General features: G+C 71.8%; 49 protein-coding genes (1 of these 49 only partly in view). 27 read left to right on the forward strand and 22 right to left on the reverse strand.

Annotation, left to right across the window (positions count from 1 at the left end; all coding sequences use genetic code 11):
* Window positions 1-123: 123 nt before the first annotated feature.
* From ACH4LD_RS32155 to ACH4LD_RS32165, 3 genes are all read right to left on the reverse strand, one after another.
* Window positions 124-1,791 (reverse strand): hypothetical protein, encoded by a 1,668-nt coding sequence (locus tag ACH4LD_RS32155; RefSeq protein WP_398057670.1) that lies wholly within the window; start codon window positions 1,789-1,791, stop codon window positions 124-126.
* A 356-nt stretch (window positions 1,792-2,147) separates the two neighbouring features.
* Window positions 2,148-2,639 carry a hypothetical protein gene (locus ACH4LD_RS32160; protein ID WP_398057669.1) on the reverse strand — a complete coding sequence of 164 codons (492 nt, stop codon included), beginning with the start codon at window positions 2,637-2,639 and terminating at the stop codon, window positions 2,148-2,150.
* A gap of 120 nt (window positions 2,640-2,759) precedes the next feature.
* The gene (locus ACH4LD_RS32165) at window positions 2,760-3,170 is read right to left on the reverse strand and encodes an ATP-binding protein (protein WP_398057668.1); all 411 of its coding nucleotides are present in this window, start codon (window positions 3,168-3,170) and stop codon (window positions 2,760-2,762) included.
* A gap of 205 nt (window positions 3,171-3,375) precedes the next feature.
* Between ACH4LD_RS32165 and ACH4LD_RS32170 the strand changes: the two genes are divergently transcribed.
* From ACH4LD_RS32170 to ACH4LD_RS32180, 3 genes are all read left to right on the forward strand, one after another.
* A complete protein-coding gene (locus tag ACH4LD_RS32170) occupies window positions 3,376-4,227 on the forward strand; it encodes a helix-turn-helix domain-containing protein (protein ID WP_398057667.1) in 852 nt (283 codons plus the stop codon).
* A gap of 6 nt (window positions 4,228-4,233) precedes the next feature.
* On the forward strand, window positions 4,234-4,431 hold the full coding sequence (locus ACH4LD_RS32175; RefSeq protein ID WP_189888598.1) for a DUF397 domain-containing protein: 198 nt from the start codon (window positions 4,234-4,236) through the stop codon (window positions 4,429-4,431).
* Between the two features lie 194 nt (window positions 4,432-4,625).
* Entirely contained in the window at window positions 4,626-5,969 is a 1,344-nt protein-coding gene (locus ACH4LD_RS32180) for a M14 family metallopeptidase (protein WP_398057666.1), read from the forward strand.
* A 1-nt stretch (window position 5,970) separates the two neighbouring features.
* Here the strand turns inward: ACH4LD_RS32180 and ACH4LD_RS32185 are convergent, their stop codons facing one another.
* The 5 genes from ACH4LD_RS32185 to ACH4LD_RS32205 all read right to left on the reverse strand — a co-directional run bounded on the left by ACH4LD_RS32185 (window position 5,971) and on the right by ACH4LD_RS32205 (window position 10,555).
* Window positions 5,971-6,540 (reverse strand): hypothetical protein, encoded by a 570-nt coding sequence (locus ACH4LD_RS32185; protein WP_014674658.1) that lies wholly within the window; start codon window positions 6,538-6,540, stop codon window positions 5,971-5,973.
* Window positions 6,541-6,673: 133 nt separating this feature from the next.
* On the reverse strand, window positions 6,674-8,152 hold the full coding sequence (locus ACH4LD_RS32190; RefSeq protein ID WP_059262887.1) for a GntP family permease: 1,479 nt from the start codon (window positions 8,150-8,152) through the stop codon (window positions 6,674-6,676).
* 125 nt (window positions 8,153-8,277) lie between these two features.
* Window positions 8,278-8,688 carry a RidA family protein gene (locus tag ACH4LD_RS32195; RefSeq protein WP_014674656.1) on the reverse strand — a complete coding sequence of 137 codons (411 nt, stop codon included), beginning with the start codon at window positions 8,686-8,688 and terminating at the stop codon, window positions 8,278-8,280.
* Entirely contained in the window at window positions 8,685-9,449 is a 765-nt protein-coding gene (locus ACH4LD_RS32200) for an IclR family transcriptional regulator (protein WP_398057665.1), read from the reverse strand. Before ACH4LD_RS32200 ends, ACH4LD_RS32195 begins: the two co-directional genes overlap by 4 nt.
* The gene (locus ACH4LD_RS32205) at window positions 9,446-10,555 is read right to left on the reverse strand and encodes a sugar kinase (RefSeq protein ID WP_398057664.1); all 1,110 of its coding nucleotides are present in this window, start codon (window positions 10,553-10,555) and stop codon (window positions 9,446-9,448) included. The genes ACH4LD_RS32200 and ACH4LD_RS32205 overlap by 4 nt, the downstream gene beginning before the upstream one ends.
* Before the next feature lie 171 nt (window positions 10,556-10,726).
* Between ACH4LD_RS32205 and ACH4LD_RS32210 the strand changes: the two genes are divergently transcribed.
* Both ACH4LD_RS32210 and ACH4LD_RS32215 read left to right on the forward strand, forming a co-directional pair.
* A complete protein-coding gene (locus tag ACH4LD_RS32210) occupies window positions 10,727-11,998 on the forward strand; it encodes an amino acid deaminase (protein ID WP_398057663.1) in 1,272 nt (423 codons plus the stop codon).
* 9 nt (window positions 11,999-12,007) lie between these two features.
* Entirely contained in the window at window positions 12,008-13,618 is a 1,611-nt protein-coding gene (locus tag ACH4LD_RS32215) for an amidohydrolase family protein (RefSeq protein WP_398057662.1), read from the forward strand.
* 7 nt (window positions 13,619-13,625) lie between these two features.
* Here the strand turns inward: ACH4LD_RS32215 and ACH4LD_RS32220 are convergent, their stop codons facing one another.
* Window positions 13,626-14,474, reverse strand: coding sequence for a trypsin-like serine peptidase (locus tag ACH4LD_RS32220; protein ID WP_398057661.1), 849 nt, complete (start codon window positions 14,472-14,474; stop codon window positions 13,626-13,628).
* Between the two features lie 180 nt (window positions 14,475-14,654).
* Window positions 14,655-15,476 carry a hypothetical protein gene (locus ACH4LD_RS32225; RefSeq protein ID WP_398057660.1) on the reverse strand — a complete coding sequence of 274 codons (822 nt, stop codon included), beginning with the start codon at window positions 15,474-15,476 and terminating at the stop codon, window positions 14,655-14,657.
* A gap of 126 nt (window positions 15,477-15,602) precedes the next feature.
* On the opposite strand from ACH4LD_RS32225, the gene ACH4LD_RS32230 reads away from it, so the two are divergent.
* The 6 genes from ACH4LD_RS32230 to ACH4LD_RS32255 all read left to right on the forward strand — a co-directional run bounded on the left by ACH4LD_RS32230 (window position 15,603) and on the right by ACH4LD_RS32255 (window position 22,677).
* Window positions 15,603-16,814: a pyridoxal phosphate-dependent aminotransferase gene (locus ACH4LD_RS32230; RefSeq protein WP_103815842.1), complete on the forward strand. Its 1,212-nt coding sequence runs from the start codon at window positions 15,603-15,605 to the stop codon at window positions 16,812-16,814.
* A gap of 89 nt (window positions 16,815-16,903) precedes the next feature.
* Window positions 16,904-17,323, forward strand: coding sequence for a hypothetical protein (locus ACH4LD_RS32235; RefSeq protein WP_398057659.1), 420 nt, complete (start codon window positions 16,904-16,906; stop codon window positions 17,321-17,323).
* 951 nt (window positions 17,324-18,274) lie between these two features.
* Window positions 18,275-19,351: a hypothetical protein gene (locus ACH4LD_RS32240; protein ID WP_398057658.1), complete on the forward strand. Its 1,077-nt coding sequence runs from the start codon at window positions 18,275-18,277 to the stop codon at window positions 19,349-19,351.
* A 14-nt stretch (window positions 19,352-19,365) separates the two neighbouring features.
* Window positions 19,366-20,529: a toxic anion resistance protein gene (locus tag ACH4LD_RS32245; protein ID WP_398057656.1), complete on the forward strand. Its 1,164-nt coding sequence runs from the start codon at window positions 19,366-19,368 to the stop codon at window positions 20,527-20,529.
* Window positions 20,526-22,064 carry a substrate-binding domain-containing protein gene (locus ACH4LD_RS32250; protein WP_398057655.1) on the forward strand — a complete coding sequence of 513 codons (1,539 nt, stop codon included), beginning with the start codon at window positions 20,526-20,528 and terminating at the stop codon, window positions 22,062-22,064. Before ACH4LD_RS32245 ends, ACH4LD_RS32250 begins: the two co-directional genes overlap by 4 nt.
* Window positions 22,051-22,677 carry a hypothetical protein gene (locus ACH4LD_RS32255; protein ID WP_398057654.1) on the forward strand — a complete coding sequence of 209 codons (627 nt, stop codon included), beginning with the start codon at window positions 22,051-22,053 and terminating at the stop codon, window positions 22,675-22,677. The genes ACH4LD_RS32250 and ACH4LD_RS32255 overlap by 14 nt, the downstream gene beginning before the upstream one ends.
* Before the next feature lie 189 nt (window positions 22,678-22,866).
* On the opposite strand, the gene ACH4LD_RS32260 is transcribed toward ACH4LD_RS32255, so the two are convergent.
* Window positions 22,867-24,690 carry a phosphoenolpyruvate carboxykinase (GTP) gene (locus ACH4LD_RS32260; RefSeq protein WP_398057653.1) on the reverse strand — a complete coding sequence of 608 codons (1,824 nt, stop codon included), beginning with the start codon at window positions 24,688-24,690 and terminating at the stop codon, window positions 22,867-22,869.
* Window positions 24,691-24,969: 279 nt separating this feature from the next.
* On the opposite strand from ACH4LD_RS32260, the gene ACH4LD_RS32265 reads away from it, so the two are divergent.
* The 4 genes from ACH4LD_RS32265 to ACH4LD_RS32280 all read left to right on the forward strand — a co-directional run bounded on the left by ACH4LD_RS32265 (window position 24,970) and on the right by ACH4LD_RS32280 (window position 28,779).
* Window positions 24,970-25,683 carry a hemolysin III family protein gene (locus ACH4LD_RS32265; RefSeq protein WP_398057652.1) on the forward strand — a complete coding sequence of 238 codons (714 nt, stop codon included), beginning with the start codon at window positions 24,970-24,972 and terminating at the stop codon, window positions 25,681-25,683.
* Between the two features lie 133 nt (window positions 25,684-25,816).
* Complete coding sequence (locus ACH4LD_RS32270; RefSeq protein WP_398057651.1) at window positions 25,817-27,385, forward strand: MFS transporter; 1,569 nt, start codon at window positions 25,817-25,819, stop codon at window positions 27,383-27,385.
* Complete coding sequence (locus tag ACH4LD_RS32275; protein WP_398057650.1) at window positions 27,382-28,023, forward strand: TetR/AcrR family transcriptional regulator; 642 nt, start codon at window positions 27,382-27,384, stop codon at window positions 28,021-28,023. Before ACH4LD_RS32270 ends, ACH4LD_RS32275 begins: the two co-directional genes overlap by 4 nt.
* A gap of 33 nt (window positions 28,024-28,056) precedes the next feature.
* Window positions 28,057-28,779 carry a Mut7-C RNAse domain-containing protein gene (locus ACH4LD_RS32280; RefSeq protein WP_398057649.1) on the forward strand — a complete coding sequence of 241 codons (723 nt, stop codon included), beginning with the start codon at window positions 28,057-28,059 and terminating at the stop codon, window positions 28,777-28,779.
* A gap of 181 nt (window positions 28,780-28,960) precedes the next feature.
* Here ACH4LD_RS32280 and ACH4LD_RS32285 read toward each other — a convergent pair whose 3' ends face one another.
* Window positions 28,961-30,994: a thioredoxin domain-containing protein gene (locus ACH4LD_RS32285; RefSeq protein ID WP_398057648.1), complete on the reverse strand. Its 2,034-nt coding sequence runs from the start codon at window positions 30,992-30,994 to the stop codon at window positions 28,961-28,963.
* A gap of 239 nt (window positions 30,995-31,233) precedes the next feature.
* On the opposite strand from ACH4LD_RS32285, the gene ACH4LD_RS32290 reads away from it, so the two are divergent.
* A complete protein-coding gene (locus tag ACH4LD_RS32290) occupies window positions 31,234-34,440 on the forward strand; it encodes a tetratricopeptide repeat protein (protein ID WP_398057647.1) in 3,207 nt (1,068 codons plus the stop codon).
* Window positions 34,441-34,450: 10 nt separating this feature from the next.
* On the opposite strand, the gene ACH4LD_RS32295 is transcribed toward ACH4LD_RS32290, so the two are convergent.
* Window positions 34,451-34,699 carry a hypothetical protein gene (locus ACH4LD_RS32295; RefSeq protein WP_398057646.1) on the reverse strand — a complete coding sequence of 83 codons (249 nt, stop codon included), beginning with the start codon at window positions 34,697-34,699 and terminating at the stop codon, window positions 34,451-34,453.
* Window positions 34,692-35,552 carry a mycothiol conjugate amidase Mca gene (gene mca / locus ACH4LD_RS32300; protein WP_398057747.1) on the reverse strand — a complete coding sequence of 287 codons (861 nt, stop codon included), beginning with the start codon at window positions 35,550-35,552 and terminating at the stop codon, window positions 34,692-34,694. Before mca ends, ACH4LD_RS32295 begins: the two co-directional genes overlap by 8 nt.
* 122 nt (window positions 35,553-35,674) lie before the next feature.
* Here mca and ACH4LD_RS32305 point away from each other — a divergent pair, with 122 nt between their 5' ends.
* On the forward strand, window positions 35,675-36,073 hold the full coding sequence (locus ACH4LD_RS32305) for a DUF4307 domain-containing protein (RefSeq protein ID WP_132792421.1): 399 nt from the start codon (window positions 35,675-35,677) through the stop codon (window positions 36,071-36,073).
* Between the two features lie 200 nt (window positions 36,074-36,273).
* Window positions 36,274-36,771, forward strand: a complete 498-nt coding sequence (gene greA, locus ACH4LD_RS32310; RefSeq protein ID WP_132792424.1) for a transcription elongation factor GreA — start codon at window positions 36,274-36,276, stop codon at window positions 36,769-36,771.
* A gap of 107 nt (window positions 36,772-36,878) precedes the next feature.
* On the opposite strand, the gene ACH4LD_RS32315 is transcribed toward greA, so the two are convergent.
* From ACH4LD_RS32315 to ilvA, 3 genes are all read right to left on the reverse strand, one after another.
* Window positions 36,879-37,730, reverse strand: coding sequence for an ABC transporter permease (locus ACH4LD_RS32315; protein WP_398057645.1), 852 nt, complete (start codon window positions 37,728-37,730; stop codon window positions 36,879-36,881).
* A complete protein-coding gene (locus ACH4LD_RS32320) occupies window positions 37,727-38,710 on the reverse strand; it encodes an ATP-binding cassette domain-containing protein (RefSeq protein WP_398057644.1) in 984 nt (327 codons plus the stop codon). Before ACH4LD_RS32320 ends, ACH4LD_RS32315 begins: the two co-directional genes overlap by 4 nt.
* 227 nt (window positions 38,711-38,937) lie before the next feature.
* Window positions 38,938-40,167, reverse strand: a complete 1,230-nt coding sequence (gene ilvA / locus ACH4LD_RS32325; RefSeq protein WP_398057643.1) for a threonine ammonia-lyase — start codon at window positions 40,165-40,167, stop codon at window positions 38,938-38,940.
* A gap of 162 nt (window positions 40,168-40,329) precedes the next feature.
* Here ilvA and ACH4LD_RS32330 point away from each other — a divergent pair, with 162 nt between their 5' ends.
* The 3 genes from ACH4LD_RS32330 (at window position 40,330) to ACH4LD_RS32340 (ending at window position 41,821) form a co-directional block, all read left to right on the forward strand.
* The gene (locus tag ACH4LD_RS32330; protein ID WP_181140640.1) at window positions 40,330-40,836 is read left to right on the forward strand and encodes a MarR family winged helix-turn-helix transcriptional regulator; all 507 of its coding nucleotides are present in this window, start codon (window positions 40,330-40,332) and stop codon (window positions 40,834-40,836) included.
* A 138-nt stretch (window positions 40,837-40,974) separates the two neighbouring features.
* Window positions 40,975-41,478 carry a sigma factor-like helix-turn-helix DNA-binding protein gene (locus ACH4LD_RS32335; RefSeq protein WP_398057642.1) on the forward strand — a complete coding sequence of 168 codons (504 nt, stop codon included), beginning with the start codon at window positions 40,975-40,977 and terminating at the stop codon, window positions 41,476-41,478.
* 94 nt (window positions 41,479-41,572) lie between these two features.
* Window positions 41,573-41,821, forward strand: coding sequence for a hypothetical protein (locus ACH4LD_RS32340; protein ID WP_398057641.1), 249 nt, complete (start codon window positions 41,573-41,575; stop codon window positions 41,819-41,821).
* Window positions 41,822-41,826: 5 nt separating this feature from the next.
* Here ACH4LD_RS32340 and ACH4LD_RS32345 read toward each other — a convergent pair whose 3' ends face one another.
* A complete protein-coding gene (locus tag ACH4LD_RS32345) occupies window positions 41,827-42,984 on the reverse strand; it encodes a cystathionine gamma-synthase (RefSeq protein WP_103815867.1) in 1,158 nt (385 codons plus the stop codon).
* A 343-nt stretch (window positions 42,985-43,327) separates the two neighbouring features.
* Here ACH4LD_RS32345 and ACH4LD_RS32350 point away from each other — a divergent pair, with 343 nt between their 5' ends.
* The 5 genes from ACH4LD_RS32350 (at window position 43,328) to ACH4LD_RS32370 (ending at window position 49,166) form a co-directional block, all read left to right on the forward strand.
* A complete protein-coding gene (locus ACH4LD_RS32350; RefSeq protein WP_398057640.1) occupies window positions 43,328-44,446 on the forward strand; it encodes a hypothetical protein in 1,119 nt (372 codons plus the stop codon).
* Between the two features lie 296 nt (window positions 44,447-44,742).
* A complete protein-coding gene (locus ACH4LD_RS32355) occupies window positions 44,743-46,374 on the forward strand; it encodes a M48 family metalloprotease (RefSeq protein WP_398057639.1) in 1,632 nt (543 codons plus the stop codon).
* Between the two features lie 95 nt (window positions 46,375-46,469).
* A complete protein-coding gene (locus ACH4LD_RS32360; RefSeq protein ID WP_398057638.1) occupies window positions 46,470-47,588 on the forward strand; it encodes a hypothetical protein in 1,119 nt (372 codons plus the stop codon).
* An 87-nt stretch (window positions 47,589-47,675) separates the two neighbouring features.
* Window positions 47,676-48,335 (forward strand): peptide-methionine (S)-S-oxide reductase MsrA, encoded by a 660-nt coding sequence (gene msrA, locus ACH4LD_RS32365; RefSeq protein WP_398057637.1) that lies wholly within the window; start codon window positions 47,676-47,678, stop codon window positions 48,333-48,335.
* Window positions 48,336-48,440: 105 nt separating this feature from the next.
* Complete coding sequence (locus tag ACH4LD_RS32370; RefSeq protein WP_398057636.1) at window positions 48,441-49,166, forward strand: hypothetical protein; 726 nt, start codon at window positions 48,441-48,443, stop codon at window positions 49,164-49,166.
* Window positions 49,167-49,313: 147 nt separating this feature from the next.
* Here ACH4LD_RS32370 and ACH4LD_RS32375 read toward each other — a convergent pair whose 3' ends face one another.
* Entirely contained in the window at window positions 49,314-50,354 is a 1,041-nt protein-coding gene (locus ACH4LD_RS32375) for an NAD(P)-dependent alcohol dehydrogenase (RefSeq protein WP_398057635.1), read from the reverse strand.
* A 171-nt stretch (window positions 50,355-50,525) separates the two neighbouring features.
* Here ACH4LD_RS32375 and ACH4LD_RS32380 point away from each other — a divergent pair, with 171 nt between their 5' ends.
* Window positions 50,526-51,434, forward strand: a complete 909-nt coding sequence (locus ACH4LD_RS32380; RefSeq protein WP_398057634.1) for a helix-turn-helix domain-containing protein — start codon at window positions 50,526-50,528, stop codon at window positions 51,432-51,434.
* Between the two features lie 69 nt (window positions 51,435-51,503).
* Here ACH4LD_RS32380 and ACH4LD_RS32385 read toward each other — a convergent pair whose 3' ends face one another.
* The 3 genes from ACH4LD_RS32385 to ACH4LD_RS32395 form a co-directional block, all read right to left on the reverse strand.
* A complete protein-coding gene (locus ACH4LD_RS32385; RefSeq protein ID WP_398057633.1) occupies window positions 51,504-54,749 on the reverse strand; it encodes a S8 family peptidase in 3,246 nt (1,081 codons plus the stop codon).
* A gap of 303 nt (window positions 54,750-55,052) precedes the next feature.
* Window positions 55,053-55,736 (reverse strand): ABC transporter ATP-binding protein, encoded by a 684-nt coding sequence (locus ACH4LD_RS32390; protein WP_398057632.1) that lies wholly within the window; start codon window positions 55,734-55,736, stop codon window positions 55,053-55,055.
* A 121-nt stretch (window positions 55,737-55,857) separates the two neighbouring features.
* Window positions 55,858-56,429, reverse strand: the end of a protein-coding gene (locus ACH4LD_RS32395; protein ID WP_398057631.1) for an ABC transporter permease. The gene runs 880 nt beyond the window's last position; the window shows 572 of its 1,452 coding nt (coding positions 881-1,452); its start codon lies off the right edge, out of view; its stop codon occupies window positions 55,858-55,860.

Here is a 56,429-nt window from a genome sequence, read left to right on the forward strand (position 1 = left end):
AGAAGACGCAGCGGGACGCAGGGTTTCCGGCCGGACCGCCGGATGGGGCAGGACCTTGCAGTCCTCGGCCTCGCCCCCCGGCCGGTCCGCCATGTGTTTGTGCGTCCGTGTTTGATCCTCGTCTCAGTTCTTGCGGCGCCGGCTGACGACGAACAGAGTGCCGCCCGTGATCAGTGCGACGGCGGCCGCCGTGGCCGCGTACCAGGGCAGCGCACCGGTGCCCGTGTCGGCCATGGAGCCCTGCTCGGTCTCGCCCGAGGCCGCGGTGCCGGAGCCGGTCGTGGTGGAGCCGGTCGTGGCGGAGCCGGAGGTGCCGCCGGAGGCCGCGGTGTCGCCGGAACCGGAGGTGCCTCCGGAGGGGGAGCCGGAGCCGTGACCGTTGGTGCCGTCGGCCGTCACCTTGATCGCCGCGGTGTTGTCCTTGCTGTTGCTGTCAGCAATCTGCATCGTCACCTTGATCGAACCAGGTGCGAGGTCGGCCGGCTTGTCGATGCGCAGGCCGAAGACGAACGGGGTCAGCTGACCGGCGTCGAAGTACCAGTCGTCGACGTCCTGGTAGCAGGTGTAATGCCTGTCGCCGGGCTCGCCCTTCTTCCAGTCACCATCCGAGCGGCAGTCGTTCGGGACCTTCACCGCCGTCGTGCCGGGCGGGATCGTCACGTGGGCCTCGGAGGACGGACCGTCCCCGGGACCTTCGCCGCGGTCCCACTGCTCGATGGCGGCCGGCCCGTTGTTCCGGACGCCCAGCTTCGCCTCCACGACCTGCCCGGCCTCGCCATGGACGGTGGCCCCCAGGGCTTCCAGGTCGAAGGGGTTGTTCGTGTCGACGAAGCCGACCCCGTAGCTCCGATCGAACGGCTTGGGGCCGTCGGCCCGGGTTTCGACCTTCAACGCGCGCCCGGTGCCGCGGTGCACGTGGGTCAGTTCCGGGTGCGTGTAGTAGTAGCCGTCGCTCGTGCCGTACACGGCCACGGACCACGATTCGCGCCTCGCGGTGCTGCCGACCTTCGCCAAGAAGCCGTTGACGTCATAGGAGCCGCCCGCCGTGACCGGGGTCTCGACGTAGCAGCGCGCCATGGTGCCGTCGTCTGCGTCACGGCCGTACTCGCAGTTGTTGAACTCTTCGCCGAACGACAGCCCCTGGCTGACGTGCATGGCGATGTAGACGCCGTTCAAGGGCCGGGTACTGAAGTTCGTGAAGCCGAACTGGGGCTGCACTGTCTCGCCGGTCTTCGCCCAGGTGCCAGACGGGGAGCTCCGGTCGAGCAGCGGGCCCATGTCCGGCACCTCGGCTTTGAACGTCGTCCCGCCCAGCGTCGTGTCGCCCGCCTCGGCGGAGACCCGGACATCGCCCGAGAAGCCGGGCTGCGCGGTCGCGAGCGTCCGGAATTGCAGGGTGAGACCGTGCATGGTGTCGCCCGGCTGAAGCGGCTTGCGGTCATTCAGCTTCTCGCCGTCACACACGTACAGGAGCTGCTGCCTCTCGACGCAGGCGGAAGGGGGCGTCAGGCTCATCTGACCTTGGACGGCCGTGGCGTCGACCGTCACCGTGAAGTCCGTCAGCTGCTGCGACCCGGTGTTGCGCGCATACAGGTAGGCCCTGGCGTAGTCGTCCTTGTACGGCTTCACCGGCAGCGGGTTGCCGCCCTCGGAGACGGTGAACTCCAGTGTCTGCGCGGTCTGCGCGCTCTGAGCGGCATGGCCGGGGAAGGGCGCGCACAGGATCAGCAGGCCCGACGCGAGGGCGGTGGCACTGGCCCGGGCAGCTTTGCGGGGCAGGGGTCTCGGCACGGTGCTCCTTCGACGGATATGTGGTGAGGCGGACCGGTCGCAAGTGATCCGATCGCCCACTTGGATCCCCGACAGCGGGCGAAGGTTGTACACACCGGAGCGCGGCTCCGCGTGACGTCGGCCGAAGACCTGAAGGAGCGGGCCGCACCGCAAGCCGGCCGGGAAGGAAGTCGTCTCACCGACGCCAGGGGCATTCCGCTCGCCGCGACCCTGAGCCCGGGATCCGTAACAAGGCCACGCTCCCGGTCCTCCGAGCTATCCAGCGCAAGCTCACCAGGGCCGTGAGCGCCTACTACGGACAGCGCCCGGACCCTCTCGGTCCGGGCGCTGTCCTGCGGGGCGCACCTGGCGTCATCTCAGTCCGGCAGACATTCCGGGAAGTCCGCGGTGGTCTGCACCGACTCGGCCGGTACCCAGCCGGCCGTGGGGTAGTTGTTGACGTTGGTGACGACGAGATAGAAGATGCCATCGCCGGCCGGGCTCTTGACGGTGCAGGCGGCGGAGACATCGCTACCGCCGGGCAGAAAAGCCACGACGTCGGCGTTGTCCTGCGGTGCCGAGAGAAGGTTGGTCGGTGTCACGCCGACCTGCGGCAGCGAGTCGGGTCGTCCCGGGACTCCCGATCCGATCGTGTGGTTGGCTCCGGTGACGTGGCCGGTTCCGGTGAGGATCTGTCCACACGACTGGTAGCTGTTCTCGTTGTGGTTTCCCTGGTTGGTGATGACACACGGCCTGTAACCATCTCCGTCGTCCATCTGTGCGGCGTGGGCGGCGGTTCCCATACCGAGGAAGCCGGCGAGGGCCAGAAGCGACGTGGTCATGGTCAGCCCGCGGCGGATGAAGGGCATATCGCACTCATTCCGTGAATTCTCCTGCGCTTTTGCTTCTTCATCGTGTCTTCCGGCGGGTCCTGAACCATGGAGGCGTGACTGGGGCTTCGCCCGGATGGCTTTCGAACCGGGCCACCATCACGCCACCCCCAGCTCACACCACACGTACTTCCCCCGGTCCCCGAACCGCGCCGACGGCTGCCAACCCCAGTCCTGGGCGCAGGCCGTCACCAGCCCCAGCCCCCGCCCCTCCTCCGACTCCAGTACCTGCCCCCATGGCACCGGCGGCTCCGGCGGTGCGGGGTCCGTGTCCCACGCCCCGATCCACACCAGGCCCTGCGGGGAGCGCCGTACCCGCAGCGCGGCCGGGCCCTTGGTGTGCCGCACCGCGTTCGACACCAGCTCGGTCGCGAGGAGTTCCGCCGTCTCCACCAACCCCGCCAGTCCGTGCAGGGTCAGGATCACGCGCAGGGTGCGGCGGCAGACGGTGACGGCTCTGGGGTCGTTGGGGATGTAGAGGGTGTAGTCCCAGGGTTCGTTTTCGGGCATGGCTCAGCAACTCCAGTCGGTGAGTGGGGTTTGCGCACGCGGTGGCATTGCCGCAGCCGTCATGGCAGGACGACGCGGTGCGCTTCCGCTGTGTGTGCGGTACGTCACCGACGGTAGGGCATAAATTTCATTCGCAGCAAGCCGGTCGCGTAACCTTGCCCTCGAACGAGTCGCCTCGCCGAAGCCGTTGAGGAGAGAGGTCGCCGTGCCGGCACGACGGAACCCGACAGCACGCCAAGTTCGACTGGGCGCCGAACTGCGAAGACTTCGCGAAGCCGCGGGGCTGAAGGCGACGGAGGCAGCGGCCCGGCTCGGAACGAACTCCGTTCAGATGAGTCAGATCGAGTCCGGCATCGCAGGGGTGAGCGAGGAGCGTGTGCGCCGACTCGCCGCCAACTACGCCTGTACTGACAGCGCTTTGATCGACGCGCTCGTGGCCATGACGACGGATCGGACCCGCGGCTGGTGGGAGGAGTACCGGGGCACCCTCCCCGCCGCCTACCAGGACCTGGCCGAGCTGGACCATCACGCACGGTTCCGCAAGGACGTGGCGGTCATCCACGTGCCGGGGCTCCTCCAGACGGAGGACTACGCCCGGGCCCTCTTCGCCTACATGAACCCGGAGTTCCCCGAAAGCGAGGTGGCCCTTCGGGTGGAGCACCGGATGAAGCGGAGAGTCGTCATCGAGGGGTCCGACCCCATCCCGTACGAGACGGTGATCCATGAGGCGGCGCTCCGCATCCGGGTGGCCGGGCGCGCCGCTTCCCGGGCACAGCTCAACCGCGTCCTTGAGGTTTCCGAAGCCGGGCACGTCACGGTTCAGGTCGTCCCGTTCGCCCTGGACGACTTCGCCGGAGCCGGAAGCGCCATGGCGCACCTGGGTGGAGCGGTGCCGCGGCTGGACACCGTCGTGCGCGACGCCCCGCACGGCACCGCGTTCATCGACTCGGAAGCACAGCTGGAGCACTTCCGCAGGCTGTTCCGTAGGGTGAGGGGGCAGGCGCTGTCCCCTGAGCGGTCGCGCGACCTCATCCACCAGTTGGCGAAGGAGCTGTGAGGAACGGTGACCACCCCCACCTCGTGGAAGAAGTCGTCCTTCTCAGGTGGAGGTGAGGGCAACGACTGCGTCGAAGTCGCCGACATGGACACCCACATATCCATCCGCGACTCCAAATCCCCCACGCGAGCCACCCTCACCTTCCCGGCCCGTGCCTTCACCCCCTTCATCGAAGCCCTGAAGGCGCGGCACCCCGCCGGCTGAGGGATCCGTCGGCCCGTCGCGCCGTTTCCGGTCGTTCCCTCCCCTCATGCTTGACCTGATCATGCCAACACCGCACCATGAGCGCCAACCCGCACAGCGAGTTCACAGGGAGCCCGACCGAAGGCCCCCGCCGGCTCGCATCCGCACGTCGCACGGGAACACCCCACCTCCCCTCCACCCCACAAGGAGAGTTCATGCGACTTCGCATCCGCGGCTCCGGCGCGCGTGGTGGCAGACGTACCGCCGTTCTCGGTGCGCTGCTGGCCCTCGCGCTCGCCGCACCGGTCTCGGCCGGCGTCGAGCATGCCACCGCCGACAGCGTGCGCAGGGCCGGACCGGCCGAGGACGGCGTCCGGCAGTACGAGATCCACCAGAGCACGACCCCCGTGACCCGTACGGCCATCCAGGCGGCCGGTGTCACCGTCGACGAGGCCGACGAGGAGAGCGTCGTCGTGTCCGGGCGGGCCGAGCAGATCCGCGGGCTCCGGCGGCTCGGGTACGACGTGCAGCCGTTGGAGGCGGTGCCGCAGCGGTCCGGGGCGCGGCTCTACGACTTCCCCGGCGCCGACGCGAAGTACCACAACTACGCCGAGACGAACGCCGAGATCGACCAGCGGCTCGCCGCCTACCCGGGCATCATGAGCAAGCGGGTGATCGGGAAGTCGTACCAGGGGCGGGACATCGTCGCCATCAAGGTCAGCGACAACGTCGGCACCGACGAGGACGAACCGGAAGTGCTGTTCACCGCTCATCAGCACGCACGGGAGCATCTGACCGTGGAGATGGCGCTGTACCTGCTGCGCGAACTCGGCGCGGGGTACGGGACCGACTCCCGGATCACGAACATCGTCAACAGCCGGGAGATCTGGATCGTGCCCGATCTCAACCCGGACGGGGGCGAGTACGACATCGCCAGCGGGTCGTACCGGTCGTGGCGGAAGAACCGGCAGCCCAACTCCGGTTCCTCGTACGTCGGTACGGACCTCAACCGGAACTGGAACTACAAGTGGGGCTGCTGCGGCGGGTCGTCGGGGTCGGCGTCCTCCGAGACCTACCGGGGGTCCGCCGCCGAGTCCGCGCCCGAGGTGAAGGTCGTCTCCGACTTCGTGCGCGGCCGGGTCGTCGGCGGCAAACAGCAGATCAAGGCCGGCATCGACTTCCACACCTACAGCGAGCTGGTGCTGTGGCCGTTCGGGTGGACGTACAACGACACCGCCGCCGGGATGACCGCGGACGACGCCGCCGCGTTCAAGGCCGTGGGGCAGAAGATGGCCGCCAGCAACGGGTACACGGCGGAGCAGTCCAGCGACCTGTACATCACCGACGGGTCCATCGACGACTACCTCTGGGGCGTGCACAAGATCTTCGACTACACCTTCGAGATGTATCCGACGTCCAGTCCCCAAGGCGGGTTCTACCCGCCCGACGAAGTCATCGAGCGGGAGACCTCCCGGAACAAGGACGCTGTGTTGCAGCTGCTGGAGAACGCCGACTGCATGTACCGGTCGATCGGCAAGGCCGCCCAGTACTGCGGTTAGGTCACGCCTCCTCGAAGTAGGCGTCGAGCACCGCGTCGATCTGCTCGTCCCACTCCTTGAAGCGCGCCCTGGCCGCCGCCTCGATCTCGATCGGGTACCAGCGGCGGTCAGGGGTGTGCACGGTGATCGTGTAGCGCTTGCCGAAGCGGGGCGACTCCGTCTCCACCGCCGCGATCTCGTCCCAGCGGAACTCGCAGGCCTCCTCGTCCAGGCTGAGGCGGACGCCCTTGCGGTCGGCCACGATCCGCGCCCGGCGGTCGGACGCCTCGAAGACCGGGCCGTCGGCCTTGTCCTCGGCATCCGCGTCGGCGACGTCCTCGGCATCCGCGTCGGCGACGTCCTCGGCATCCGCGTCGGCGACGGCTTCCGCGCCCGCCTCCTCGGCGTCCACCCGTTCAGGGGACGCCGGTTCGGCGGACGGCGGCTCCTGCGCCCCCTTCGGCTCCGGTGACTTCGCCACCCCGTCCGTCGGTGTCGGACCCGTGATCCCCGGGACGAAGGCCGGGTCGAAACCGGCGCCCATCACAGGCTCGACCTTCACAGGCTCGGCCTTCACGGATTCGGCCTTCACGGGTCCGGCCTTCGACGGCCCCGCCTGCGAAGGCTCCGCCGTCAACGGCTCCGCGGCCTCGGTCGGCTCGTTGCTCGATCCTATGCGCTGCTCCACGGCGGCAGTATGGACGACTTCCCTGTGCCGGAACCAGTCAGCTCACGAACACGCTGACCACCGCCGCCACCGCGAACCCCGCCAGTGACAGCACCGACTCCAGGACCGTCCAGGTCCGCAGCGTGTCGCGTTCGCTGATGCCGAAGTACTTGGCCACCATCCAGAATCCGCCGTCGTTGACGTGCGAGGCGAAGATGGAGCCCGCCGAGATGGCCATGATGACGAGGGCGACGAAGGCCTGCGAGTGGTGGCCCTCGGAGAGCAGGGGCGCCACGATGCCCGCCGTCGTGACGATCGCGACCGTCGCCGAGCCCTGGGCGACCCGCAGGACCACCGAGATCAGGTAGGACAGGACGATCACGGGCAGGCCCACGTCGTGGAAGGTGTCCGACAGCGCCTGCGCCACCCCGCTCGCCTTCAGTACGGCGCCGAAGACGCCGCCCGCGCCGACGACCAGCAGGATGTTGCCGATCGGCTTCAGGGACGCCGTCGACACCGTCTCCAGGGACTTACGGGACCAGCCGCGGCGGATGCCGAGCAGGTAGTAGGCGAGGAGCAGGGCGATCGTCAGGGCGACGAAGGGGTGGCCGAAGAACTCGACGACCGAGCGGCCCGTGGAGGGGTCGAAGGCGATCGAGGAGAAGGTGGCGGCGAGGATCAGGATCAGCGGCGTACCGATGATGGCGAGGACCGTGCCCAGCGGCACCGGCTCCTCGCGCGGCTCGACACCCGAGGCGCGCTGCTCCTGGAGGACGGCCTGCTTCGCCTCCGCCGCCGCCTCCACCATGTCCTGCGGTACGGCGACGAAGACGCGGCGGCCGATCCACGCGGAGTACGCCCAGGCGGCCAGCACGGCGGGGATGCCGCAGACGACGCCCATGAGAATGACCCAGCCGAGGTCGACGTGGAGCAGTCCGGCGGCGGCCACCGGGCCCGGGTGCGGGGGCAGGAAGGCGTGGGTCATCGACAGGCCGGCCAGCAGGGGCAGGCAGTACAGGAGGATGGAGCGGCCACTGCGCTTGGCGGCGGCGTAGACGATCGGCGCCAGGACGAAGATGCCGACGTCGAAGAAGACCGGGATGCCGAAGATCAGGCCGGTCAGGCCCATCGCGAGGGGGGCGCGGCGCTCGCCGAACAGGGCGAGCAGGCGCGAGGCCAGCACCTCCGCGCCGCCGCTGACCTCCAGGACGGCGCCGAGCATGGTGCCGAGGCCGATGATGATCGCGACGTGACCGAGGATGCCGCCCATGCCGGACTCGATGGTGGACACCGCGTCCGAGCGCTGGACCGTGCCGAAGAGTTCGGTGACCGACAGGCCGGCGAGCAGGCCGACGGCTATGGAGACGGCGAGCAGGGCGACGAACGGCTGGAGCCTGACCTTGATGATCAGGAAGAGGAGCAGGGCGATGCCCACGGCGGCGACCGTGAGCAGTCCGGCCGTGCCGTCGACGAGGAGGAGCAGGCCTCCGGTGTGAGGTGGCGCGGCGGGGGCGGGAGCGGCGAGCGGATAGGACATACGGGGGTCCTCTACGTAAATGCATACTGCTTTCGGGCAGGGGGGAGCGCGGCACGGCGCCTCGTGAGGTGCCGTGCCGTACCGGACGTGCGGGAGGTACAGGAGGTACGAGGGGTGAGCGGACGTCAGCCGAGGACGGCGAGGGCGTCGATCTCGATGAGGAGGCCGGCCGGCAGACCGACGTAGACCGTCGTGCGGGCGGCGGGCGGCTGGGTGAGGCCCTGCTCCTCGAAGTAGGCGTTGTAGATCTCGTTCATCTCGGCGAAGTGGCCGACGTCGGTGAGGTAGACGCGGATCATCATCACGTCGTCCCAGCCGGCGCCGCCCTCCTCCAGGATCGCCTTGACGTTGGCGAGGGTCTGGAGGGTCTGCTCGCGCAGGGAGGGGCCGGCGGGCGTGGGGGGCTTGCCCTCCTCGGCGGGCAGGAAGCCGACCTGGCCGGCGACCTGGAGGATGTTGCCCTTGCGCACGCCGTGCGAGAACTTCGCGGGCGGGGTGGTGTGGGTCTTCGGGGTGAGGGCGATCTTGTCGGTCATGCGGTGCGGTCCTTCACTGGGGTGCGTCCGGAGTACTCGCCGCTGATGGCGTCCGCCGTACGGCGCACCAGCGGGAGCAGGGTGAGGAGTTCCTCGGCGGTGACGACCACGTTCGGCGCGGACACCGACATGGCGGCGACCACCCGGCCGTCGGCGCCGCGGATGGGGGCGGCGACGCAGTTGATGGACTCCTCGTGGCCACCGAGGTCGGTGGCCCAGCCCTGTTCGCGCACCGTGGCCAGCTCCTTGAGGAAGGCCTCGGCGTGGGGGGTCGAACGGGCCGTGTACAGGGGGTAGTCGAGCTGTTGGGCGAGGGCGCGGCGCTCGGGTTCGGGCAGGTCGGCGAGGAGCAGCTTGGCCACGGCGGCGACGGTGATGGCGACGGGCTTGCCGATCCGCGAGTACATCCGGACCGGGTAGCGGCTGTCGACCTTGTCGATGTACAGCACCTCGTTCTCCTCGTAGACGGCGAGGTGGACGGTGTGCCCGCACTGTTCGTTCAGCCGTACGAGGTGGGGGTGGGCGATCTCGCGGATGTCGAGGTTCTCCATCGCCTCCTGCGCGAGGGCGAAGAGGCGCGCGCCGAGGCGGTAGCGCTGGTCGGACTGGCGGTAGACCAGGCCGTGTTCGTGCAGGGTGCGCAGGAGGCGGAGCGCCGTGGACTTGTGCACGCCGAGGCGGTCGGCGACCTGCCCGAGGTCGGCGGGTCCCTCGGCGAGCAGCGGCAGGATGCTCAGGGCGCGGTCGACGGTCTGACTCATGGGATGTTCGCCTCCTCCTCGGCCTGCTCGGCTTGCGTCCAGCCGGGGCCGAGTCGAAGTCTCCCCCATGCGTCGTCGTCCAGGGCGGCGAGGCGGTCGGCGTGGCAGCGGGCGGGGGGCGCGGCCAGGTCGCCGGGGGTGGCGAGGGCGGCGGCGGCGAAGAGGTGGCCGTGGCGGAGCCGGTCCCTGACGGTCAGCCCCCGCAGGGTCGCCGAGAGGAAACCGGCGGCGAAGGCGTCTCCCGCGCCGGTGGTCGCGACGACGGCTGTGCACAGGGCGGGTACGAAGACGGGAGGGGTGGCACCGGGCCGGGGGTCGGCCGCGCGGTCCGGCGCCGACGGGGCGCCGCCCTCCTCCGGGACGTCCGCCGCCCCAGCGGCACGACCAGCCGCGGGGAGCGGACGCGCGAAGGCCGTCGCGCCCCGCGCCCCCTCCTTCACCACCAGCACCGCCGGCTCCGGCAGCACCCTGCGGATCGCCTCGGGGCCGCCCGTGACGTCCCACGCCTGCTCCGCCTCGTCGGCGCCGACGAACACGATGTCCGCGCGCCGTGCCAGGTCCAGCAGGAGCCGGGCGCCCTCGCCGTCCCGCCACAGTCCCGGCCGGTGGTTCACGTCGAAGGACACCAGGGGGCGCCCGGGGACGGGGGCCGTCAGGGTGTGCAGCAGTTCCCGGCACTCCTGCGACAGCGCGGCCGTGATGCCGGTGAGGTGCAGGACGCGGGCCGACCGGGCCGCCGCGAGGTCCACGTTGGTCACGGACATCGCCGACGCCGCCGAGCCCGCCCGGTAGTACGCCACCTCGTGCGCGCCCGTTCCCCGGTCCCCGGCGGTGCGGAAGTAGACGCCCGTGGGCCGGTCGGGGTCCCGGTGCACGGCGGTGACGTCGACGCCGTACCCGGCGATCCGCTCCAGCAGGTGGTCGCCGAAGCCGTCCGCACCGACGCGGCTGACCCAGCGTGCCGTGTGTCCGAACGCGGCCAGGGCGCAGGCGACGTTGGACTCGGCGCCGCCGATGGCCCGGTCGAAGGAGGGGACGTCGGCGAGGCGGCCGGGGCGACTGGGCAGGAAGGTGACCATGGACTCACCGAGCGCCACCACGTCCATGACATTCCGCGGGTGCGCAACGGCCGGGGCGTAAGCAGCGTCGTTGATGATGACTCCTGTCGATCGCCAGGCCGGCGGATCCGTTGACCCGGTGTTCGGCGAGATGCTAGACACCTGTAAGCAATACACGCAATGGCCGTTGCAGAAAATGCAACGCCTGAGAGGGGCTCCATGGGCACCGAAGCGCTCACCCGCCTTGCCGAGGAACGTGTCGACCACCGCTTCAAGGGCCTCCCCCCGGACGCCGACGGCCTCACCGTCGCCGAGCTGGCCGCCCAGCGCCGCAACCTCTTCCGGGACGGCGACGGCTTCACCACCCCCGTCCTCGCGCTGTCCGCCGAGCGCCTGGAGCACAACCTCGCGCTGATGGAGACGTACACCGCCCGGCACGGTCTCGCCTTCGCCCCGCACGGCAAGACCTCCATGGCCCCGCAGCTCTTCCAGCGCCAGATCGAGCACGGCGCCTGGGGGATCACGCTCGCGGTGCCGCACCAGGTGCGGGTGGCCCGCGCGTTCGGCGTCCAGCGGGTCTTCCTCGCCAACGAGCTGGTGGACGCGGCCGCCCTGCGCTGGATCGCCGGAGAGCTGGCCGCCGACCCGGAGTTCCGGTTCGTCTGCTACGTCGACTCCGTGCGCGCGGTGGAACTGATGGACGCGGCCCTCGCGGGCACGGCCCGCCCGGTGGACGTCGTGATCGAGCTGGGCGCGGGCGAGGGGGCCCGGACGGGCGTGCGCACGGAGGCGGAGTGCGCGGCCGTCGCCGCGGCCGTGGCCGCCGTACCGACCCTGCGCCTGGTCGGCGTGGCGGGCTACGAGGGCGAGGTGCCGCGGGCCGATCCGGAGCGGGTGCGGGCGTATCTGGCGCGGCTGGTGGCGCTGGCCGCCGGGCTCGACAAGGACGGGCGGTTCGGCGAGGCCGAGGAGATCGTGGTGAGCGCGGGCGGCAGCGCCTGGTTCGACGCGGTCGCCGAGGTCTTCGCCGGGATTCCCGGACTGTCGAAGCCCGTACTGAAGTTGCTGCGCTCGGGCGCGTACGTCTCGCACGACGACGGGCACTACCGCAGGCTCACCCCGTTCGGCCGGGTGCCCGAGGAGGGCGCCCTGGAGCCCGCCTTCCGGCTGTGGGCGCAGGTCGTCTCCCGGCCGACCCCCGAGCAGGCCTTCGCCAACGCGGGCAAGCGCGACGCGGCCTACGACCTGGACCTGCCCGCCGCCCAGGTGGTACGCCGGGACGGTGAGGAGCGCCCGGCCACTGGCATCACCGTGACCGGGCTCTCCGACCAGCACGCCTGGCTGCGTACGGACCCGGAGGCGGACCTGGAGGTCGGTGACTGGATCGGCTTCGGTCTGTCCCACCCGTGCACGTCCTTCGACAAGTGGCAGCTGATCCCGGTGGCCGAGGCGGACGGCACTGTCGTCGACTACATCCGTACGTTCTTCTAGGAGGCCCGCGTGGAGGACCTGGTCATCCGGGACGCCGACGTCGTCGACGGCAGCGGGGCGGACGCGTACCGCGCCGATGTCGTGATCGACGCCGGCCGGATCGTCTCGATCGTCAAGGAGGCCGCCGCGGCGGGCTGCCAGCGCCCGCGCGCCATGCGGGAGATCGACGCGGAGGGCCTGGTCCTCTCCCCCGGCTTCATCGACATGCACGCCCACTCCGACCTGGCCCTGCTGCGCGACCCCGACCACAGCGCGAAGGCGGCGCAGGGGGTCACGCTGGAGGTGCTGGGCCAGGACGGGCTGTCGTACGCCCCGGTGGACGACCGCACGCTGGAGGGGGTGCGCCGGGCGATCACCGGCTGGAACGGGTACGGCGAGGACATCGACTTCGACTGGCGGAGCGTCGGCGAGTACCTGGACCGGCTCGACCGGGGCATCGCCGTGAACGCGGCCTATCTGATCCCGCAGGGCACGGTCCGGGCGCTGGTCGTCGGCTGGGAGGACCGCGCGGCGACCCCCGAAGAGCTGGACCGGATGCGGCGGTTGGTGGCCGAGGGGCTGGAACAGGGCGCGGTAGGGCTGTCCTCGGGGCTGACGTACACACCCGGGATGTACGCCGGGGACGCCGAACTGACCGAGCTGTGCCGCGTGGTGGCGTCCTACGGCGGCTACTACTGTCCGCACCACCGCTCCTACGGCGCCGGTGCCCTGGAGGCCTACGCCGAGATGGTCGGCCTGACCCGGGAGGCGGGCTGCCCGCTGCACCTCGCGCACGCGACGATGAACTTCGGCGTGAACAAGGGCCGGGCACCGGAACTGCTCGCGCTGCTCGACCGGGCCCTGGAGGCGGGCGCGGACATCACCCTGGACACCTATCCCTACACCCCCGGCTGCACCACGCTGGCCGCGCTGTTGCCGAGCTGGGCGAGCGAGGGCGGTCCCCAGGAGATCCTGGCCCGGCTCACCGATCCCGCCACGGCCGAGCGGATCCGGTACGACCTGGAGGTCACCGGCTCGGACGGCTGCCACGGCGTGCCGGTGGAGTGGGAGACGATCGAGATCTCCGGCGTGACCGATCCGGGCCTGGCCGACGTCGTGGGCCGTACGGTCCGGGAGGCGGCGGAGCTGCGCGGCGAGACCCCCTGGGAGACGGCGCACCGGCTGCTGGTCGGGGACCGGCTCGGGACGACCATCCTCCAGCACGTCGGCCACGAGGAGAACGTCCGCGCGATCATGCGGCACCGCGCGCACACCGGCGGCTCCGACGGCATCCTGCGGGGCAGCAAGCCGCACCCGCGCGCGTACGGCACCTTCCCGCGCTACCTCGGCCACTACGTGCGGGAGTTGGGGGTGCTGACGCTGGAGGAGTGCGTCGCCCACCTCACCTCCCGGCCCGCGGCGCGGCTGCGGCTGCCGGACCGCGGGCTGGTGCGCGAGGGCTACCGGGCCGACCTGGTCCTGTTCGACCCGGAGACGGTCGCGCCCGGCGCCACCTTCGCCGAGCCCCGCGGACTGCCGGCCGGTATCCCGTACGTGCTGGTCGACGGCCGGTTCGTCATCGAGGACGGCAGGCGGACGGACGTCCTCGCGGGGCGGTCCGTCCGCCGTACGCCGCTGTGAGACGTGCCTACGGCTTGGGCAGGGTGCAGCCGGCGGCGCTCAGGTTCAGCTTGTTGCCGGTGGTGAAGCAGGCCGGGATGTTGTAGGTCTCCTCGGCGTAGTTGATGCCCTGGCGGACGGTGACGGTGCCGTTCGCGTCGACCTCGCACGGGTTGTTCACCGTGCACCGCTGGCCGTCCTCGTTGCCGGTGTTGTTGACGGCGACGACCCTGCCGGTGGCGGTGTCGATGACCGGGGAGCCGGAGGTGCCGCCGATGGTGTCGCAGGCGGAGGTGTAGCGGACCGAGTCCTTCCAGGTCCAGTCGCCCTCCTTCAGCCGGTACACGAACCCGTCGATGTTGCAGCTGTAGATGCGCTTCCAGTAGCCGGAGACCACCTTGACGGCGGTGCCGGCGACCGGGTGCGTGTCCTGCACGGTGAGCGGGCTGATGCCGTACGAGTTCCTGATCGCCGCGTAGGTGGTGGTGGTGCGGTAGATCGTGACGTCCGTGTCCGTCATGGTCGAGTAGACGACCTGGTTGGCGCGGAGGGTGGCGACCTTGGTGCCGGCGGAGTTCAGCAGGCCGAAGGTACGGCTGGAGGACTGGCCGGTGATGACCTCGCCGGGGTCCGGGAAACCGGTCTCCAGGCAGTGGCCGTTCGTCAGCACGAGGGCCGGGTCGGTGTCGGCGGATCCGGGGAAGCGGATGACGGAGCCGGAGCAGTTGCTGAGCGAGACGGTGCCGGCGAAGTCGACGGTGGCCTTGACGGCCTTGGTGGTGTGCGGGGCGGTCGTGTGCGGGGCGGCTGCCGCCGGGGTCGCGCCCAGCCCTGCCAGGGCCAGGCAGGAGAGCGCGGCGACGAGAGGCTTCTTCATGTGGGGGTCCCCTCTTACGACTTGGGCGACCGGAGTGCTCCGGTCGCCCACTGATTGTCATGCGCATTCTCAACGTCGAAGAGGAGCGGGGACAAGACGCCGTGTCAGGTCATAGGGGTTTCCCTGTGCGACCGGGCCGTGACGGAACCGCCGTGGCGCGGCACGGACCCGACTCGGCGCTCAGCGCGGGCGCTTCGTGGTGCCGTGGCCGTGGCCGTGGCCCCTGCCGGGGGTGACGGACGGGGAGGACGTCGGCGCGCCGGACGACGCCGTCACCGTGGGGGTCGGTGTCGTCGTCCGCGTCGGCGCGCCGGACGGCGACACGCCCGGCGCCGAGGGGGTGGTGGTGGCCGCCGGGCCGTCGGTCGTCCCGCCGTTCGTGTCGCGCACGGTGCCGGCGTCCGAGGAGGTGGCCGAGCGCGACGGCACCGGGTCGCCGGCCCCGGCGGCACCCACGCTCGGCGAGCCGGTGTCGCCGCGCGGGCTCGCGGGAGCGGAGTCGACGTTCGCGCTCCCGCCGTCCTCGGGACGCGCACCGGACGGGGAGCCCGAGCCGCCCAGCGCGGCGAACCCGGCCACGGCACCGGCCACGCCGAGGACCCCGGCGACGACCGCCACCCGGCGCCGGCCGCCGGCGCGGCGCGCGGCCCGCCGCCGTCCGGCCCGGCCCCCGCCGGGCACACCGGTGGCCATGACGGGGCCGGCCGGAAGCGTCACCTCCGCGCGGTCCCCGGCTCCGGGCACCGCGACGGGCTGCGCAGTCTCGTGGCCCCCGTCAGTCCCCGAAGCCCCATGCGCCTCATCGGCCTCGCGCAGCGCGGGCAGTTCGCGGGTCGCGTCGTAGGCGTTCTGCCAGCCGTGCGCGGCGGCGGGGTCGGCGTACTGCTCGTACGCGGGGGCCGGAGCCGGCTGCGGGTGGTACACGTTCGGCCCGGTCCCGGGCGCGCCGCCCGCTCCGTTCATGCCGTCCGCCCCCGCCTCGTACTCCCGTTCCGTGGACATGCCAGCGAATTGTAGGGACGCAAGCGACTCCTGAGACAGCCGACGGTGATATCCGGGCAAACCTTCGTGTCTCACGTGGCGGAAAACACGAGCCATGAGGCGTTACCGGGCCGTAAGCTCACGCACATGCAGGTGATCCAGTCGACCAAGCTCGCCAACGTCTGTTACGAGATCCGGGGTCCGGTTCTCGAAGAGGCCATGCGGCTTGAGGCGGCGGGCCACCGCATCCTCAAGCTCAACACCGGCAACCCGGCCGCCTTCGGCTTCGAGTGCCCCCCGGAGATCCTGGAGGACATCCTCCGCAACGTCTCCACCGCGCACGGCTACGGCGACGCCAAGGGCCTGCTCGCCGCCCGCCGCGCGGTCGTGATGCACAACCAGACCCTCGGCATCGAGACCGACGTCGAGCACGTCTTCATCGGCAACGGCGTCTCCGAGCTGATCGTGATGGCGATGCAGGGACTGCTGGACGACGGCGACGAGGTGCTCGTACCGGCCCCGGACTATCCGCTGTGGACGGCGGCCGTGTCCCTCTCCGGCGGTACGGCGGTGCACTACCGCTGCGACGAGCAGTCCGACTGGATGCCGGACCTCGCCGACGTCGAGCGCAAGGTCACCGACCGCACCAAGGCGATCGTCATCATCAACCCGAACAACCCCACGGGCGCGGTCTACGACGAGACGGTGCTGCGGGGCCTGACGGACATCGCCCGCCGGCACAACCTGCTCGTCTGCTCCGACGAGATCTACGACAAGATCCTCTACGACGGCGCCACGCACACCCCGACCGCGAAGGTCGCACCGGACCTGCTCACCCTCACCTTCAACGGCATGTCGAAGGCGTACCGGGTGGCCGGCTACCGCGTCGGCTGGATGTCGATCTCCGGCCCGCGCGCCCACGCCGACTCCTACATCGAGGGCCTGACGATCCTGGCGAACATGCGGCTGTGCGCCAACATGCCGGGGCAGCACGGGGTGGTCGCCGCGCTCAGCGGACGCCAGACGATCAACGACCTGGTGCTGCCGGGAGGCCGGCTGAAGGAGCAGATGGACACCGCCTACGAGCTGCTGACGCGGATCCCGGGGGTGAGCTGCGTGCGACCCAAGGGCGCGCTGTACCTGTTCCCGCGCCTGGACCCCGACGTCTTCAAGATCAAGGACGACCGGCGGATGGTGCTGGACCTGCTCCGCAAGGAGAAGATCATGGTCGTCCAGGGCACGGGCTTCAACTGGCCCGAGCCGGATCACTTCCGGGTGGTCACGCTGCCGACGGTGGGGGACCTGCGGGACGCGGTGACCCGCATCGGGAACTTCCTGGACGGATACAGCCAGCCGTAGTCGACGGGTTCCGTTCCGTGAGCCGACTCAACTTTAGACGAAATCCAAGCTAGGATGGCTTCCTGTCAGAGCACAGGAGGCCATCCCCCATGTACGAGCCGATCCGCACCAAGTCGGTCCACAGCACGATGGCCGGCACCGCCTCGGACTTCCCCCACCGGTCGCGCGAGGAGGAGCTGGACATCCAGCTCGCCGGGCACCTCGCCGCGCTGCTCACCGTCACCGACGAGTTGCGCGCGCTGACCCCGTCCCCCGACCTGGACACGGCCGCGGAGCGCCTCGCGGCGCAGGTGGCCCGGCTGCGGGGAGGACGTACGCCCCTGCGGGCGGCGCCGGCCGCGGCCGGTGACCCCGTCGCCCTGCACCGGCGCGCGCACGCCCTCGCCGGGCGCGCGCTCGTGGTCGCCGCGTCGCGTGCCGACACGGCGGTGGCGATCCTCTCGGCCGAGCGGATGGACGCGCACACCGCCGCGCTGTCCGCCGACCCGAAGGAACTCAGCACCGCCTGACCCCTGCCGGGGTCCCCCGATCGGCCCCGGTCCGCGCGCACCCGCAGCGACGCGCGGACCGGGCGCCATACGCTGCGCTCGGCCTGGGCCGGGGTGTGGGGTGCCGTGCGTTGTCATCTGCCGTGTGGCCGGGCCCCGTGCAGACCGCCGGTCGGGCGGGTGGGGATCGAGCACCGCGCGGACCGCCGGTCGGGCAGGTGGGGATCAAGCACCGCGCGGACCGCCGCCGGTCAGGTAGGGCCGGGCGCCGTGCAGACCGCCGCCGGTCAGGCAGGTGGGGGCCGGGCGCCGCGCAGACCGCCGGTCGGGCGGGTGAGGACCGGGCGCCGCGCAGACCGCCGGTCAGGCAGGTGGGGATCGAGCACCGCGCAGACCGCCGGTCGGGCAGGTAGGGCCGGGCGCCGCGCAGACCGCCGCCGGTCAGGCAGGTGGGGGCCGGGCGCCGCGCAGACCGCCGGTCGGGCAGGTAGGGATCGAGCACCGCGCAGACCGCCGGTCAGGCAGGTGAGGGCCGGGCGCCGCGCAGACCGCCGGTCGGGCAGGTGGGGATCGAGCACCGCGCGGACCGCCGGTCGGGCAGGTAGGGCCGGGCGCCGCGCAGACCGCCGCCGGGCAGGCAGGTGGGGGCCGGGCGCCCTGCAGACCGCCGCCGGGCAGGCAGGTGGGGGCCGGGCGCCGCGCAGACCGCCGGTCGGGCAGGTAGGGCCGGGCGCCGTGCAGACCGCCGCCGGTCAGGCGGGTGGGGGCCGGGCGCCGTCGCGGCGGGGCGAGGGTGACCGGCGTCCTGCGCCATCGCCCCCCCACACACACGCTGCCGCCCCCATTCCGGACACACACGCCGCCGCCCTATTCCGGAGGGGTGACCTCCGGTTGCATACCGGGAACGGGACGTCACCCCCCGTTCATCTCGGCGCGCGCGGAACTTGGGGTTCCGGGAGCACGCTCCCCGGCGTGAGACGTATCGCGGGAATCGTCCTCGCGGTTCTGCTGATCGGTGGCGTGGTGGCCGCCGTCGTCGCGGGCCGGCAAGGAGAGGACAAGGGCACGGCAACGAAGACCGTGCGTGGCGTGATCGGATCGGAGAAGGCCGACTTCTTCGCCGATCCCGATGTGGTGAAGGCCCTCGCCGCCAAGGGCTACACCGTCAAGGCCGAGGCCTCCGGGTCCTGGGCCATGGAGGGGCTGGACCTCAAGGGGTACGACTTCGCCTTCCCGTCCAGCCAGGCACCCGCCGACCAGCTGGCGCGGAAGTACCACGTCCAGGAGCCGCTGCCCCGGCCGTTCTACTCGCCGCTCGTCGTCGTGGCGCACCGCGCCGCAGCCGACGTGCTCGCCGCGAACGGGCTGGCGGTGCTCGACGGGAAGAGCCGCGGCACGCTGAGGACGGGCGCCTATGTCGACGCCGCCCGGCACGACCGCACCTGGCAGCGGCTCAAGGGCGCCAAGGCCCACGGCGAGCTGACGGGCACCCTGTACATCGCCAGCACCGACCCCGAGTCCTCCAACTCCGGCGCCCTCTACCTCGCCGCCGCCTCCTACGTGGCCAACGGCGGCAAGGTGGTCGCCGGCAAGGCGGACCTCGACCGCACCGCTCCCCTGCTGCACAAGCTGGTCAGCGTCCAGGGCGCCCAGCAGTCCAGCACGGACGCGGTGTTCCGGGACTTCGTCAGCGGCGCGGGCAACCCGCTGGTGCTGGTGTACGAGTCGCAGGTCGCGGCGCTCCTCACGGAGCGGCACGGCGTGGACGACCTGGTGGTGCTGTACCCGGACACCACCGTCAACAGCGACCACACCGTCGTACCGCTCGACGCGGACGGCCGGGCGCTCGGGGAACTGCTCAGCACCGACCCGACCCTGCGCAAGCTCGCCGTCCGGCACGGATTCCGGCCGCAGGGCGACGCCGCCGAGTTCGTCGCGGCCACCGCCGACCGCGCCGACTACCTCAACCAGAAGCTCACCGGTGTCCGGCAGGCACCCGTGCCCACCTCCGCGGTGCTGCACGAGATGGCCCGCCGGGCCCGCGGATGACACGGGGGACCCACATGACCGACAGCGACTTCCGGCTCACCCCGCCCGATCCCGTGGCACCCGTGCCCAAGGAGAAGGCCGGCGGCCTGGTGCCCGTCGAGGACGGCGTGCGCACCGACATGGCCCGCAAGGCCGCCGCCTTCGTCGAGCAGCTCGCCGCGCTCGACGCCCGCTCGCCCGCGTTCGCGGGCAAGGTCGGCGAGATCACCGCGCTCGGCGCCGGTGAGATGCGCACCGCCGCCGTCCAGTCCAACCGCATGCTGGAGCGGGCCGTGCGCAGCCTGCCCGACAAGGGCGGGGACGCCCAGGGCAAAGTGGCCGGCTCGCTCGTGGAACTGCGCCGGGTGGTGGAGGACCTGGACCCGCGGGACCTGCCCGCGAACAAGGGCCGCAGGTTCCTGTCCCGGCTGCCCGGCGGCAACAGACTGCGCGACCACCTCGCCAAGTACGCCTCCGCGCAGGGCAACCTGAACCGGATCGTGGGCGCGCTGCGCGGCGGGCAGGACGAACTGCGCCGGGACAACGCCGCGTTGCAGACCGAGCGGGTCCGGCTGTGGGAGACGATGGGCAAGCTCCAGGAGTACGTCGTGCTCACCCAGGCCCTGGACACCGCCGTCGAGGAGCACATCGCCGGGGTCGGTGACCCGCAGGAGGCCGACGCCCTCCGCGCCGACGTGCTCTTCCCGGTCCGGCAGAAGCACCAGGACCTGCTCACCCAGCTCGCGGTGTGCGCGCAGGGCTACCTCGCCATGGACGTCGTACGCCGCAACAACGACGAGCTGATCAAGGGCGTCGACCGGGCCGCCACGACGACCGTCTCGGCGCTGCGCATCTCCGTGATGCTGGCCTCCGCCCTGGACAGCCAGAAGAAGGTCGTCGAGCAGGTCAACGCGTTGCGCGGAACCACCGAGGACCTCATCCGGGGCAACGCCGAGATGCTCGCCACGCAGAGCGGCGAGATCCAGCGCATCGCCGCCGACCCGGCGGTCGGCGCGGAGACCCTGCGCGCCGCCTTCCAGCAGATCTACCGCACCCTCGACGCCATCGACAGCTACAAGGTCCAGGCGACCGAGGTCATGGCGAGCACCGTCCAGTCCCTCACGGACGAACTGCACAGCGCCTCCGCCCACCTGGAGCGCAGCCGCGCCCAGGGCGCCCTGGAGGGGGGCCTCGGATGAGACGACGGTCCCTGCTCGCCGCGCTCGCCGTCACCGCCGGCCTGCTGAGCGCGTGCACCTCGCAGAAGGCGGAGGACGACTCGAACGCGCCGAGGCCCGGCACCCTCCGGGTCCTCGCCTCCAGCGAACTCAGCGACATGACCGCCGTCTTCGACCGCGTCCGCGAGGACACCGGCATCACCGTCCGGCCCACCTACATGGGCACCCTGGACGCCGTCGACCTGCTGGCCCGGGGCAAGGCGGACGGGGCGTACGACGCGCTGTGGCTCTCCTCGGACGACTACCTGCGACTGCGGCCCGACGCGGCGAAGAGGGTGGTGTCCGAGACGCCGGTCATGTCCAGCCCGGTCGCCATCGGCGTCAGGACGGCCACCGTGCGGGAGCTGGGCTGGAAGCCGGAGGAGGTGACCTGGTCCCAGGTGGAACAGGCCGTCCAGGACGGGAAGCTCACCTACGGCATGACCGACCCGGCCCGCTCCAACTCCGGCTTCGCCACGCTGGTCTCGGTCGCCTCCGCCCTCTCCGGCGCCCAGTCCGCGCTCACCGACGCCGACGTGGCGAAGGCGACGCCCCGGCTGAAGGAGTTCTTCCAGGGGCAGAAGCTGACCTCGGGCTCGTCGGGCTGGCTCGCCACCGCCTACCGGCGGCGCGGCACCGTCGACGCCCTGCTCAACTACGAGTCCGTCCTCAAGGGCATCCCGGGCCTCACCGTGATCCGCCCCCGCGACGGCGTCGTCACCGCCGACTACCCGTTCTCCTCGCTCGCCTCCACCGACGCCCGCACCCGCGAGGACGTCCGCAAGGTGACCGCGGACCTGCGCACCGACGCCGTGCAGAAGCTGATCACCGACACCACCCACCGCCGTCCGGTCGTCCCGTCGGTGCGGCCCGCCGCCGGTCTCGACACCGGCCGGCGCCGTGAACTGCCCTTCCCGGGCAGCCGCTCGGTGGCCGACGGGCTGCTGGACTCGTACGAGAACGAACTGCGCCGCCCCTCCCGCACCGTGTACGTCCTGGACACCTCCGGCTCCATGGAGGGTGACCGGCTCGCGGCGCTGAAGAAGGCGCTGGCCGGGCTCACCGGCGACTTCCGGGACCGGGAGGAGGTGACGCTGATGCCGTTCGGCTCGGAGGTGAAGAGCGTGCGCACCCACGTCGTCGACCCGAAGGACCCGAAGGCCGGCCTGGCCGCGATCCGCCGGGACACCGACGCGCTCCACGCCGACGGCGGGACCGCCGTCTACACCTCGCTGGAGCAGGCGTACGACCATCTCGGCACCGACCGTGACACGTTCACCTCGATCGTGCTGATGACCGACGGCGAGAACACCGCGGGCGACGAGGCGGGCGACTTCGACGGCTTCTACCGCGCCCTCGGCCGCGACCGGCAGGACATCCCGGTCTTCCCGATCCTGTTCGGAGACTCCTCCCGCTCCGAACTCCAGCACATCGCCGACCTGACCGGCGGCCGGCTCTTCGACGCCCGGCAGGGCTCGCTGGACGGCGCCTTCGAGGAGATCCGTGGCTACCAGTGAGGTCCTCGGCTACCTGGAGTCCCGCAAGAACCTCACCGGGAGCGCCTGCGGGCTGCTCGGCCTGGTGCTGACCTTCGCCGGGGTCGCGGGACCGTACTGGCCGGTCGTGGTGGCCGGGCTCTACGGCGCGGGCGCGCTCATCGCCCCTCCGGAGCGGCCCGCCCCGCCGGACTTCCCGAGCCCGTCGGCCCAACTGGAGGAGGTCCGCGCGGACTTCGGCCGGCTCGGCGGCTACCTCACGGACGTCGACCTGCCGCCCGAGGCCGCCACCCGGCTGGGCGGACTGACCGGGCTGCTGGGCGCGCTGCTGGAACCGGGCTGGGTCGCCGAGGCGCTCGCCCAGGACCCGGAGGGCGTGCACACCGTCTCCCGGGCGGTGCGGCAGGACATCCCGGAGGCCGTGGACGCCTTCGTCCGCACCCGCTGGTGGACGCGGCTGGCACCGGGCACCGAGCCGCCCGAACGCCATCTGGAACGCCAGCTCGACCTGCTGCGGCAGGAGGCCGAGCGGCTGGCGGCGGAGCTCGGCGAGGCCGAGGCCCGCCGTCAGGAGTCCCACACCAGGTACCTGGAGGACCGGGGCCGGACGGGGGACGGCGAGCTCAGCGCCTGACGTGCACCGTGTGCCGGTGCCGTGGCGCCCGGGCGCGGACCGTCCGTCGCGAGGGGGGTACGCGACCGGGCCCCGCACGCCGTTGTGCGGGGCCCGGCGGGTCGTTCACCGCGGCCGGTCGTGACGATCGCTGGTCAGGGCACGGCGACCGGCCGCGGAGTCATCGGTGGGCGGTTCAGCCCAGGCGGTTCAGCCCAGGCGCTCCACCAGCGCCCGGTACTGGTCCCACAGTTCCTTCGGGGTGTGGTCGCCGAAGGTTTCGAGGTGCCCGGGGATCAGCGCCGCCTCCTCGCGCCAGACCTCCTTGTCGACCGTGAGCAGGAACTCCATGTCGGAGTCGGAGAGTTCGAGGCCCTCGGTGTCCAGGGCGCCCTTCGCCGGCAGGATGCCGATCGGGGTCTCGACGCCCTCGGCCCTGCCCTCCAGCCGCTCCACGATCCACTTCAGGACCCGGGAGTTCTCACCGAAGCCCGGCCAGACGAACTGGCCCTCGTCGTTCTTCCGGAACCAGTTGACGTAGTAGATCTTCGGCAGCTTGGACCGGTCCTTGTCCTTGGCGACGTCGACCCAGTGGGCCATGTAGTCGCCCATGTTGTAACCGCAGAACGGCAGCATCGCGAACGGGTCGCGGCGCAGCTCGCCGACCTTGCCCTCGGCCGCGGCGGTCTTCTCGGAGGCCACGTTGGCGCCGAGGAAGACGCCGTGGTTCCAGTCGAAGGACTCCGTCACCAGCGGCACCGCCGTCGCGCGGCGCCCGCCGAAGAGGATCGCCGAGATCGGCACGCCCTTCGGGTCCTCCCACTCGGGGGCGATGATCGGGCACTGCGAGGCCGGCACGGTGAAGCGGGCGTTGGGGTGGGCGGCCGGGGTCGCGGAGTCCGGCGTCCAGTCGTTGCCCTTCCAGTCGGTCAGGTGGGCCGGGGGCTCCTCGGTCATGCCCTCCCACCACACGTCGCCGTCGTCGGTGAGCGCGACGTTGGTGAAGACCGCGTTGCCCCACAGGGTCTTCATCGCGTTGGCGTTGGTGTGCTCGCCGGTGCCGGGCGCGACGCCGAAGAAGCCGGCCTCGGGGTTGATCGCGTACAGCCGGCCGTCCTCGCCGAACCGCATCCAGGCGATGTCGTCGCCGATCGTCTCCACCGTCCAGCCGGAGACGGTGGGCTCCAGCATGGCGAGGTTGGTCTTGCCGCAGGCCGAGGGGAAGGCGGCGGCGACGTACTTGGACTCGCCCTGCGGCGGGGTGAGCTTGAGGATCAGCATGTGCTCGGCGAGCCAGCCGTCGTCGCGGGCCATGACGGAGGCGATGCGCAGGGCGTAGCACTTCTTGCCGAGCAGGGCGTTGCCGCCGTAGCCGGAACCGTAGGACCAGATCTCGCGCGACTCGGGGAAGTGCGAGATGTACTTGGTCTGGTTGCAGGGCCAGGGGACGTCCTCCTGGCCGGGCTCCAGCGGGGCGCCGAGCGTGTGGACGGCCTTGACGAAGAAGCCCTCGTCGCCCAGCTCGTCCAGGACGGCCTGGCCCATGCGCGTCATCGTGCGCATCGAGACGGCGACGTAGGCGGAGTCGGTGATCTCCACGCCCAGCGCGGACAGCGGGGAGCCGAGCGGGCCCATGCAGAAGGGCACGACGTACATGGTCCGGCCCCGCATGGAGCCCCGGAACAGGCCCTGGTCGCCGGTGAAGATCTCCCGCATCTCGGCGGGGGCCTTCCAGTGGTTGGTCGGGCCCGCGTCCTCCTCCTTCTCCGAGCAGATGAAGGTCCGGTCCTCGACGCGCGCGACGTCGGACGGGTCGGAGGCGGCGTAGTAGGAGTGCGGGCGCTTGACCGGGTCGAGTTTCTTGAACGTTCCCTTGGCGACCAGCTCCTCGCACAGTCGCTCGTACTCGGCCTCGGAGCCGTCACACCAGACCACGCTGTCCGGCTGCGTCAGTTCGGCGATCTCGTTGACCCACGAGATCAGTTCCTGGTGGTTGGTGGGGACGACGGTGGGAGCCGCGATGTCGCGCGCCACGATTGCTCCTAAGTGAGGGATTTTTTGTGTTCTCGCCCCGTGGGGGCCGCGACCCGGATGCTTCGTAGCCTGCTCATCCGGTGCCGACCGCACTCATTTGATCATCCGAGTCTAGTGCCCATCTGTCCAGAGGGCATCACAAGTGAGCAGCGTGAGGAATCCCACGGTTACCACGACTCTTTGCGTCCACGTTGGGTTCAGCTGAAGGACTTTTTGCCGGATGACTTGATTGAACGTGCATTGACGAGTGACTTACGGCAGCGTCGGTACCATGCGGCCATGACTGCGTCCGCCTCCGACGCGCCCTCGGACACGCCGGCCGCCGGCCGTGGCCCCGTGGCGCTCTCCCTGCCGCATCCGGTCAAGCCCAGGCTCCGTGGCTGGCTGCACCTCGGCATGTTTCCGGCCGTACTCATCGCGGGACTCGTACTCACCGCACTCGCCGACTCGACCAGAGGCCGCGTCGCCTGCGGCATCTACGCCCTGACCGCCTGCCTCCTGTTCGGCGTCAGCGCGCTCTACCACCGGGGCAATTGGAGCCCGCGCATGGACGGCGTGCTGCGCCGCCTCGATCACGCCAACATCTTCCTGATCATCGCGGGCACCTACACCCCGCTGACCCTGCTGCTCCTGCCCGGCGCCAAGGGCCAGTGGCTGCTGTGGGGCATCTGGGCCGCCGCGGCGGCCGGCATCGTCTTCCGCGTCTTCTGGGTCGGCGCCCCGCGCTGGCTCTACACGCCCTGCTACATCGCGATGGGCTGGGCAGCCGTCTTCTTCCTGCCCGACTTCCTGCGCACGGGCGGCATCGCGGTGCTGATCCTGGTGGTCGCCGGCGGCCTGCTCTACAGCGCCGGCGGCGTGATCTACGGCATCAAGCGCCCTAACCCGTCACCGCGCTGGTTCGGCTTCCACGAGGTCTTCCACTCCTTCACGCTCGCCGCGTTCGTCGTCCACTACGTCGGGATCTCGCTGGTGGCGTACCAGCACGCGTAGCCCTTCCACCCCGCCTTCTCCGGCCACGGCTCGTCTGAGCCGTGGCCGTTTTTCATGCCCCGACACTCCTCGGCGCACTTCGGCACGCCTCAAAGATTGACAGTCTCATTATTTTGAAAGTTACTTTCATTTCATGGAAACTGTCATTCAGGACGACGGTGCGCGGCGTGATCCCCGCCGCTGGTGGGCCCTCGGGGCCCTGGTCGCGAGCATGCTGGTGCTCGGCTTCGACACGACGATCCTCAACGTCGCCCTGCCGACCATGGCGGAGCAGCTCGGTGCCACCACCGGCCAGCAACAGTGGATGGCGGACGCGTACGTCGTCGTCTTCGCCGCGCTGATGCTGCCCGCCGGTCTGCTGGGCGACCGGTTCGGGCGCCGCCGGATGCTCGTCACCGGACTCGGCGTCTTCCTGGCGGGCTCACTCCTCGGCTCACTGGCCGGCGACGTGAACGCCGTGATCGCCGCACGCGCGGTCATGGGCGTCGGCGCCGCGCTGATCATGCCGCTCGCCCTCTCCGTGCTGCCCTCGCTGTTCGGCCCCGACGAGCGCACCAAGGCGGTCGGCCTGATCTCCGCCGCCTCCGCGCTCGGCATGCCGCTCGGCCCGATCATCGGCGGCTGGCTGCTCGACCACTTCTGGTGGGGCTCGGTCTTCCTGATCAACCTGCCGATGGCCGCGATCGGCATCGCCGCCTGCGTGTTCCTGCTCCCCGAGACCCGCGACCCCGCCTCCCCGAAGGTCGACGTCCCGTCCACCGCGCTCACCGCGACCGGCCTCGGCGCCCTCATCTACGCGATCATCGAGGCGCCCGAGCGGGGCTGGGCCGACCCCCTGGTGCTGGGCACGGCCGCCGCGTCCGCCGTGCTCCTCACCGGACTGGTGCTGCGCGAACGCCGGGCGGTGCGCCCCATGCTCGACATGGCCCTGCTCGGCCGGCGCGGCTTCCTGCTCAACACCCTCGCCGCGACCCTGGTGATGTTCGTGCTGTCCGGCCTGATGTTCGTGCTGCCGCAGTACCTCCAGGCCGTCCTCGGCAACGACGCGTTCGGCACCGGCCTGAGGCTGCTGCCGATGATGGGCGGACTGCTGGTGGCGGCGCGGGGCGCCCAGCCGGTCGTCGCCCGGTTCGGCGCCCGGGCCGTGGTCAGCGCGGGTCTGGTGGTGCTCGCCTTCGCCGCGCTGCTGGGCAGCCGTACGACGGTGGACTCCGGCTACGGCTTCACCGCTCTGTGGCTGTCGATCACCGGCATCGGCTTCGGTTTCTCGGTCGTCCCGGCCATGGACGGCGCCCTCGGCGCCCTGCCCGCCGACCGGGCCGGCAGCGGGTCAGGGCTGCTGATGACGCTCCGCCAGGTCGGCGGCGCCATCGGCATCGCGCTCCTCGGCAGCCTCCTCGCGGGCGCGTTCCGGGACCGGCTCGACGTGACCGGGCTGCCCTCCGCCGCCGCGCACACTGCCGGGGAGTCCGTGGTGGCCGCCCACCTGGTCGCCGCCAGGACCGGCTCGGCCCGTCTCGCGGCCTCGGCGGACGCCTCCTACGTGCACGGCATGACCCTGGTGCTGCTGGTGTGCGCGGTCGCCGCCCTGGTGGCCGCCCTGCTCGCGGCGCTGCTCCTGCCGAACGCACCGGCCGCCCGGCGCACGGCGCGGGAGGAGTCCCCGGCCGTGGCCCCCACCACGGCCGATGCCGGACAATGACCGGCATGACGCCCGCACGTTCCCCGCTCTCCCCCGCCGACCGCCCCCCGCTGGGCCTGCGTGAACGCAAGAAGATCAAGACCCGCGAGGCGATCCGCGCCGCGACCTACGCGCTGATCGAGGAGCAGGGCTACGACGCCACGACGATCGACCAGATCGCCGACCGGGCCGAGGTGTCACCGTCGACCGTCTTCCGGTACTTCCCGACGAAGGAGGACATCGTCCTCACGGACGAGTACGACCCGCTGATGCTGGAGGAGTTGCGCGCCCGGCCCGCGGGAGAGCCGTGGATGGACTCGGTACGGCACGTGATGCACAAGGCCATCGACGCGATGATGGCGGAGGCCCCCGACATGGTGCGGGTGCGGGCGCACCTCGCGGTCCAGGTCCCCGCCGTCCGGTCCCGGATGGTCGAGAGCATGGCGGAAACCGGACGCCTGCTGCGCGTGGCCCTCGCCGAACGCTCCGGACTGGCCGCGGACAGCCTCGAAGTGCGCGTCTACGCGATGTCCCTCGTCGGCGGCCTGATGGAGGCCAACTTGGCCTGGGCGGAGAACGGCTTCCAGGACGACCTGCGCGACATGTTGGACCGCGCCCTGGACGTCCTGGAGCACGGCCTCCCCGCCGGAAATCCCTGAAGTCCCGGCCCACTCCCGTGACATCCTGACCGGGTGAACGGTCCCGAGATCCACGTCGAGTTCGCCCCCGAGCTGGCCCTGTTCGTCCAGCGGAGACCGCGCCGGACGCTCGTCACCGACGGAGTCTCGTCCCTCGGCCATGTCGTCGAGTCCCTCGGGGTACCGCTCACCGAGGTCGGCGCGCTGGTCGTGGACGGCCGCGAGGTCCCGCCCTCGCACGTCCCGAAGCCGGCCGAGCGACTGGTCGTACGGCCGGTGGGGCGCCCCCAGCGGGTGCCCGGCGCACCCCTGCGGTTCCTCCTCGACGTCCACCTCGGCACGCTGGCCCGCCGGCTGCGGCTGCTCGGCGTGGACACGGCGTACGAGTCGACGGACATCGGCGACCCGGCGCTCGCCGCCCGCTCGGCGGCCGAGAAGCGGGTCATGCTCAGCCGCGACCGGGGGCTGCTGCGCCGCCGGGAACTGTGGGCCGGCGCGTTCGTCTACAGCACCCGCCCCGACGACCAGCTCCACGACGTCCTCGACCGCTTCGCCCCCGAGCTGCGCCCCTGGACCCGCTGCACGGCCTGCAACGGCCTGCTCAGACAGGCCACCAAGGACGAGGTCGCCGCCCAGCTCAAGCACGGCACCCAACGCTCCTACGACGTCTTCGCCCAGTGCACCTCCTGCGGCCGGGCGTACTGGAAGGGCGCGCACCACGACCAGTTGGAAGCGATCGTGGAGCGGGCGCTGAGCATGCGCACCCAGAGCGGTTGAGCACGCCGGCCGACCCGCCGGGACCGACCGGCGGGGTTGGCTGGGGGCATGAACACGGCACAGATGACCAGCGCCCGGGTGGGGACGGCGTCCGCGTGGGGGCTCGGGCTGCTCCTGCCCACCGCGCCCCGCCGGGCCCGGTGGAGTCGGTGGCGGGGCGCTGGGCCGGTGGTCGGGGCTGTCAGGGGGCGGTCAGTTTCGTCCGCAAGGCGTCCGGGTCCGTCACCGGCAGGTCGCAGACGAAGCCGCGGCAGACGTAGGCGGTGGGCGCGCCGTCGGTGAGGGTGCGGCCGGCGAGCAGCGGGAACTCCTCGCTGTCCGGGGTGCCGCAGGCGACGACGGCCCCGGGGGCGGTGCTCAGCAGCGCCGTACGGTGCAGGGCCGCCGTCCGCTCGTCGTCCGGGGCCGGTCCGACGACCGCCACCTCGCGCGGCCCGTCGAGCAGTGCCTCGGCGACGGCCAGCCCCCATCCGATGAACCGGGGCACACGCGGCCCGAGCGTCTTCACCACGCCCAGCGCCCGGTCGGCGGCGGCCCGGTGCGGCCCGGAGCCGGTGTGCGCGGCGTAGCTGAGCAGCGCGCCGGCCGCGGCGGTCCAGCCGGAGGGCGCGGCGTTGTCGGTGGGGTCCTGGGGCCGGCGGATGAGCTGCTCTGCGTCGGACGCGGTGTCGAACAGGGCACCGGTCCCGGTGTCGGTGAAGCGGGCGAGGACGTGGTCGAGCAGCAGTCCGGCGAAGTCGAGCCAGACGCCCTCGCCGGTCACGGAAGCGAGCGCGAGGAAGCCCTCGGCGACGTCGGCGTAGTCCTCCAGCACGCCCGCGTTCGGGCCGACCCGGCCGTCCTTGCTGGTACGGGCGAGCCGCCCGTGTTCGTCGAGGTGGACGCGGACCAGCAGGTCGGCGGCGGCGACGGCGGCCTCGGTGAGGTCCGGCCGGTCGAAGCAGGCACCGGTCTCGGCGAGCGCGGCGATGGCGAGCCCGTTCCAGGCGGCGACGACCTTGTCGTCCCGGCCGGGCGCGGGCCGCCGGTCCCGGGCGGCGAGGAGCCGGTCCTTGACGGAGGCGATCTTCTCGGCCTCGAACACGCCTTCCGTCTGCGGGAGTTGCAGGACGGACTGGCCGTGCTCGAAGGTGCCCTCGTCCGTCACGCCGAAGTACTGGGCGGCGAGGTCGGCGTCGTCGCCGAGGACCTCACGCAGCTGGTCGGGCCGCCAGACGTAGTACGCCCCCTCGACGTGCCGTCCGCTGCCGTCGTCGCTGTCGGCGTCCAGGGCGGAGGCGAATCCGCCCTCGGCGGTGCGCAGTTCGCGCAGCAGGAACTGGGCGGTGTCCAGCGCGACCCGCCGGGCGAGGTCCGAGCCGGTGGCCCGCCACAGGTGGGTGTACACCCGGCAGAGCAGGGCGTTGTCGTACAGCATCTTCTCGAAGTGCGGCACGACCCAGTCGCGGTCCACGGAGTACCGGGCGAACCCGCCGCCGAGCTGGTCGTAGATGCCGCCCCTGGCCATCCGCTCACAGGTGTCCCGGGCCATCTGGAGCGCGCCCTCGGCACCGGTCCGCGCGTGATGGCGGAGCAGGAACTCCAGCACCATGGACGGCGGGAACTTCGGCGCGCCGCCGAATCCGCCGCGCTGCGGGTCGTACTCACGGGTGAGCCCGAGCAGGGCCTGCGCCAGCTCCTGCTCGCCGGGCGCCTCGGCGGCCTGCCGGACCACCTCCCGCTGGGCGAGATCGCGGACGATCTTCCCGGCGACGTCGGCGACCTCGTCCCGGCGGGTGGTCCAGGCCTGCTGGACGCCCTCCAGCACCTGCCGGAAGGAGGGCATGCCGTGCCGGGGCGCGGGCGGGAAGTAGGTGCCGAAGTAGAACGGCTCAGCGTCCGGGGTGAGGAACACGGTCATGGGCCAGCCGCCGTGCCCGGTGGCCGCCTGGACGGCCTCCATGTAGACGGCGTCCACGTCCGGCCGCTCCTCGCGGTCGACCTTGACGCTGACGAAGTGCTCGTTGAGGAAGTCGGCGGTGGCCCGGTCCTCGAAGGACTCGTGGGCCATCACATGGCACCAGTGGCAGCTGCTGTACCCGACGCTCAGCAGGACGGGCCTGCCGGTCCTGCGGGCCTCGTCGAAGGCCTCGCCGGACCACGGCCACCAGTCGACGGGGTTGTCCGCGTGCTGGAGCAGGTACGGGGACGTCTCATGGGCCAGTCGATTCGGCATGACTCCATCCTGCCGCAGCGATCCCCGCGCGGAACGTCAGCCCCGGACGGCGGCTCCGGGTTTCGCCGGACCGGCGGGCGCCGTGGCGACGCCGTGGGGCGCGGCTCCCGGACGTGATCGGCCGGGAGGCGGTCGACACGAAACCCTCACCACCCCCGCTGATCGCCACCCCCTCGCCATGCCGCCTTCCCCGAAGGACACTCGTACGCAACGGAGTTGACGCCGGAGGGGGACGGGACATGCGGGACGGTCATCGGGCGGAGGCCGAGCGGCTGCTGGTGCGGGCCGTGGAGGAGGAGGTACGGCGGTCGGGCGGGCGGATCGACGGTCAGCTGCTGCTGTCACGGGCGCGCGGCGCGCTGGACGCGATGGCGGGTGCGGCCGGCGAGGAGTACGCGGCCTACACGCGCGCACTGGACGAGGCCGAGGCCGGCCGGCTGACCTTCGGCCAGCGGTACGCGCGCGAAGGCGCCGGAACGGCCCTGCTCGTCGCGGCGGTCGCCGCCGTCGCCGCCGCCGTGGCCGACCTGGCCCTCGGCACCGGTACCGGCACGGCCCTCGGCGCGGGCGCCACCGCGGGCGCGGTGGGCGCCGCGGCGACGGTGGTGAAGGTGGCCGGGGCGCACCTTCCCGCCGCCCACCACCGCGCGGGCGCGGCCGGCCAGCCCGGCGGCCCGGAGCAGCTGCGGTTGCAGTGGCTGACCGCGCTGGAGGTGCGGGGCATCCGCCCGTTCCTCGACCAGCAGCGGGTGCTCAGCGCCTCCACCGGCGCCAAGAAGAAGGGCGGTGGCCCGACGCTGCGCGGCGCGGACAAGAGCGCGGCGGCCCGCAGGCGCTCGGTGCTGGAGCAGTCCTTCGGGCAGCTCCCGGACGCCGACGGCCCGTTCGCCGGACGCCGGGCGGAGCTGGGACGGATCAGGCAGTGGGCGCAGGCGGCCCGTGCGGCCACCGAGACCCGGCCGACGCTGGTGGTGCTGCACGGCGAGCCCGGCTCCGGCCGGACCACGCTCGCGGTGCGCGCGGCGCACGAGCTGCGGGACCACTTCCGGGGCGCGGTGGTGGTGGACCTGCGCGGCGACAGCCGGGAGGAGGCACCGCTGTCCACCCGGGACGCCCTGCTGCACCTGCTCAACCGGCTGGGCGCGCCCCGCGAGCAGCTGCTGTTCCGGGAGCGGTCCTCCCCCGACCAGCAGGTCAAGCGGCTGGCCGAGCTGTACCACCGGCATCTGACCGGACTGCCGGTGACGATCGTGCTGGACGACGCCTCGGACCCGGAGCAGGTGCGCGCCCTGGTGCCGGAGCGGTCCGACAGCCTGGTGCTGGTGACCAGCCGTACCCCACTCGACCTGCCCGCGGAGCTGGCGGCCTGGGTGCACGAGCTGCCGGTGCGGGCGCTGGACGCGGTGGGCGCCGAGGAGTTGCTGAGCGCGGCGGCCGAGGACGCGTCGGGGCCGTACGACGCCGACTCCGCCGACCGGGTCCGCGAGCTGTGCGGCGGGCTGCCGCTGGCGCTGCGGGTCGCGGGCTCGGCGCTGGGCCCGCGCTCACCCCGGCAGCTGGCCGCGGACCTGGGCGCGTACGGTCCGGTGGAGCCGGTGGAGCGGGCGCTGTGGCTGCGCTACACCGACCAGCCGGAGCCCACCCGCCGGCTGCTGCGCCGGCTCGCCCTGGCGGGCCGGGCCTCGCTGGGCGCGGCGGCGGCGGCCTCGCTGCTGGCCACCGACGAGGCCGAGGCCACCCGGCATCTGGTGGAGCTCGCCCGGGCGGGCCTGATCGACCATGTGCGCGGCAGCCGCTACCGGCTGCACGACCTGGTACGGGCCTTCGCGCACGCCCGGCTGCTGGACGAGGAGGACCCGGCCGAGCGGGCGGCGGCGCAGGAGCGGCTGATCGTGAACTACGCGGAGCTGGCCGACTCGGTGCTGCGCCTGGTCGACGGGAACATGTCGACGCGGTCGAACCAGTTCGGCTCGCACGGCTTCCCCTCGCTCGACGAGGCGCTGCGCTGGCTGGACGACGAGTCCAGCTTCATCACGGCGGCCCTGCGGCACGCGGAGGGCGTGGACCAGGCGGCCGTGCTGAACCTGCTGGGCGCGCTGTGCGACTACTGCCTGCTGCGCGGCGACCTGTACCGGCTCGGTGAGATCAGCGAGCTGGCGCAGTCGGTGGACCAGGGGCTGCTGGTGCGCTCGGTGCAGTGGCGTACCGGCATCGCGGCACGGCAGCTCGGTGAGCTGGACAAGGCGCGGACCACGCTGACCTCGGTCGTGGACCTGTACCGGGAGGCCCACCACGAGGCGGGGGCGGCCCGCGCGCTGACCTCGCTGGGGATCACGCTGCACCACCAGGGCAATCTCACCGAGGCGACGGCCAGGCTCCAGGAGGCCCTGGACCTCCAGGCGGCGCCGGAGCTGGCGACGGACCGGGCGTGGACGATGCACGCGCTGGCGGCCGTCCAACGGGACCGGGCCCGGCTGGCTCAGGCGCTGGACCTGCTCACCCGCTCCCTGGTCCTGCACCGCGAGGGCGGATCGGTGCACGGCGAGGCCTGGGCGCACTTCCAGCTCGGCCAGCTCGCACTGCGGCTGGGCGACGTACCACGCGCGGAGACGGAGCTGCGGGCGGCCCTGGAGCGGTACGGCGGGACGCAGGACGCCCGTGGGGAGGCGTGGGCGCTGACCCAGCTGGCCCGGGCCCGGCTGGTGGCCGGCGACGCCTCCGCGGCCGCGGAGAGCCTGCGCCAGGCGGTGCCCCGGCACCGCGAGAACGAGGACGCGCGCGGCGAGGCGTGGACGCTGTACTACCTGGGGCAGGCGCTGGAGGAGACCGGCGAGCTGGACCAGGCGGTGCGCGAGCTGGAGCGGTCGCGGACGATGTTCTCCCGGATACGGGACGTGTACGGCCTGGCCTGCGCCCGGCACCACTCGGCGCGGGCGACCCGCGACCAGCGGGCCGCGCAGACCGGCTCGCTGCGCAACTCCGGTTTCGCCCGTCAGCTCCTGGTGGACGCGCGCGCCGACTTCCAGCGGATCGGCGTCGCCCACGGCGAGGCGTGGACCTGCCTGGAGCTGGCGGTGGTGGACGCGGGCAACGCGCGGACGCAGCAGGCGCTGGCCCTGTGCGACGAGGCGCTCACCCTGTTCACGTCCTACGGCGACCGGCGCGGCGAGGACTGGGCCCGCTTCCTGCGCTGCACCCTGCTGCCGTACGCGGCGCCGGGCGGGGTGGAGGTGGGCACGGCCGTCGCCCAGGAGGAGCTGGCCCAGCTGGCCCGCGCCTCGCATCCGCTGCGGGACGGGAAGCTGGAGGACTACGTCCCGGCGTACGCCCTGCTGCTGGAGCGGGGTGTCCGGCTGGAGGACGGCTGGCAGGCCTGGCGGCTGCGCATGACTCCGGACCGCCACGCCCGGGAGGTGATGGGGGTGGCGGTGCCGGAGGGACACTGACCCGGGCGGGTCAGCGCTGCCGGGTCGCGGAGTCGGCCGGTTCCCGGGTCTTCTCCGCGTCGGCGTCCGGGGACTCCTTGAAGTCGACCTTCTGCATGTGCTTGTTCATCGACTTCATCAGGCCCCACACGGCCACGGCCATCACCGCGAAGACGATGAAGCCGAGGACGCCGGGGGTGACCTTGTTCTCGTCCACCTCCTTGGCGAGGGGGACGAGATGCGTCACTGCCAGGCTCACGCTTGCGCTCATGTCAGGCATTGTCCCGGATGCCCGCGAAGAGGTCGTCCTCGGGGAGGGAGGTATCGACGAGGGACTTCGCCAGCTCGTACTCCTCGGTCGGCCAGACCTCCTTCTGGAGCTCCAGCGGCACCTTGAACCAGCCGCCGTCCGGGTCGATCTGCGTGGCGTGGGCGATCAGCGCCTTGTCGCGGATCTCGAAGAAGTCCGCGCACGGGATGTGCGTGGTCAGGGTGCGCTCGGCGCGCTCCATCTCGTTCCACCGCTTGAGCCACTCCCCGTACGGCGACTCCAGGCCACGGTCGAGCATGGCCTGGTGCAGCGCCTCGGTGCGGGGACGGTTGAAGCCCTGGTTGTAGTAGAGCTTCAGCGGCTGGTAGGCGGGGCCGAACTCGGTCTCGGGGTACTTCTCGGTGTCCGCCGCGCCCTCGAACGCCACCATGGAGATCTTGTGGGTCATGATGTGGTCGGGGTGCGGGTAGCCGCCGTTCTCGTCGTAGGTGGTGATCACCTGCGGGCGGAAGGAACGGATCTGCTTCACCAGCTCACCGGCCGCCTTGTCGACGTCCTCCAGGGCGAAGCAGCCCTCGGGCAGCGGCGGCAGCGGGTCGCCCTCCGGCAGACCGGAGTCGACGAAGCCGAGCCACTCCTGCTTGACGCCGAGGATCTCCCGGGCCTCGTCCATCTCCTTGCGGCGCACCTCGTGGATGTGCTCCTCGATGTAGCTGTCGCCCTGGAGCTTCGGATTGAGGATGGACCCGCGCTCTCCGCCGGTGCAGGTCACCACCAGCACGTCCACCCCCTCGGACACGTACTTCGCCATGGTGGCCGCGCCCTTGCTCGACTCGTCGTCGGGGTGCGCGTGAACGGCCATCAGTCGTAGCTGGTCAGTCAAGACTCAATCCTCGGTAAGTCGGCGCCCCGCGTCTGCGGCGCGATCGGCGGCTTCTATAGTGACCGAATCGGGGGGCGAATAATTCCGCGGAGAGGACGATCATGAGTACCGCGAGCACGCAGCTGCCCGAGGGCCGCTACGGCCGTTCCTCGGATCAGCGCGCCGACCGCAAGCTCAGGATCGCCGGTTCGGTGCTGGGCGCGGCCCTGCTCGCACTGATCGGCTACTTCGCCTACCACTACGTCGCGCAGAACGAGATCAGCGCCGAGGTCATCACCTTCCAGGCCTCCGACGACGCGGTCAAGGTGCATCTGGAGGTCCGCAAGGACGCCGGCGCCTCCGGCTACTGCACCCTGCGCTCCCAGTCGGCCGACGGCGCCGAGGTGGGCCGCGCGGACTTCCGCTTCTCCGGGTCGGCCACCCGGATCGACAAGGTCGTCACGCTCCGTACGACGGCGCAGGGGACGACGGCCGAGCTGCTGGGCTGTCACGCCGACTGACACGCTGCGGACACGCGCGGGCACGCTCCGGGTTCACCCGGAATGCGTAGGCCCTGACCTGCGTTGATGTGATTCTGATGGCTTATGTCCTCCCCCTTCCGGCGTTGAATTGTTAGGCTCGTGGTTTCGCCCATCCATGAGGGAACATTCTTCTGGGTAGGGCGATGCTTTGTATTCCCAGTACCGACGAGGAGCACCCTGTGACCCAGACCAGCGAGAACGTCACCTGGCTGACCCAGGAGGCGTACAACAAGCTCAAGGACGAGCTTGAGTACCTTACTGGTCCTGCGCGCACGGAGATCGCCGCCAAGATCGCGGCCGCGCGCGAGGAGGGCGACCTGCGCGAGAACGGCGGGTACCACGCGGCCAAGGAGGAGCAGGGCAAGCAGGAGCTCCGCGTGCGCCAGCTGACCCAGCTCCTTGAGAACGCCAAGGTCGGCGAGCCGCCGGCCGCGGACGGTGTCGTCGCGCCCGGCATGGTCGTCACGATCGCCTTCGACGGTGACGAGGACGACACGCTGACGTTCCTGCTCGCCTCGCGCGAGTACGCGAGCGCCGACATCGAGACCTACTCGCCGCAGTCCCCGCTCGGCGCGGGCGTCATCGGCCACAAGGTCGGCGAGGACGCGGAGTACGAGCTGCCGAACGGCAAGAAGGCCTCGGTCCGGATCCTGAAGGCCGAGCCGTACACGGGCTGATCCCGGCCCCCTGGTTGGCTTCCGGCCCCCGGCGCCCTCAGGGCCGCCGGGGGCCTTGTCATGCCCCGGGTCCGTCGCTCGGACCCGTGTCCGCCGCCGTCGTGCTGTCAGGCGGTCGCGGAGCGGTACTTGCGCACCGCGAGGGTGCGGAAGACCAGGATGATCACGACCGACCAGATCAGCGAGGCCAGGACCGGGTGCTGCATGGGCCACGCGTCGGGTGTCCGGAAGCCCGGGGGCAGGTTGCCGAACAGCTCGCGGCAGGCCTGCACGGTGGCGCTGAACGGGTTCCACTCCGCTATGTGCCGCAGGAAGGCCGGCATCTGGTTGGCGTCCACGAACGCGTTCGAGATGAACGTCAGCGGGAACAGCCAGATCAGCCCGCCCGAGGTCGCCGCCTCCGGGGTGCGCACGGACAGACCGATGAGCGCGCCGATCCATGAGAACGCGTATCCGAGCAGCAGGAACAGGGCGAATCCGGCGAGCACCTTGCCGAAGTTCTCGTGCGTGCGCCAGCCGACCAGCACGGCGACGACCGCGAGGACGAGCAGGGTCAGCGCCGTCTGGACCAGGTCGGCGAGGGTGCGCCCGGTCAGGACCGCGCCACGCGCCATGGGCAGGGAGCGGAACCGGTCGATGAGGCCCTTGTGCATGTCGTCGGCGATGCCCGCGCCGGCACCCGCCGTGGCGAACGTGACGGTCTGGGCGAAGATGCCGGCCATCAGGAACTCGCGGTAGGCCTGCGTGGAGTTGGACGAGCCGACCTGGATCGAGCCGCCGAACACGTAGGTGAACAGCACCACGAACATGATGGGCTGGATCAGTCCGAAGATCAGCATCTCGGGGATCCGGCCCATGCGGATCAGGTTCCGGCGGGCGATGACCAGGGAGTCCCGGACGGATCTGCCCACGGGGTTGCCGGGCGCCGCGACGGGCGCGGTCTCGGTCACGGCACTCATTTCACGGTCTCCTTGCCGTTGCGCTCGTCCTGCTCGGCGCTCTCCGCCGCGTGTCCGGTCAGGGACAGGAAGACGTCGTCGAGGGTGGGGCGGCGCAGCCCGACGTCGTCCATCTCGATCCCGCGCGAGTCCAGCTCCCGGATGACCTCGGCGAGCAGCTTGGCGCCGCCGGTGACGGGCACCGTGAGCTTGCGGGTGTGCTCCTCGACCGTGGTCTCGCCCTTGCCGAAGCCGCGCAGCACCTCCGCGGCGGCGGCTATCTCCTCCCGCTGGTGCACCACGACCTCGACGCGCTCGCCGCCGGTGCGGGCCTTGAGCTGGTCGGAGGTGCCCTTGGCGATGACCCGGCCGTGGTCGACGACCGCGATGTCGTGGGCCAGATGGTCGGCCTCTTCCAGGTACTGCGTGGTGAGCAGCAGCGTCGTACCACCGGAGACGAGCTGTTTGATGACCTCCCACAGCTGCTGGCGGTTGCGCGGGTCGAGGCCCGTCGTCGGTTCGTCCATGAACATCACCGGCGGTGAGACCACGAGGGCCGCGGCGAGGTCCAGCCGGCGGCGCATGCCTCCGGAGTAGGTCTTGGCGGTGCGGTCGGCGGCCTCTGTGAGGTGGAACTGCTCCAGCAGTTCCGTCGCGCGCGCCTTGGCCGCCTTCGCCCGCATCTGGTACAGCTGCCCGACCATCTGCAGGTTCTCCCGGCCGGTCAGGTACTCGTCGACCGCCGCGAACTGGCCGGACAGGCCGATGGAGCGGCGCACGGCGTCGGGGTGCCGCAGCACGTCCACGCCGGCGACCACCGCCTTGCCGCTGTCGGGGCGCAGCAGGGTCGTCAGGCAGCGGACGGCCGTCGTCTTGCCGGCGCCGTTCGGCCCGAGGAGGCCGAGGACCGTGCCCTCGGGCACATCGAGGTCGACGCCGTCCAGTGCCTTGACGTCGCCGAAGGTCTTCACCAGACCTTCGGCATAGATGGCACCTGGCATGTGTGTCTCCACGTCGTCGGGGATTTCGGGGACGGATTCTTCGCAAAGGCTAGGTATGTTCACCCGCCCGTGCCCGTGGTTTTCACGGATGCGGACGCCGGTGCGCAGGGGTGCCGTGCACGTGCGGGCAGGCCGGTCGGCGGCCACACGAGACACAATAACGCGATGTATCGCGTCTCTCAAGAGACTTCGCTCGAACGGGTGATGGCCGTGGTGGCCGCCGCGGGTCAGGCCATGACGGTGTAACCGGCGTCGCGCAGGGCCCGGCCGACCTCGGCGCAGTGCGCCGGGCCCTTCGTCTCCAGGTGCAGCTCCACGTCGGCCTCCGTCAGACCGAGCCGGGGACCGGTGCGGACGTGACTGACGTCGAGGACGTTGACGTCGAGCGCCGACAGCACCCCGAGCAGCGTGGCGAGCGCGCCCGGCCGGTCCGTCAGCCGGAGCCGGACGGCCAGGTAACGGCCCTGCGCGGCCATGCCGTGCCGCAGCACCCGCTGCATCAGCACCGGGTCGACGTTGCCGCCGGAGAGCACCGTGACGACCGGACCCTCGAAGGCGTCCGGCGCGGCCAGCAGCGCCGCCACCGGGCTCGCACCGGCCGGCTCCACGACCAGCTTGGCCCGCTCCAGGCAGAGCAGCAGCGCCGCCGACAACTGGTCCTCACTGACCGTGCGCACCTCGTCGACCAGCTCGTCGACGATCCCGAACGGCACCACACCGGGCCGTCCCACCTTGATGCCGTCCGCCATCGTCGCCGGGTCCAGCAACGACACCGGGTGCCCGGCTGCCAGCGACGGCGGGTAGCAGGCGGCCCCCTCCGCCTGCACGCCGACGATCCGCACGTCCGGCCGCAACGCCTTCACCCCCACCGCGATGCCCGCCGCGAGGCCGCCGCCACCCATGCCGACGACGATCGTGCGGACCTCCGGGCACTGCTCCAGGATCTCCAGGCCGACCGTGCCCTGGCCGGCGATCACGTCCGGGTGGTCGAAGGGGTGGATGAACACCGCGCCGGTCTCGGCGGCGTACTCCTGGGCGGCGGCCAGCGTCTCGTCGACCACCTGGCCGTGCAGGCGCACCTCGGCGCCGTAGTCCCGGGTCGCGCTGATCTTCGGCAGCGGCGCGCCCTTGGGCATGAACACCGTCGCGTGCACACCGAGCAGGGAGGAGGCCAGCGCGACGCCCTGCGCGTGGTTGCCGGCGCTCGCGGCCACCACACCGGCCGCCCGCTCCTCCGGCAGCAGCCCGGCGATCCGCACATAGGCGCCGCGCAGCTTGAACGAGCCGGTCCGCTGGAGGTTCTCGCACTTCAGGTGCACGGGGGCGCCGACCAGCTGGGAGAGGTGCCGGCTGCCCTCCATCGCGGTCACACGGGCCACCCCCGAGAGCATCTTCTGGGCGCCTCGCACATCGTCGAGGGTCACGGAGCGCAAGGAGTCAGCCGTGCGGTAGCTCATGACTCCAGCATCGCAGTTCACGTTCGCGCACGACGGGTGTGACCAAGCAGCGAGACCGGTTCGTGCAGCGCTGGTACGGCTCGGCGCCGGGCCGCGTACCCTGTCCCCCAACCCAGCAGCCCTTCATGAAGCGAGCCTCCGGCCATGCCCACAACACCTGAAATGTCGATGGACATGACGACCGTCGGTGACACCGGTCTCCTCGACACCCTCCAGCACGAGGTGGCGGTGTTCGCCCGCCGTGCCGAACAGACGCGGCTCGGCGGGGTCGGCCAGGTGCGCAACTCCATGGACCGCGCCGCGTACTTGCTGCTCAACCGGCTCGACAACGAAGGCCCGATGGGCGTCAAGGCACTCGCCGCCAGCATGGGCATCGACTCCTCCACGGTCACCCGGCAGGTGGCGCCCCTGGTCGACACCGGGCTCGTCAAGCGCACCTCGCACCCGGAGGACGGGCGCGCGGTGGTGCTCCAGCTCTCGCCGCGCGGCGCCGCGCGGCTGGAGGAGGTGCGCTCGTCCCGGCGTCAGCTCATGGCCGAGCTGACACACGACTGGGCACCGGAGGAGCGCGAGCAGTTCTGCGCGCTCCTCACCCGCTTCAACCACGCGCTCTCCGCGCGGATGACGGTGCAGGGCGTTCCGGCGGCGGAGCAGCCCCCGGCCTCCTGACCGCATACCGCACGGCAGGGGCTCCGGGGTCTTGACCCCGGCCCGCCACTGGCCTGATATGAGACCGGGTCCGCAGAGGGGTTCGTCCGGACCGGCTCCGGCCGGGCCGGGGGCGGGACCCCGTCGGGGGGAGGCGCGGTGGGAGATCGGCAAGTGGCCCGTGATGCCCGCCGGGCCCGGGAGTTCGAGGCGTTCGTCGCGGGCGCGGCCGGGCGCCTGCTGCACGCCGCCATGCTGCTCACCGCGGAGGCGCCGGACGCCAACCCGCGCGCGCGGCGCCTGCTGACACGCGCGCTCGCCCACACCTACGCCCGCTGGGACAGGCTGCGCGGCGAGGACCCGTACGACTGCGCCCGCCAGTACCTCGCCATCCGCTTCGCGCGCACCACCTGGCACCGGTACGGCGCCTTCGGCCGCACCAGACCGGATCCGCGCAGTCCGCTCGCCGCGCTCACGCCGCAGAAGCGACTGGTCCTCGTGCTGCGGTTCTACGAGGGTGTGGCCGAGGAGCAGACGGCGGCCCTGCTCGGCCTGCCGACGGAACGCGTCCACACCCTCTGCGACCGCGCGACGGCCGATGTGCTGCACCCCGCCCGCCCGGCGGCCCTCCGCGCGGCGAACACCGAGGCGGCCCCGTCATGAGCCGCGCCGACGGTCTCGTACGGCGCGTCCCCTCGTACCACCGCCCTCCGGGCGGCCCCTTCTCACGGAAGCGGTCCGGCGGCGGGAGGCCGTGGTGAAACGGGACGAGCGGGAAGCCGCTGTGCGGCGGATCATGGAACGGGGCGGCGCGCCGGTGCCGCTGGAGCTGTACGGGGACGCGGTGCGCCGTGGGGAACGTCTGCTGCGGCAGCGGCGGCTCCTCCGCCGGATCCTGTGGCTGCTGGCCTGCGTCGCCGCCGTCGCGTTCGCCGTGTGGGCGGCCGACGCCCACCCCTGGGTGGAGCCGCCCTCGCAGACGACCCCACCGCTCACCGGCTGGTGAACCCCCTACTTGCCGAGCGCCTGCCGCAGGTCCTCCAGCAGGTCGTCGACGTTCTCGATGCCGACCGACAGGCGCACCAGGTCGGCCGGGACCTCCAGCGCGGAACCGGCCGCGGAGGCGTGCGTCATCCGGCCGGGGTGCTCGATCAGGGACTCGACTCCGCCGAGGGACTCGCCGAGGGTGAACACCTGGGCACGGTTGCACACGTCGACCGCGGCCTGCTCGCCGCCCTCGACCCGGAACGACACCATGCCGCCGAACGCCTTCATCTGCTTGGCGGCGACCTCGTGGCCGGGGTGCTCGGGCAGCCCCGGGTAGAGCACGCTCGTCACGCGCGCGTGCCGGGACAGCATGTCGGCGATCCTCGTGGCGTTCTCGCTGTGCCGGTCCATGCGCACCGCGAGGGTCTTGGTGCCGCGCAGCACCAGCCAGGAGTCGAAGGGGCCGGCGACGGCGCCCATCGCGTTCTGGTGGTAGGCCAGCTCCTCGCCGAGCGCCGGGTCGGACACGATCAGCGCGCCGCCGACCACGTCGGAGTGGCCGCCCATGTACTTGGTCAGGGAGTGCACGACGACATCGGCGCCGAGCGAGAGCGGCTGCTGGAGGTAGGGGGTGGCGAAGGTGTTGTCGACGACGAGCTTCGCGCCCGCGTCGTGGGCGACCTGGGCGACGGCGGCGATGTCGGTGATACCGAGCAGCGGGTTGGAGGGGGTCTCCACCCAGACGGCCTTGGTCTTCGGCGTGATCGCGGCCCGTACGGCGGCCGGGTCGCTGGTGTCGGCGACCGACCACTCCACCCCCCAGCGGGTGGCGACCTTGGCGAAGAGCCGGAAGGTGCCGCCGTAGGCGTCGTTCGGGATCACCACGTGGTCGCCGGGGGTGAGGAGCGTACGCAGCAGGGTGTCCTCGGCCGCCAGGCCGGACGCGAAGGCGAGGCCGCGGCGTCCGCCCTCCAGCGCGGCGAGGTTCTCCTCCAGGGCGGTCCGGGTCGGGTTGGCGCTACGGCTGTACTCGTAGCCGCCGCGGAGCCCGCCGACGCCGTCCTGCTTGTAGGTCGAGACCTGGTAGATCGGCGGGACGACCGCGCCGGTGAGGGGATCCGCGGTGTTGCCCGCGTGGATCGCGAGGGTCTCGAAGTGCTGACTGATGTGCCTGTCGCTCATGTGCACCGAGCGTAATGCGCCCGGCGGGATCGTGACGCCCGCCATGAGGTCTCGCCGCGCCCCGCGATCTCGCGGTCCCGCTCCGGACGGCCCTTGGCGGCAGGCTCCGGGTGTCTGTGGCGACAGGCTCCCGGTGGCCCCTGGCCCTGGCGGCAGGCTCCGGGCCGCACCGCCGGCACACTCAGGCGGAACCGCCGTCGTGCTGCGATCCGCTGTGCCTCATGCCTCCGATCCGCTCTGCCTCATGCCCCGAGGCGTCCGGCTGTCATGCCCCCGTCCGCAGTTTTCCACAGCCCGGCGGTGGGGTTCGCCAATTGTCGGCGGCGTCTGGTTCGCTTGAGGCATGTCGATTCTCTGGCTGCTGATGGCGCTGCTCCTGCTCAGCTTCGTGCTGCTCCCGGTCATACGGCGCAGGCGCGGGGCGATCGAGCAGGTCCCGCCGGGACACCCGGACGCCGCCGACCCGGCGGCCTACGGCTTCGTGCGCCAGGAGGAGCTGGACGTGCGCCTGCCCGGCCCGGACGAGGACCTGCTCCTGGTCCTGGAGCTGGTGCAGCGCACCCAGGACTACCGGGCCGCCGCCCAGCTGCTGGCCGGCACCGAGGCCGAGGGCGAGCGGCGCTGGCAGCGGGTGCAGGCCTTCGCCGGTGCCGCCGCGCTGGAGTTGCAGCAGCGGCCCGGCGGGGTGCACGAGACGCCGGGCGGCCAGTGGCTGCGGGTATGGCGGGCCGAGCAGCCCAAGGACGCTGGCGGCGCCGCCGTCCACGCGGAGTTCCTGGTGCAGCAGGCCTGGCGGACGTCGACGCCGGGCACGGACGACTTCCGGATCATCATGGAGGAGGCTCGGGATGCCTGTGCGCAGGCGGCCCTGCTGGCGCCCGGTGACCCGGTTCCCTACGTGGCAGAGCTCTCCATCGCGCGCGGACTGGCCTATGAGCAGGCCGAGTTCGACCAGCTGTGGCTGAAGATCCTCGACCGCGCCCCGCATCACATGGGCGCGCACCTGGCCGCGCTGCACTACTGGTGCGAGAAGTGGCACGGCTCGCGCGAGCAGGCGTACTCCTTCGCGGAGGCCGCCGCGGCCCGCGCCCCGGAGGGTTCGCTGCTCGCCGCGCTGCCGCTGTTCGCGGTGTTCGAGCACCTGCCGGAGGTGAACCTGGTCGCGAGCTTCTACCAGAGCGAGGTCGTCACCAAGGCGATCCACGGCGCCCTGCACGCGGTGCACGCGGCCGACCCCGACGACCCGACGCTGCCGCACGTCCGGCATCTGCTGCTCTTCTTCCTGGTCCGCGCCGAACGCTGGTCGGAGGCCATGCAGCAGCTCATACACATCGACGGTCACGTCGGCGCGCTGCCGTGGACCCTGTTCACCGATCCGGCCGCCGAGTTCGCCCTGCACCGCGCGCTGGCGGTGGCCGGTTACGAGGCCAACGGCGGCAACCCGGCCGGCCTCCCCGGCTGACGCGGCCCGCCGGGCCCCTGCCCGGGAGCGCCCCCCTTCCCTTCCACACCCACCCCATTGCCCTTCTGACCTGCGGTAGGGCATACTCCGCATCCCCCCACAGCGCACCACCAGCACCACCGAGCACCGCCGGCACCGCCAAAGCACCACCGCACCACCGCACCACCGCACCACCGCACCACCGCACCACCGCACCACCGCACCACCGCCAAGCACCGCCCGCGACCGACCGGCCCACCGCCGGCCCGGCGCTCCGTCATGTCCCTTTTCCGAGGTCCTGTGGGGGGATCTGCCCGATGGGCGCAACTCTGCGCGCGCTGCGCGCCCTCGTCCTGCTGCTCGGCTTCTATCTGCTGAGCCTCGTCCTGCTCGCCGCGCTGATCGGCATCGACGTCCTCGTGTTCAGCTGGGGACACGGCCCGCTCACGGTGAAGGTCGGCTTCGTCACGGTACTGCTGGCCATCCCCGTCGTCCGCGGCATGCTGATGCTGCGCACCCCGAGGGGTGAGGACGGGCACGGCATCCCGGTCACCGAGGCCGACGAGCCCCGGCTGTGGGCGCTGGTCCGGGAGCTGGCCGCGGCGGCCGGCACCCGCGCGCCCGACCGGATCCTGCTCACCGGCGAGGTCAACGCGGCCGTCAGCGAGAATCCGCGGCTGCTCGGCCTGTTCCCCGGCCCGCGCCGGCTCTACCTCGGCGTCCCGCTGCTGACCGGCCTGACCGAGGCTCAGCTGCGGTCCGTAGTCGCCCATGAATTCGGGCACTTCACCGGCGGGGACACCAGGCTCTCCGCGCTCGTCGTGCGCGGGCGTATACAGATCGGCCGGGTCATCGGCCAGTTCCACGAGAAGGCGGACGACAAGGTCGCCGCCGACCGGGCCCGGCAGGAACAGGCGTCCGCCAAGCGGATCGCCAAGGGCAAGAAGGCCAAGCGGATCGACACGACCGGCGTCGGAGCGACGTACCGGACGATGGCGAAGATCTACACCGCGTACGGCAAGCTCTACCTGCGCGCCTCCCTCTCCACCGCGCGCGGCCAGGAGTTCGCCGCCGACCTGACCGCCGCCCGGATCGCCGGACGTGACGCGACCGCGTCGGCGCTGCGCGAGATCCCGGTCCTGTCCGCCTCCCACGACTTCTACCTGGAGTCGTACGCCACCCTCGGCCTGCAGGCCCGGCTGCTGCCGCCGCGCGGTGAGTTCTTCGGCGGCTTCGGCCGGCTGCTGACGGCCCGTGAACTGGAGCTGGCGGGACTGCGTTCGGAGCTGCCGGAGGAGCCGGCCGGGCCGTACGACTCGCACCCGCCGATCGCCGAGCGCGTGCGCCGGATCGAGGCGCTGCCCGCCGACGGCCGCGCCGACGAGGCCAAGGGCGCGGCGCTGGCCCTGCTGACCGACCCGGCGCGCACCCAGGCCGCCCTGGAGGACGCCGTCCTCGCCGACGAGCTGCTCCGCTACCCGCGCGCGGCCGGCTGGCAGGATCTGCTGGACGCCTCGATGGCCACGGGCCTGTCGGCGACGCAGACCCCGTTGCACCGGGCGCTGACCCAGTACACCGGGCAGCCGACGACGCTGTCCGCGCTGCTGGACGTCATCGACGACGGCCGGCTGTGGCGGGTGGCCGAGCAGCTGCCGCTGTCGGAGGAGGCGGCCGCCGCGAAGGGGCGGGCGTTCCGCGAGTTCGTACGGCCCGTGCTGCGCCGCTCGCTGCGCACCATGGTGCTGGCCGAGTTCAGCTCCCGTTCGCTGCTGCACTGGGAGTTCTCCTGGTCCCGCCCGGCGACGGTGCGACTGCCCGGCTGGGGCTCGGAGACGGAGGACGACGGCCCGGAGGCGGCGCTGGAGGCGGCCGTCGAGGCGGCGCTCGCCGACCACCCCGACACCACACAGCTGCGGGCGCTCCTGCCGCCGGCGACCCAGAACGCCTGACGGGCCGCGGGCCTGCCGACTCTCCGGCAGGCCCGCACCGCCCCACCACCGCCCCACCACCGCCGTACCTCCCGAAACGAACGGACCGACCCCCGATGACCGTCCTCTTCTGGATCCTGGGCATCCTGGCCGTGCCCACGCTGATCTTCGTGCTGTGGCTGGCCTGGGTGTTCCTGAAGGAGCTGTTCCACCCGAGCCCGGACGACGACGCGGAGGCGACGGAGGCCGCGGAAGCCGCGCGGGCCGCGGAGAAGCTCGGGCTGCTGCCCGCCGAGCGGCAGAACACCGACTTCGCCGCACCCCTGCCGGCGGAGTGGACCGCCGCACTCACCGCGGTGCGCGGTGACGACTGGCGTCCGGCCGCCGACCTGCTCGCGGCGATCGGCCGGGACTGGGAGCGCCGGTCGGCGCTCGCGTACCTGCTGGCGGACCGCGCGGCCGAGGAGGACGGATGGCTGCTGGCGTGGGAGGCCGAGCGGCGCGACGACCCCGACGCCGCCGTCGTCCGGGCGCGCAGCACGGTGATCCTCGCCTGGAAGCTGCGCGGTGCGAAGACGGCCCAGTACACGACCCGGGAGCAGGCCGAGGGCTTCCACCGCACGCTGGTCTCCGCCCGCGAGGAGATCGCCCGGGCGGCGGCGCTGAACCCGGACGACCCGACGCCGCACATCGCGGAGATATGGGTGGCGCTGGGCCTCGGCTATCCGAACGCCGAGATGGACAAGTTGTGGGCGGAGATATCCGCCCGTGCCCCGCACCACTACGAGGCCCACTTCTCGGCGCTCCAGTACTGGTGCGCGAAGTGGCGCGGCTCGGAGCGGCTGGCCTTCGAGTTCGCCGAGCGGGCCGCCGCCGACGCGCCGCTCGGCACCCTGCTGACGGCGCTGCCGCTCATCGCGCACTTCGAGCACGACGAGTCGGAGGACACCGCGGCCGACAACACGCCGGAGATGCTGGCCCGGGTCGAGGCGGCGCTCCAGGACGCCGCGGCGGCGGACCCGTCCCACCCGCGGTTGCCGGAGCTGCGCCACCTGCTGGCGTTCTACCTGCACCTCCAGGACCGCAACGAGGCGGCGCTGGAGCAGTTCAAGCTGGTGGACGGCCATGTCAACGCGCTGCCGTGGCGCTACCGGGGTGACATGGCCGGGCACTACTGCCGGGTCCGCAACACCGTGGTGCAGGCGGTGCGGGAGACCGCGGCGGTGCCCGCCTGACCGGAATGCGGCGGGCCCCCCGGACGTTGTCGCCGGTGCCGGCAGGCAAGGCCGCCGGCACCCACCCCGGACCGACAGGGAGACCCCATGCTCTTCGGCCGCTCGCCCCGGCTGCCCACCCCCGAGGAGGCGCTCACGGGCCGCCCCGCACTCGCCTACGAGGTTCCCGACCGGCACACCGTCCTCGGCACCCCGCTCCTCGGCCCGTACCCGGAGGGCCTGGAGGTCGCCGACTTCGGCCTGGGCTGTTTCTGGGGCGCGGAGCGCACGTTCTGGAAGCTCCCGGCGGGCGTGTACACGACTCTGGTCGGCTACCAGGGCGGGTACACCGAGAACCCGACGTACGAGGAGGTCTGCTCGGGCCTGACCGGCCACACGGAGGCGGTCCGTGTGGTCCACGACCCGCGGCAGATCTCGTACGACCGTCTGCTCAAGACCTTCTGGGAGTCCCACGACCCGACACAGGGCTTCCGTCAGGGCAATGACGTGGGCACCCAGTACCGCTCGGCGATCTACACCCACACCCCTGAGCAGGCGGCCACGGCACAGGCCTCCCGCGAGGCGTACCAGAAGGTCCTGACCTCCTCCGGCTACGGCACGATCACCACGGAGATCCTCCCGGCCGAGGGCCGCCCCTTCCATCCCGCCGAGGCGTACCACCAGCAGTACCTCGACAAGAACCCCGCAGGTTACTGCGGTCTGGGCGGCACCGGCGTGTCCTGCCCGGTCGGGGTCTCGCGAGCCTGAAGGTGACCGGACGCCGGAGCTAATTCGGGCGACGGCTCTCCGTCCCTCCCCGTAGATTCGCCCCTCGTGCCGAGATGGATCGGCACGAGGGGCGAAGGGGAGGGTATGGGCAGTCGGGTCTTTCTCATCGGTGGGGGCTGGGACCACGCCGAGGTGTACGAGCCGTTCCTTCGGGAGCTGGGCGGTGAGCGGCGGGTCGGGTGCCTGATCCTCGACGAGGGGGACGGGGCCGCGCAGTTCGAGCGGTACACGGCGGCGCTGCGGAAGGCCGGGCCGCCGTGCACACCGGTGCCGTTGCTCGTGCCGCTCGGTGGCCGGTTCGAGCCGGAGGCCGTGCTGGACGGGATCGACGGGCTGCTGGTGTGCGGTGGGCTCACGCCCGCGTACCAGGACGCGCTCGCGGACTGCCTGGAGCGGCTGCCGGCGCTGCTGGCGGCGCGCGGGATGCCGTACGCCGGTTTCTCCGCCGGTGCCGCCGTGGCCGCGCGCCGGGCTGTGGTCGGCGGGTGGCTGCTGGACGGGGTTGCGGTGTGCCCGGAGGAGACCGGGGAGGACCTGGCGGAGATCGAGGTGCGGCCGGGGCTCGGCCTGGTGCCGTTCGCGGTGGACGTGCACGCGGCCCAGTGGGGCACGCTGGCGCGGCTGGTCACGGCGGTCGCGCGGGGGGACGCTCCGTACGGGGTCGCCGTGGACGAGAACACGCTGCTCACGGTGGGGGGCGGCGACGCCCGCGTGGCGGGAGCCGGACGGGTCCATGTCGTACGGCCGACGGGAGACGGAGCCGTCCTCGTGCGGGCTTACGGCGCCGGAGAGGGCTTCGGTCTCGGATAGCGCCCCCGAAGGGGGCGCGGGGAACTGCGCGAAGGGCCACGACGGCCCGCACCCGGCCAACGATCAGCACCCGGCGGACGACCCGCCGCAGGCCGTAGCCCGGCAGGGCTACGGCCTCGCAGGGCTACGGCCGGGCGGGACCGCAGGTCAGATCGTGGCGGTGTCGATCACGAAGCGGTAGCGGACGTCGCTCGCCAGCACCCGCTCGTACGCCTCGTTGACCTCGGCCGCGCTGATCAGCTCGATCTCGGCGCCGATGCCGTGCTCGGCGCAGAAGTCCAGCATCTCCTGGGTCTCGCGGATGCCGCCGATCATGGAGCCGGCGAGCGTCTTGCGGCCGCCGATCACCGAGAAGAGGTTGAGCGCGATGGGCTCCTCGGGCGCGCCCACGTTGACCAGGGCGCCGTCCGTCTTCAGCAGAGACAGCAGCGCGCCGAAGTCCATCGGCGCGGACACGGTGGACACGATCAGGTCGAAGGTGCCGGCCAGCTCCTCGAAGGTCTTCGGGTCGCTGGTGGCGTAGTAGTGGTCGGCGCCCAGCTTCAGTCCGTCGTCCTTCTTGCGCAGGGACTGGGACAGGACCGTCACCTCGGCGCCCATGGCGTGCGCGATCTTGACGGCCATGTGGCCGAGACCGCCGAGGCCGACGACCGCGACCTTCTTGCCGGGGCCCGCGTTCCAGTGGCTCAGCGGGGAGTAGGTGGTGATGCCCGCGCACAGCAGCGGGGCGGCGACGTCCAGGGACAGCCCGTCGGGGATGCGGACGACGTAGTTCTCGTCGACGACGATCTTCTCGGAGTAGCCGCCGTAGGTGGGCCGGCCGTCCTTGCCGACGGCGTTGTAGGTGCCGACCATGCCCTTGAGGCAGTACTGCTCCTCGCCTCGCAGGCAGTTCTCGCACTCACGGCAGGAGTCGACCATGCAGCCGACCCCGACCCGGTCGCCGACCTGGAACTTGGTCACGCCGGGGCCGACCTCGGCGACCACGCCCGCGATCTCGTGGCCGGGAACCATCGGGAAGATCGCCTCGCCCCAGCCCTCGCGGACCTGGTGGATGTCGGAGTGGCAGATACCGGCGAACTTGATGTCGATCAGGACGTCGTACTCGCCGACCGCGCGTCGCTCGATGGTCGTCCGCTCCAGCGGGGCCTTCGCGGCGGGCGCGGCGTATGCGGCAACAGTGGTCATGCGGAGGATCTCCTAGCGGGGGGTTCCGTGCCCGGCTGCCTTTCTGCCGGGCACGGCGTCCAGCCTGCCGCGCGAGGCGCCGCCCACCCAGACCACGCCTTTGCGTACGACCGCGGTGCGTACTACTGGCGGGGTCAGGCTCCTGCGCCTACGACCAGGAATACTGGACGTATGGACAGCAGGGACGAACAGCCGGACGCGAGCGTGGTCACCGGCCGGCCCCTGGACCGGCGGGCGGAGCTGAGCGAGTTCCTGCGCAGTCGGCGGGCCCGGCTGAAGCCCGAGGACGTGGGACTGGCCGAATTCGGACGGCACCGCCGGGTGCCGGGGCTGCGCCGCGAGGAGCTGGCGCAGCTGGCCGGGGTGTCGGTGGCGTACTACACCCGCCTTGAGCAGGGCAACGGCCGTAACGTCTCGGCCGAGGTGCTGGACTCGATCGCCCGGGCGCTGCGGCTGACGGACGCCGAGCACGCGCACCTGACCCACCTGGCCAAGCCGAAGGCGCACAAGAAGAAGCCTGCGGCACGGCAGCAGCAGGTGCGGGCGGTGCTGCGGCAGCTGCTGGACACCATGGAGGGCGTACCGGCGTACATCGTGGGCCGGCGCGCGGAGATCCTCGCCTGGAACCGGATGGCGGCGGCCCTCTTCGGCGACTGGGGGGAGCTGCCGCCCGCCGAGCGGAACTGGGCGCGGCTGGTCTTCCTGCGCCCCGCCTACCGTGAGCTGTTCGTGGACTGGGAGCAGAAGGCGATCGACATCGTGTGCGCCCTGCGCATGGACGCGGGGTGCGATCCGGACGACGCGCGTCTGTCGGCTCTGGTGGGTGAGCTGTCGGTCAAGAGCGAGGAGTTCCGCCGGCTGTGGGCCACGCACGACGTCAAGGAGAAGAGCCACGGCGTCAAGCACCTGCACCATCCCCTGGTGGGCGACCTGGCCCTGAACTTCGAGAGCTTCCGCCTGACGGACGGCTCGGAGCAGTCCCTGCTCACCTATCACGCCGAACCTGGCTCGCCCTCCGCGGACTCCCTCCGTCTCCTGGCCAGCTGGGGCGCCGACGCGACCCGCGCGGCAACGCGCTGAGGGGTGCACCGGAGGCTGTCCTCCGGTGCACCCCTCGTCAAGGAGCGTTGCGGTCTACCGCGCTGCGGCCTACTTGCCGAAGTACGCGTTGTAGATCGTGATCGCCGACGTGTTGCCCTTCTTGTCGGTGATGTTGGCGCGGAACGAGATCGCCTTGTTCTTCGCCGGGTTCTTGACGGTGATCTTGCCGTTCTTGACGGTGACCTTCTTGAAGTTCTTGCCGTCGTAGGAGACGTAGACGGCGAGGGACTTCAGGTTGCCGCCGGCGGCGGAGCCCTCCACGGTGACCGGGAAGGTGACCGTCTTGCCGGCCGCGACACGGCTGTCCAGGCCCGTCGTGGCGCCGAAGTGCAGCGCGGAGGCGGGGAGCTGGACGAAGTCCGCCGGCTTCTTGGAACGGAAGGTCCAGGCCGCGTCGATGCGCGTCGAGGCCTCCGACACCTTCGCGGACCGCTTGACCGAGGTGGTCAGCTTGTACGCGGCGTCACCGGACGGCACCTTGAAGGTGGCCTCGCCGAACAGCGGGTCGGTGTTCGAGCCGACCTTGGTGCCGTTGCGGTACAGCGTGGTGTTCACCGAGGTGAACAGCGAGGACCCGGCGTGCTTGCCGGAGTCGGCGAACAGCGGCAGCGCACCGAAGATCTCGTTGCCGTCGCGGAACAGGCCGAAGTCCTTGCTGACGTGCGGGCCGAAGACGGCGGTGTTGACCGTCTTGGTGTAGGTCTGGCCGCCCTTGAAGGTGAACTGACCGAGCCCGTAGCCGGCCTCGGTGACCGGGAAGCCGTCCTGGTCGACCCCGCCGTCCTGCTGGAATTCCAGCTCCCACTTCACGCCGCCCGTCGCGGACAGGTGCAGGGTGCGGGTGCCGGGCAGCTTCTGCGGGATGCCGATGGAGGAGGCGCCGGTGCTGCCGGGCAGCCAGCCCACCGCGCCGATCGTGCCCTTCTTGCCGCTCGCCGCCGCGCCCATCCGGGCCTTCACCGTGGCGAGTTCGCTCGCCTTGTAGTGCTTGGTGTAGCCGGTGGCGAGCTGCTTGACGGCGCCGCCGGAGGTGACGTCGTACTCCTCGGTCGCGCCCTTGCTCCAGTGGCCGTCCCACTGCTGCCACAGCGTCCCGGCGGGCAGCTGCGGGCCCAGGTGGGCGGTGCGGAAGTTCTTGTACGAGTCGAGCCACCAGCCGTAGCCGTACTGGCCGTCGCCGATGGTGACGTCGAACTCCGGCGAGGCGAACTCGCCCTTCACGCCCGAGGCCGGGACGGTGATGTCCACCGGCTTGGTCTTGCGCGCGTCGATGGTGATCGTCTGCTTCTTGTCGACGGTCAGCTTCGGCTGCGCGATCCAGTCGACGCCCTTGGACGCGTCCTGGGGGTCGCTGTAGACGGAGGTGTTGAGGATGTACGTGCCCTTGGGTGCGCGCGCCTTCACCGTGCCGGACTTGTCGTACGGGGTCAGCGAGACACCGTTGGCCAGGCCCGCCACGCCGTCGACGTCGGCGCTGTAGTACGGGGCCGGCTTGCCGTCGCGGCCGATGAACTTCAGGGTGAGGTCGTACGACTCCACCTCGCGCTGGACCGCGGCGGCCGTGCGGACGGTCTGGCCGCCGCCCGTCGCCGTGACGTACGCCGAGTAGGCGCCGTCGACGGTGCCGCCCAGCTTGGTGTCGACGGTGAAGTCGGCCGAGGCCGTGCCGTGCGCCGGGACGGTCACCGTCGTCGCGCCGAGCTTGAAGAAGCCGGCCGGGGCCGCCGCGCCCTTGGGGTTGGTGGCGGTGCTGCTCAGGGTGAGCGTGACGTCCTTGTCACCGAGGTTGCGGTACGTCAGCTTCTTGGTGACCGGCTTGTCGTCGGTGTGCGGCCACTGCTGCACACCGAAGCTCACCGACACCGGGTCGGCGACGATCGACTGCTTGATGGCCTTGTCGACCTGGATACGGCCGGTGCCCTGCTGGAACGGCGTGTACTTGCCGCCCTTGGTGGAGCCGGTCAGGGCGCCCTTCAGCTCGGCGTAGCCCCAGTCCGGGTGCTCCTGCTTCAGGATGGCGGCGGCACCCGCGACGTGCGGGGTGGCCATCGAGGTGCCGGAGATGGTCAGGTAGCCCTCGGGCTTCTCGCCGACCTCCTGGTCGATGACGCTGCCCTTGGCCGCGGCGGCGGTGATGTCCACGCCCGGCGCGGTGACGTCCGGCTTGACGGCGCCGTCGCCGGCGCGCGGGCCGGTGGAGGAGAAGTCGGCGAGCTGGTCCTTGTCGTCGACGGCGCCGACGGTGAGCGCGGCGTCCGCGCTGCCCGGCGAACCGATCGACTGGGGGCCCTCGTTGCCCGCGGCGATCGCGAACAGGATGCCCTTCTCGGTGGAGAGCTTGTTGACCTCGGCTTCGAGCGGGTCGATCTCGGGGGTGTCGTAGCCGCCGAGGCTCAGGTTGATGACGTCGGCGCCCTGGGAGGCCGCCCACTCCATGCCGGCGAGGATGCCGGAGTCGTCACCGAAGCCGTTGTCGTCCAGGACCTTGCCGTTGAGGAGCTTGGCGTCCGGGGCCACGCCCTTGTACTTGCCGCCCGACTTGGCGCCGGTGCCCGCCACGATGGAGGCGACGTGCGTGCCGTGCCCGAAGTGGTCGGTGGCGTCGGCGGCGGTGGTGAAGTTCTTGGACTCGATCACCTGGTCCTTGAGGTCCGGGTGGCTGGTGTCCACACCGGTGTCCAGGACGGCGACCTTCACGCCCTTGCCCGTGTAGCCGGCGGCCCACGCGGTGGGGGCGCCGATCTGCGGCACGGACTTGTCGAGGGCGGCCTTGCGGACGCCGTCGAGCCAGACGTGGGCGATGCCGGACGCGCTCCGGTCGCCGTTGGTGACGGCGTCCCACAGGTCGGCGGTGTCCTTGACCGGGGTCTGCACGGCATCCGCGTTGAGCGCCTTCAGGCTGCGGCGCAGGGTGCCCGCGTCCCGGACGTCGGCCTTGGCGGCGGTCGCGGAGCCGCGGTAGCCGACGATGACCTTCAGGCCGTTCTTCTGGGCCTTGCGGGTGGCGGTCTTGTTCAGCTCGGTGATGTCGAACAGGCGCTGGTCCAGCGTGCCGGAGGCGACCAGGTGGGCCGCGTCGGCGGGGATGACCAGCGTGTGTCCGGAGGCCTTGCGGACCTGGAAGGGTATGTGCTCGCGTCCCTTGGCCCGCTCCAGGCCGACGACACGGCCCTTGGCGTCGAGGGCGACGCGGTCACCGGTGATCAGGGTGACGTGGTGCTTGACGGCGGCCTTCGAGGTGGCGGTGGCAGCCACCGAGGCACGGCCGGGCTTCGCCGACGCCGGGCTGGTCATACCCGCTGCGAGGGCGACTGCTGCGGCCGTTGCCACGGTGGCCGCAGCCGCTCTTTTCACTTGTCTGCGCAAGTTCTCCCCCTGGAGATGGAGTACCGGGCGAATTCCCCATTCACCCGGTCGGGGGTGGACTCGCACGTATGCACGTCAACCCCCCGGAGCACGCAGTATGCCGGGGGGTGATCAGTGGGCTCAATAGATGAGAGGACGGTGAGAAAGTGCGCCAGGAAACTGTTACGCGGCGGCCGGGACACCGTTACACAACCGCGAAGTGCGCCGCGATCAGCCTGTGTTATGCGACCGTCAGGTGGCCGCGTTCTCCTGCACGGTGATCTTCCCCTTGCGCAGCGTGGCCAGGCGCGGGGCCTTCTTCGCCAGCGTGGAGTCGTGGGTGACCATGATGAACGTCAACCCGTGCTCCTTCCAGAGGCGTTCGAGCACGTCCATGATCTCGTCCCGCGTTCCCTCGTCCAGGTTGCCGGTCGGCTCGTCCGCCAGCAGCACCTTCGGTTTCTTCACGACGGCCCGGGCGATGGCGACGCGCTGTTGCTGCCCTCCGGACATCTCGCCGGGGAGATGTCCGAGGCGCTCGCCCAGGCCGACGGACTTCAGTGCCTCGGCGGCGAGTTCACGGCGCTCCTTCACCTTGATGCCGAGGGGGACGAGGGCGGTTTCCACGTTCTCCTGGGCGGTGAGGGTGGGGATGAGGTTGAAGGACTGGAAGACGAAGCCGATGCTCTCGCTGCGCACCCCGGTCAGCCTGGCCTCGCTCAGCCTGGCCAGGTCGGTGCCGTCCAGGACGACTTCGCCGGAGGTGGGGCGGTCGAGGCCGCCGAGCATCTGCAGGAGCGTGGACTTACCGCCGCCGGTGGGGCCCTGGATGACGAGCCTGTCCCCGTCGGGGATGGTGAGGTCGATGCCGTCGAGGGCGTGGACGGTGTCCTTGCCCCGGGTGTAGCGCTTGGTGACGTTGCTCAGTTCGTACATGGGGGCTCCGGGATCTGTGTCGGGTGGGTGCGCGCTCGTTCTGGCCGTCGGTCCGCGGGGGCTGGGCGCGCGGGTTCCCACGCCCCTCGGCCGGACCGGCCGGCCCCGCCGGGAAGCCGGCCTACTCCACCCGCCTCAGCGCGTCCGCCGGGCGCAGCCTGGACGCCCGCCAGCCGCCGAACGCGCCCGCGATCAGGCCGCCCGCCACCGCGAGGCCCACCGCCAGGACGATCGTGGTCACGCTCACCGGGGCGGTGAGGGCCACCTCCAGGGTCTTCGCCGTCCGCCGGCCGGGGCCGCCCGGGAAGCCGCCCCCGCCGCCCCCGCCGAAGCCGCCACCCGTGCCGCCGCCCACCTGGGCCTGGAGGCCGGGGCTGATGACGGTGACGACGTACGCGCCCGCCAGGCCGAGGGCGATGCCGAGGGCGCCGCCGACCAGGCCGTTGACCATGGCCTCGCCGACCACCTGCCGGGTCACCCGGCCCGACCGCCAGCCCAGCGCCTTCAGCGTGCCGAACTCGCGGATGCGCCGGGATACCGCCGAGGAGGTGAGCAGGCCGGCGACCAGGAACGCGGCCACCAGCACCGCCAGGGACAGCCACTTGCCGACGTCGGTGGCGAGGGAGGAGGCCGTGGACAGGGAGCCGGAGACGGTGTCCGCGAGGTCGGCGGAGGTGGTGACCGTCGTACCCG

The organism is Streptomyces sp. NPDC017676 (assembly GCF_044329325.1).
GTDB lineage: Bacteria > Actinomycetota > Actinomycetes > Streptomycetales > Streptomycetaceae > Streptomyces.

What these genes read in the sequence shown, in the direction of transcription:
- ilvA (WP_398057643.1), bottom strand. Translation starts at nt 40,167, where the DNA reads ATGAGCTACCGCACGGCTGACTCCTTGCGCTCCGTGACCCTCGACGAT.
- ACH4LD_RS32220 (WP_398057661.1), bottom strand. Translation starts at nt 14,474, where the DNA reads ATGAAGAAGCCTCTCGTCGCCGCGCTCTCCTGCCTGGCCCTGGCAGGG.
- ACH4LD_RS32235 (WP_398057659.1), top strand. Translation starts at nt 16,904, where the DNA reads ATGTACGAGCCGATCCGCACCAAGTCGGTCCACAGCACGATGGCCGGC.
- ACH4LD_RS32360 (WP_398057638.1), top strand. Translation starts at nt 46,470, where the DNA reads ATGACCGTCCTCTTCTGGATCCTGGGCATCCTGGCCGTGCCCACGCTG.
- mca (WP_398057747.1), bottom strand. Translation starts at nt 35,552, where the DNA reads ATGGCCGTTCACGCGCACCCCGACGACGAGTCGAGCAAGGGCGCGGCC.
- msrA (WP_398057637.1), top strand. Translation starts at nt 47,676, where the DNA reads ATGCTCTTCGGCCGCTCGCCCCGGCTGCCCACCCCCGAGGAGGCGCTC.
- ACH4LD_RS32165 (WP_398057668.1), bottom strand. Translation starts at nt 3,170, where the DNA reads ATGCCCGAAAACGAACCCTGGGACTACACCCTCTACATCCCCAACGAC.
- ACH4LD_RS32345 (WP_103815867.1), bottom strand. Translation starts at nt 42,984, where the DNA reads ATGAGCGACAGGCACATCAGTCAGCACTTCGAGACCCTCGCGATCCAC.
- ACH4LD_RS32230 (WP_103815842.1), top strand. Translation starts at nt 15,603, where the DNA reads ATGCAGGTGATCCAGTCGACCAAGCTCGCCAACGTCTGTTACGAGATC.
- ACH4LD_RS32295 (WP_398057646.1), bottom strand. Translation starts at nt 34,699, where the DNA reads ATGCCTGACATGAGCGCAAGCGTGAGCCTGGCAGTGACGCATCTCGTC.
- ACH4LD_RS32270 (WP_398057651.1), top strand. Translation starts at nt 25,817, where the DNA reads ATGGAAACTGTCATTCAGGACGACGGTGCGCGGCGTGATCCCCGCCGC.
- ACH4LD_RS32275 (WP_398057650.1), top strand. Translation starts at nt 27,382, where the DNA reads ATGACCGGCATGACGCCCGCACGTTCCCCGCTCTCCCCCGCCGACCGC.
- ACH4LD_RS32200 (WP_398057665.1), bottom strand. Translation starts at nt 9,449, where the DNA reads ATGAGTCAGACCGTCGACCGCGCCCTGAGCATCCTGCCGCTGCTCGCC.
- ACH4LD_RS32195 (WP_014674656.1), bottom strand. Translation starts at nt 8,688, where the DNA reads ATGACCGACAAGATCGCCCTCACCCCGAAGACCCACACCACCCCGCCC.
- ACH4LD_RS32305 (WP_132792421.1), top strand. Translation starts at nt 35,675, where the DNA reads ATGAGTACCGCGAGCACGCAGCTGCCCGAGGGCCGCTACGGCCGTTCC.
- ACH4LD_RS32355 (WP_398057639.1), top strand. Translation starts at nt 44,743, where the DNA reads ATGGGCGCAACTCTGCGCGCGCTGCGCGCCCTCGTCCTGCTGCTCGGC.
- ACH4LD_RS32320 (WP_398057644.1), bottom strand. Translation starts at nt 38,710, where the DNA reads ATGCCAGGTGCCATCTATGCCGAAGGTCTGGTGAAGACCTTCGGCGAC.
- ACH4LD_RS32205 (WP_398057664.1), bottom strand. Translation starts at nt 10,555, where the DNA reads ATGGACGTGGTGGCGCTCGGTGAGTCCATGGTCACCTTCCTGCCCAGT.
- ACH4LD_RS32250 (WP_398057655.1), top strand. Translation starts at nt 20,526, where the DNA reads ATGAGACGACGGTCCCTGCTCGCCGCGCTCGCCGTCACCGCCGGCCTG.
- ACH4LD_RS32245 (WP_398057656.1), top strand. Translation starts at nt 19,366, where the DNA reads ATGACCGACAGCGACTTCCGGCTCACCCCGCCCGATCCCGTGGCACCC.
- ACH4LD_RS32285 (WP_398057648.1), bottom strand. Translation starts at nt 30,994, where the DNA reads ATGCCGAATCGACTGGCCCATGAGACGTCCCCGTACCTGCTCCAGCAC.
- ACH4LD_RS32390 (WP_398057632.1), bottom strand. Translation starts at nt 55,736, where the DNA reads ATGTACGAACTGAGCAACGTCACCAAGCGCTACACCCGGGGCAAGGAC.
- ACH4LD_RS32190 (WP_059262887.1), bottom strand. Translation starts at nt 8,152, where the DNA reads ATGTCCTATCCGCTCGCCGCTCCCGCCCCCGCCGCGCCACCTCACACC.
- ACH4LD_RS32330 (WP_181140640.1), top strand. Translation starts at nt 40,330, where the DNA reads ATGTCGATGGACATGACGACCGTCGGTGACACCGGTCTCCTCGACACC.
- ACH4LD_RS32290 (WP_398057647.1), top strand. Translation starts at nt 31,234, where the DNA reads ATGCGGGACGGTCATCGGGCGGAGGCCGAGCGGCTGCTGGTGCGGGCC.
- ACH4LD_RS32225 (WP_398057660.1), bottom strand. Translation starts at nt 15,476, where the DNA reads ATGTCCACGGAACGGGAGTACGAGGCGGGGGCGGACGGCATGAACGGA.
- ACH4LD_RS32375 (WP_398057635.1), bottom strand. Translation starts at nt 50,354, where the DNA reads ATGACCACTGTTGCCGCATACGCCGCGCCCGCCGCGAAGGCCCCGCTG.
- ACH4LD_RS32350 (WP_398057640.1), top strand. Translation starts at nt 43,328, where the DNA reads ATGTCGATTCTCTGGCTGCTGATGGCGCTGCTCCTGCTCAGCTTCGTG.
- ACH4LD_RS32370 (WP_398057636.1), top strand. Translation starts at nt 48,441, where the DNA reads ATGGGCAGTCGGGTCTTTCTCATCGGTGGGGGCTGGGACCACGCCGAG.
- ACH4LD_RS32380 (WP_398057634.1), top strand. Translation starts at nt 50,526, where the DNA reads ATGGACAGCAGGGACGAACAGCCGGACGCGAGCGTGGTCACCGGCCGG.
- ACH4LD_RS32265 (WP_398057652.1), top strand. Translation starts at nt 24,970, where the DNA reads ATGACTGCGTCCGCCTCCGACGCGCCCTCGGACACGCCGGCCGCCGGC.
- ACH4LD_RS32160 (WP_398057669.1), bottom strand. Translation starts at nt 2,639, where the DNA reads ATGCCCTTCATCCGCCGCGGGCTGACCATGACCACGTCGCTTCTGGCC.
- ACH4LD_RS32385 (WP_398057633.1), bottom strand. Translation starts at nt 54,749, where the DNA reads ATGACCAGCCCGGCGTCGGCGAAGCCCGGCCGTGCCTCGGTGGCTGCC.
- ACH4LD_RS32180 (WP_398057666.1), top strand. Translation starts at nt 4,626, where the DNA reads ATGCGACTTCGCATCCGCGGCTCCGGCGCGCGTGGTGGCAGACGTACC.
- ACH4LD_RS32210 (WP_398057663.1), top strand. Translation starts at nt 10,727, where the DNA reads ATGGGCACCGAAGCGCTCACCCGCCTTGCCGAGGAACGTGTCGACCAC.
- ACH4LD_RS32315 (WP_398057645.1), bottom strand. Translation starts at nt 37,730, where the DNA reads ATGAGTGCCGTGACCGAGACCGCGCCCGTCGCGGCGCCCGGCAACCCC.